General features: G+C 42.2%; 47 protein-coding genes (1 of these 47 cut by a window edge). 24 read left to right on the plus strand and 23 right to left on the minus strand.

Annotated features, from left to right (window positions below; translation table 11 throughout):
• Nucleotides 1-1777, plus strand: the 3' portion of a protein-coding gene (locus tag CQ839_RS04570; RefSeq protein WP_103667095.1) for a DUF3769 domain-containing protein. It extends 251 nt beyond the left edge of the window; the window shows 1777 of its 2028 coding nt (coding positions 252-2028); its start codon lies beyond the left edge, outside the window; the stop codon is at nucleotides 1775-1777.
• A 72-nt stretch (nucleotides 1778-1849) separates the two neighbouring features.
• On the opposite strand, the gene msrB is transcribed toward CQ839_RS04570, so the two are convergent.
• Nucleotides 1850-2374, minus strand: coding sequence for a peptide-methionine (R)-S-oxide reductase MsrB (gene msrB / locus CQ839_RS04575; RefSeq protein WP_103667096.1), 525 nt, complete (start codon nucleotides 2372-2374; stop codon nucleotides 1850-1852).
• 223 nt (nucleotides 2375-2597) lie between these two features.
• Between msrB and CQ839_RS04580 the strand changes: the two genes are divergently transcribed.
• Nucleotides 2598-3200 (plus strand): superoxide dismutase, encoded by a 603-nt coding sequence (locus CQ839_RS04580; RefSeq protein ID WP_103667097.1) that lies wholly within the window; start codon nucleotides 2598-2600, stop codon nucleotides 3198-3200.
• A gap of 341 nt (nucleotides 3201-3541) precedes the next feature.
• Here CQ839_RS04580 and CQ839_RS04585 read toward each other — a convergent pair whose 3' ends face one another.
• Both CQ839_RS04585 and rsmA read right to left on the minus strand, forming a co-directional pair.
• A complete protein-coding gene (locus tag CQ839_RS04585; protein WP_103667098.1) occupies nucleotides 3542-4657 on the minus strand; it encodes a DnaJ domain-containing protein in 1116 nt (371 codons plus the stop codon).
• A 406-nt stretch (nucleotides 4658-5063) separates the two neighbouring features.
• Entirely contained in the window at nucleotides 5064-5903 is an 840-nt protein-coding gene (gene rsmA / locus CQ839_RS04590) for a 16S rRNA (adenine(1518)-N(6)/adenine(1519)-N(6))-dimethyltransferase RsmA (protein ID WP_103667099.1), read from the minus strand.
• Between the two features lie 118 nt (nucleotides 5904-6021).
• Between rsmA and CQ839_RS04595 the strand changes: the two genes are divergently transcribed.
• The 4 genes from CQ839_RS04595 (at nucleotide 6022) to CQ839_RS04610 (ending at nucleotide 8626) form a co-directional block, all read left to right on the plus strand.
• Nucleotides 6022-6612 carry a GNAT family N-acetyltransferase gene (locus CQ839_RS04595; protein ID WP_103667100.1) on the plus strand — a complete coding sequence of 197 codons (591 nt, stop codon included), beginning with the start codon at nucleotides 6022-6024 and terminating at the stop codon, nucleotides 6610-6612.
• Nucleotides 6613-6727: 115 nt separating this feature from the next.
• Complete coding sequence (gene rsfS, locus CQ839_RS04600; RefSeq protein ID WP_103667101.1) at nucleotides 6728-7174, plus strand: ribosome silencing factor; 447 nt, start codon at nucleotides 6728-6730, stop codon at nucleotides 7172-7174.
• Nucleotides 7175-7291: 117 nt separating this feature from the next.
• Nucleotides 7292-7516: a ferredoxin-thioredoxin reductase variable chain gene (locus CQ839_RS04605; RefSeq protein ID WP_103667102.1), complete on the plus strand. Its 225-nt coding sequence runs from the start codon at nucleotides 7292-7294 to the stop codon at nucleotides 7514-7516.
• A gap of 87 nt (nucleotides 7517-7603) precedes the next feature.
• On the plus strand, nucleotides 7604-8626 hold the full coding sequence (locus CQ839_RS04610; protein WP_103667103.1) for an SPFH domain-containing protein: 1023 nt from the start codon (nucleotides 7604-7606) through the stop codon (nucleotides 8624-8626).
• A gap of 230 nt (nucleotides 8627-8856) precedes the next feature.
• On the opposite strand, the gene CQ839_RS04615 is transcribed toward CQ839_RS04610, so the two are convergent.
• The 11 genes from CQ839_RS04615 to CQ839_RS04665 all read right to left on the minus strand — a co-directional run bounded on the left by CQ839_RS04615 (nucleotide 8857) and on the right by CQ839_RS04665 (nucleotide 19883).
• Nucleotides 8857-9516, minus strand: coding sequence for a Na(+)/H(+) antiporter subunit B (locus tag CQ839_RS04615; RefSeq protein ID WP_103667104.1), 660 nt, complete (start codon nucleotides 9514-9516; stop codon nucleotides 8857-8859).
• Between the two features lie 83 nt (nucleotides 9517-9599).
• Nucleotides 9600-10262, minus strand: a complete 663-nt coding sequence (locus CQ839_RS04620) for a DUF4040 domain-containing protein (protein WP_103667105.1) — start codon at nucleotides 10260-10262, stop codon at nucleotides 9600-9602.
• Nucleotides 10263-10601, minus strand: a complete 339-nt coding sequence (locus CQ839_RS04625) for a monovalent cation/H(+) antiporter subunit G (RefSeq protein ID WP_219817717.1) — start codon at nucleotides 10599-10601, stop codon at nucleotides 10263-10265.
• The gene (locus tag CQ839_RS04630) at nucleotides 10598-10882 is read right to left on the minus strand and encodes a hypothetical protein (RefSeq protein WP_103667106.1); all 285 of its coding nucleotides are present in this window, start codon (nucleotides 10880-10882) and stop codon (nucleotides 10598-10600) included. Before CQ839_RS04630 ends, CQ839_RS04625 begins: the two co-directional genes overlap by 4 nt.
• Entirely contained in the window at nucleotides 10879-11274 is a 396-nt protein-coding gene (locus tag CQ839_RS04635; RefSeq protein WP_103667107.1) for a Na+/H+ antiporter subunit E, read from the minus strand. Before CQ839_RS04635 ends, CQ839_RS04630 begins: the two co-directional genes overlap by 4 nt.
• Nucleotides 11271-12713, minus strand: a complete 1443-nt coding sequence (locus tag CQ839_RS04640; protein WP_103667108.1) for a cation:proton antiporter — start codon at nucleotides 12711-12713, stop codon at nucleotides 11271-11273. The genes CQ839_RS04635 and CQ839_RS04640 overlap by 4 nt, the downstream gene beginning before the upstream one ends.
• Complete coding sequence (locus CQ839_RS04645; protein ID WP_103667109.1) at nucleotides 12710-13045, minus strand: cation:proton antiporter subunit C; 336 nt, start codon at nucleotides 13043-13045, stop codon at nucleotides 12710-12712. The genes CQ839_RS04640 and CQ839_RS04645 overlap by 4 nt, the downstream gene beginning before the upstream one ends.
• Before the next feature lie 223 nt (nucleotides 13046-13268).
• The gene (adhE, locus tag CQ839_RS04650; protein WP_103667110.1) at nucleotides 13269-15893 is read right to left on the minus strand and encodes a bifunctional acetaldehyde-CoA/alcohol dehydrogenase; all 2625 of its coding nucleotides are present in this window, start codon (nucleotides 15891-15893) and stop codon (nucleotides 13269-13271) included.
• Between the two features lie 74 nt (nucleotides 15894-15967).
• Nucleotides 15968-16708: a pyruvate formate-lyase-activating protein gene (gene pflA / locus CQ839_RS04655; RefSeq protein ID WP_103667111.1), complete on the minus strand. Its 741-nt coding sequence runs from the start codon at nucleotides 16706-16708 to the stop codon at nucleotides 15968-15970.
• A 51-nt stretch (nucleotides 16709-16759) separates the two neighbouring features.
• The gene (gene pflB, locus CQ839_RS04660) at nucleotides 16760-18988 is read right to left on the minus strand and encodes a formate C-acetyltransferase (RefSeq protein WP_103667181.1); all 2229 of its coding nucleotides are present in this window, start codon (nucleotides 18986-18988) and stop codon (nucleotides 16760-16762) included.
• A gap of 364 nt (nucleotides 18989-19352) precedes the next feature.
• Nucleotides 19353-19883, minus strand: a complete 531-nt coding sequence (locus CQ839_RS04665; protein ID WP_103667112.1) for a hypothetical protein — start codon at nucleotides 19881-19883, stop codon at nucleotides 19353-19355.
• Nucleotides 19884-19954: 71 nt separating this feature from the next.
• Here CQ839_RS04665 and CQ839_RS04670 point away from each other — a divergent pair, with 71 nt between their 5' ends.
• Nucleotides 19955-21130, plus strand: a complete 1176-nt coding sequence (locus CQ839_RS04670) for a S1C family serine protease (RefSeq protein ID WP_258040624.1) — start codon at nucleotides 19955-19957, stop codon at nucleotides 21128-21130.
• Nucleotides 21131-21199: 69 nt separating this feature from the next.
• On the opposite strand, the gene CQ839_RS04675 is transcribed toward CQ839_RS04670, so the two are convergent.
• Nucleotides 21200-21685, minus strand: a complete 486-nt coding sequence (locus CQ839_RS04675; RefSeq protein ID WP_103667114.1) for a hypothetical protein — start codon at nucleotides 21683-21685, stop codon at nucleotides 21200-21202.
• Between the two features lie 659 nt (nucleotides 21686-22344).
• Here CQ839_RS04675 and CQ839_RS04680 point away from each other — a divergent pair.
• The 8 genes from CQ839_RS04680 (at nucleotide 22345) to CQ839_RS04715 (ending at nucleotide 44082) form a co-directional block, all read left to right on the plus strand.
• The gene (locus CQ839_RS04680) at nucleotides 22345-24177 is read left to right on the plus strand and encodes an iron uptake porin (RefSeq protein ID WP_181016099.1); all 1833 of its coding nucleotides are present in this window, start codon (nucleotides 22345-22347) and stop codon (nucleotides 24175-24177) included.
• A gap of 267 nt (nucleotides 24178-24444) precedes the next feature.
• A complete protein-coding gene (locus tag CQ839_RS04685) occupies nucleotides 24445-25830 on the plus strand; it encodes a cytochrome P450 (RefSeq protein WP_103667116.1) in 1386 nt (461 codons plus the stop codon).
• Between the two features lie 204 nt (nucleotides 25831-26034).
• Complete coding sequence (locus tag CQ839_RS04690; RefSeq protein WP_103667117.1) at nucleotides 26035-31467, plus strand: ATP-binding sensor histidine kinase; 5433 nt, start codon at nucleotides 26035-26037, stop codon at nucleotides 31465-31467.
• Entirely contained in the window at nucleotides 31412-36802 is a 5391-nt protein-coding gene (locus CQ839_RS04695; protein WP_103667118.1) for an ATP-binding sensor histidine kinase, read from the plus strand. The genes CQ839_RS04690 and CQ839_RS04695 overlap by 56 nt, the downstream gene beginning before the upstream one ends.
• Before the next feature lie 226 nt (nucleotides 36803-37028).
• Nucleotides 37029-38369 carry a hybrid sensor histidine kinase/response regulator gene (locus CQ839_RS04700; protein WP_103667119.1) on the plus strand — a complete coding sequence of 447 codons (1341 nt, stop codon included), beginning with the start codon at nucleotides 37029-37031 and terminating at the stop codon, nucleotides 38367-38369.
• A 111-nt stretch (nucleotides 38370-38480) separates the two neighbouring features.
• Nucleotides 38481-41255, plus strand: coding sequence for a hybrid sensor histidine kinase/response regulator (locus tag CQ839_RS04705; protein ID WP_103667120.1), 2775 nt, complete (start codon nucleotides 38481-38483; stop codon nucleotides 41253-41255).
• 4 nt (nucleotides 41256-41259) lie between these two features.
• The gene (locus CQ839_RS04710) at nucleotides 41260-42516 is read left to right on the plus strand and encodes a hybrid sensor histidine kinase/response regulator (RefSeq protein ID WP_219817718.1); all 1257 of its coding nucleotides are present in this window, start codon (nucleotides 41260-41262) and stop codon (nucleotides 42514-42516) included.
• Between the two features lie 51 nt (nucleotides 42517-42567).
• Nucleotides 42568-44082, plus strand: a complete 1515-nt coding sequence (locus CQ839_RS04715) for a diguanylate cyclase (RefSeq protein ID WP_146048695.1) — start codon at nucleotides 42568-42570, stop codon at nucleotides 44080-44082.
• Nucleotides 44083-44158: 76 nt separating this feature from the next.
• On the opposite strand, the gene galT is transcribed toward CQ839_RS04715, so the two are convergent.
• The 5 genes from galT to CQ839_RS04740 all read right to left on the minus strand — a co-directional run bounded on the left by galT (nucleotide 44159) and on the right by CQ839_RS04740 (nucleotide 47678).
• Nucleotides 44159-45181: a galactose-1-phosphate uridylyltransferase gene (gene galT / locus CQ839_RS04720; protein ID WP_374937730.1), complete on the minus strand. Its 1023-nt coding sequence runs from the start codon at nucleotides 45179-45181 to the stop codon at nucleotides 44159-44161.
• 22 nt (nucleotides 45182-45203) lie between these two features.
• On the minus strand, nucleotides 45204-46064 hold the full coding sequence (locus CQ839_RS04725) for a Tab2/Atab2 family RNA-binding protein (protein WP_103667123.1): 861 nt from the start codon (nucleotides 46062-46064) through the stop codon (nucleotides 45204-45206).
• Nucleotides 46065-46369: 305 nt separating this feature from the next.
• The gene (gene petE / locus CQ839_RS04730) at nucleotides 46370-46744 is read right to left on the minus strand and encodes a plastocyanin (protein ID WP_103667124.1); all 375 of its coding nucleotides are present in this window, start codon (nucleotides 46742-46744) and stop codon (nucleotides 46370-46372) included.
• Between the two features lie 140 nt (nucleotides 46745-46884).
• Nucleotides 46885-47394 carry a photosystem II cytochrome c-550 gene (gene psbV, locus CQ839_RS04735; protein WP_219817719.1) on the minus strand — a complete coding sequence of 170 codons (510 nt, stop codon included), beginning with the start codon at nucleotides 47392-47394 and terminating at the stop codon, nucleotides 46885-46887.
• 89 nt (nucleotides 47395-47483) lie between these two features.
• Nucleotides 47484-47678, minus strand: coding sequence for a translation initiation factor IF-2 (locus CQ839_RS04740; RefSeq protein WP_103667125.1), 195 nt, complete (start codon nucleotides 47676-47678; stop codon nucleotides 47484-47486).
• A gap of 242 nt (nucleotides 47679-47920) precedes the next feature.
• On the opposite strand from CQ839_RS04740, the gene CQ839_RS04750 reads away from it, so the two are divergent.
• Nucleotides 47921-49774: a C39 family peptidase gene (locus tag CQ839_RS04750; protein ID WP_103667127.1), complete on the plus strand. Its 1854-nt coding sequence runs from the start codon at nucleotides 47921-47923 to the stop codon at nucleotides 49772-49774.
• A 225-nt stretch (nucleotides 49775-49999) separates the two neighbouring features.
• Here the strand turns inward: CQ839_RS04750 and hisA are convergent, their stop codons facing one another.
• Nucleotides 50000-50764, minus strand: a complete 765-nt coding sequence (gene hisA, locus CQ839_RS04755) for a 1-(5-phosphoribosyl)-5-[(5-phosphoribosylamino)methylideneamino]imidazole-4-carboxamide isomerase (RefSeq protein WP_103667128.1) — start codon at nucleotides 50762-50764, stop codon at nucleotides 50000-50002.
• A 121-nt stretch (nucleotides 50765-50885) separates the two neighbouring features.
• Here hisA and CQ839_RS04760 point away from each other — a divergent pair, with 121 nt between their 5' ends.
• The 4 genes from CQ839_RS04760 (at nucleotide 50886) to CQ839_RS04775 (ending at nucleotide 53430) form a co-directional block, all read left to right on the plus strand.
• On the plus strand, nucleotides 50886-51740 hold the full coding sequence (locus CQ839_RS04760) for an ABC transporter permease (protein WP_103667129.1): 855 nt from the start codon (nucleotides 50886-50888) through the stop codon (nucleotides 51738-51740).
• A complete protein-coding gene (locus CQ839_RS04765; protein WP_103667130.1) occupies nucleotides 51733-51960 on the plus strand; it encodes a type II toxin-antitoxin system HicA family toxin in 228 nt (75 codons plus the stop codon). The genes CQ839_RS04760 and CQ839_RS04765 overlap by 8 nt, the downstream gene beginning before the upstream one ends.
• A complete protein-coding gene (locus CQ839_RS04770) occupies nucleotides 51957-52175 on the plus strand; it encodes a type II toxin-antitoxin system HicB family antitoxin (protein ID WP_103667131.1) in 219 nt (72 codons plus the stop codon). The genes CQ839_RS04765 and CQ839_RS04770 overlap by 4 nt, the downstream gene beginning before the upstream one ends.
• A gap of 640 nt (nucleotides 52176-52815) precedes the next feature.
• A complete protein-coding gene (locus CQ839_RS04775) occupies nucleotides 52816-53430 on the plus strand; it encodes a hypothetical protein (protein WP_103667132.1) in 615 nt (204 codons plus the stop codon).
• 138 nt (nucleotides 53431-53568) lie between these two features.
• Here the strand turns inward: CQ839_RS04775 and CQ839_RS04780 are convergent, their stop codons facing one another.
• The gene (locus CQ839_RS04780) at nucleotides 53569-54120 is read right to left on the minus strand and encodes a transposase (RefSeq protein ID WP_103667133.1); all 552 of its coding nucleotides are present in this window, start codon (nucleotides 54118-54120) and stop codon (nucleotides 53569-53571) included.
• A gap of 180 nt (nucleotides 54121-54300) precedes the next feature.
• Between CQ839_RS04780 and CQ839_RS04785 the strand changes: the two genes are divergently transcribed.
• The 4 genes from CQ839_RS04785 to CQ839_RS04800 all read left to right on the plus strand — a co-directional run bounded on the left by CQ839_RS04785 (nucleotide 54301) and on the right by CQ839_RS04800 (nucleotide 56249).
• Nucleotides 54301-54528, plus strand: coding sequence for a hypothetical protein (locus CQ839_RS04785; RefSeq protein WP_103667134.1), 228 nt, complete (start codon nucleotides 54301-54303; stop codon nucleotides 54526-54528).
• Nucleotides 54525-54794, plus strand: a complete 270-nt coding sequence (locus tag CQ839_RS04790; RefSeq protein WP_103667135.1) for a type II toxin-antitoxin system RelE/ParE family toxin — start codon at nucleotides 54525-54527, stop codon at nucleotides 54792-54794. The genes CQ839_RS04785 and CQ839_RS04790 overlap by 4 nt, the downstream gene beginning before the upstream one ends.
• Before the next feature lie 148 nt (nucleotides 54795-54942).
• Nucleotides 54943-55401, plus strand: a complete 459-nt coding sequence (locus CQ839_RS04795) for a hypothetical protein (RefSeq protein ID WP_103667136.1) — start codon at nucleotides 54943-54945, stop codon at nucleotides 55399-55401.
• Nucleotides 55402-55874: 473 nt separating this feature from the next.
• Entirely contained in the window at nucleotides 55875-56249 is a 375-nt protein-coding gene (locus CQ839_RS04800; RefSeq protein ID WP_181016100.1) for a hypothetical protein, read from the plus strand.
• Nucleotides 56250-56454: 205 nt separating this feature from the next.
• On the opposite strand, the gene lptC is transcribed toward CQ839_RS04800, so the two are convergent.
• Nucleotides 56455-57585 carry an LPS export ABC transporter periplasmic protein LptC gene (gene lptC / locus CQ839_RS04805; protein WP_103667138.1) on the minus strand — a complete coding sequence of 377 codons (1131 nt, stop codon included), beginning with the start codon at nucleotides 57583-57585 and terminating at the stop codon, nucleotides 56455-56457.
• Nucleotides 57586-57671 lie beyond the last annotated feature (86 nt).

Consider the following 57671-nt stretch of genomic DNA (forward strand, 5'->3'; position numbering starts at 1 on the left):
TAGTTTACCGAAGCCCAAGCCTAGAGATAAGCCACGCCTACCCTTACCGCCGCGAGTGGGGGAAAAGTTAAATGTGGTTAGCGATCGTCAAGAATATGACGTTAATACTCAGGTGTTTGTCGCTGAAGGCAATGTGGTAATTAATTACAAAAAATCAGAACTTAAAGCTGATCGCGTCCAATTAAATACCAAAACGCAGGAAGTTGTTGCCGAAGGTAATGTGTTTTTTACACGCGGTGACCAAAAGATACGTGGTACAAAGCTTACTTATAATTACAGTAATGTTAAAGGCGATCTCCTTAATGCATCAGGTGCTGTTGACCTTGGCACTTTGCAAAGTTCTGAAGTATCTCGATCGCCGTCAGAACTTGCTACTAACTCGATCACCATATCTCCTATCGGCTCTGGAAACTCTTCTGAAGGACAAGTGCGCCGCATTGGATTTATTGCCGAGCGTTTAATAATTGATGGAGATACTTGGACTGCCGAAAATTTGCGGGTAACCAACGATCCGTTCTCTCCTCCTGAACTGGAACTTACTACCAGTAAAGCTACCTTAACCCCGATTTCACCAACGCAAAATCGTCTCGATCTGGAATCTCCACGCATTGTTTTTGATCAGGGATTTTCTCTGCCATTACCAGTCAATAGTATTACGCTTGATCGTTTTCAGCGCTTTGCCCCTGCTTTAGTTGGTTTTGACCGCCGCGATCGCGATGGTATTTTTTATCAACAAAGCTTTGATGTGATTACCCAATCCAACTTGAATTTCCAACTGTCCCCTCAATTGCTTCTACAGCGTGCTTTTTCCAGTCAGAATGGATTTTCTGGTGTCGATATTATTGGGGTTGTAGCTACCTTAAACGGAGCCTTTGATGATGGGTCAAGCTTATCTGCAAGAGCTAGTTTCGCTGGTTTAGATTTCTCTAAGATTGATTCCTTGTTGCGCTTTAATGCGAGCTATCAGATGCCAGTGTTTGGTAACCATACTTTACTTTCACAGTATGCTTTTCGCGATCGGGTATTCAATGGTTCGCTGGGTTTTCAGGATGTAAATAACATTTTGGGAACAACTTTGTTCTCTCCCAACTATGTTCTTGGAGATTCTCAAATTTCTTTTAGTTATCAAGCTTCTGCTCAACTCGTTGGGGCGGTACGAGATGATATCCAACCCAGCACAATCGGTTCATTAATTCGTGTGCAAGGTGCTGCTGTACTCAGCCGAGCTTTTCCCCTGCTAAGAGGTGAACCATTAGCAGCCGAAAAAGAAACGGGATTGCGCTTCTCTCCAAAACCAATTGTGCCGAGACTAGATGCTTTTTTGACCGCGCAGGGGGTAAATTCTTTCTACTCTAATGGAGCTAATCAAGCTGTTCTTTATGGAACTGTTGGCTTAGCTGCGGAGGTTGGACATTTTGCCAAAGACTTCCTTGACTATACAGGCTTAACCCTTAGCTATACTCAAGCATTTGCTAGCGGTAAATCGCCATTCTTATTTGACCGCGTTGCTGATACGCGATCGCTTACCGCAGGAATAGTTCAGCAAATCTACGGGCCGCTTCGCCTTGGCATTCAGCAGAGCTGGAGCTTGGATAGTGGAAATTTATTTGATTCTGTATATTCATTAGAATATGCAAGGCGTACCTATTCTGTAGTAGTTCGATATAATCCTAATCAAGGATTAGGGGAATTTCTAATACGGATTAGTGACTTTAACTGGACTCGCCCACCTTCTAATGTGACGAATGTTCAAAATGGAATAGAACAGCGTAATTAAAAAAGGCGGTGCAAAGCACCGCCTTTTTTAATTACGCTCAAAAGAGGTAGTGCTTTGCAACACATCTTTGGGCTAAGCAGGAACGAATTTGAGAGAAACTCCATTCATGCAGTAGCGTTGTCCTGTGGGTTTTGGTCCATCGTCAAAGACATGTCCCAAATGTCCACCACATCGGCTGCAATGGACTTCAACACGCTTCATAAACAGAGAAGTATCGGTTGTAGTTGCGATCGCCCCTTCAATTGGTGCAAAAAAGCTTGGCCAACCAGTGCGGCTATTGAATTTAGTGTCAGATGTAAATAGCGGCAAGTCACAACCAGCGCAGTTATAAGCCCCTTTGTTATATTCTTTATCGAGAGGACTAGTAAATGCTCTCTCAGTGCCATGTTTTCGTAAAACACGAAACTGTTCTGGAGTAAGAGTTTGCTTCCATTCTTCTTCGGTTTTCATGATTTTATATCTCTTAGTTGCTTTAGTTGAGTCTACTGCGATCGCTGAGTCTGTGGGGATGGAATCTGAAGATTGTCGCCAAAATTGGGATATCCAAGTGCCGCCGATGATGGCTGCTCCAGTTAGTAACAAATCTCTTTTTTTCATGGTTGATTTTATAGCTTGGTATTGCTAATCACATTGGACTTTTTTCATTACTTTGATTAAAGTTACGAAAGTCGATGGCTGTATGGATGTGGAATTTTGGGATGTGGATCTCCGAAATATAAAGTTAGAGTTGTAACAGTTACTACGATTTACAATCTAGTTTATAATTGTAACAATACTTAAAGCTGAGAAATCACTTCAAACTTTAACAGGTTAAACAACAATGGCATTTGAACTCCCATCTTTACCCTACGCCCAAGATGCTCTCGCAGCTTCGGGTATGTCTGCTGAGACCCTATCATTTCACTATGGTAAGCACCATAAGGCGTATGTTGACAACCTCAACAACCTAATTAAAGATACCGATCTTGCTGACAAATCCTTAGAAGAAATCATCAAGATTAGCTACAAAGAAGGCAAAGCTGGAATCTTCAATAACGCAGCTCAAGTTTGGAATCATACCTTCTACTGGAATGGTATTAAGCCTGCTGGTGGCGGTGCTCCTACTGGTGCTTTGTTGGATGCCATCAATGCGAGCTTTGGTAGCTTGGATAACTTTAAGACCGAATTTAAAAATGCTGGTGCAACCCAATTTGGTAGCGGCTGGGCATGGCTAGTTGCTGAAGGCGGCAAGCTGAAAATCACCAAAACTCCTAACGCTGAAAATCCTTTGATCCATGAAGGACAAGTGCCTTTGTTGACGATGGATGTTTGGGAACATGCTTATTATTTGGACTTCCAAAATAGCCGCCCTAACTTCATGGCTAACTTTGTTGAAAAACTAATCAACTGGGATTTTGTCGCTGCTAACTTCGCGGCTGCCTAGTTCTGAAAAGTGCTTAGCACTTTATCAATTGTAAAAGAGAAGCCTCGCAACGCGAGGCTTCTCTTTTTTTAGGATTTAAATCTAAATATTGCGATCGCATTTTCCAGAATCAACAGTGCGATCGCCATTTCAAGTTTTCTTAGTCCTTTTGGCATTAGTCATTTTTGCAATCGAACACTTAAATTCTTATACCAAAACATAAAATGGCGTAGCCATTTTGTGTTTTCAAAACCCTTACGGGGTTTGGTTTTTAATTCACGAAAGTGTTGCCACACTTTTGTGAATTGGTATTACAGATCTTATCTAGAGTCTGTAAAAGTGATACTGAGTTTCGAGGAAATCTATTTTTTTGAGTCATTGCCATCATCGGGTGAAGACCATCCGAGCAGATTAGATAGCCAGCCGCGTTTTTGTGGTGGTGGAAGGGGTGTTTTTTTTGCGGTTGAATGATTTGGCTCGCTTTTACTGTTGTTTTTAGTAGTATTAGTCTGGCTAGGAATTGGATTGTGAATATCATTGATATGCTTTAGTGCCAATGGCTCTTTGGGATTAATCTGAAGCGATCGCTGAAAGCTAACTTTTGCCATTTGCGGCTGGTTGATATTTTTATAAACCACACCGAGCATGGCATGACATTTACTATTGTTTTTATCAAGTTGGAGGATTTCGCGCAAATCCTTAAGAGCTGATTTCCAATCGCCCTGACTTATATAGATTTCACAGATTTTTAGGCGATCGCCAATTGCACTAGTATCACGCTCTTCAATTCTGGTTTGAATTATAGTTTCATCTGAGTCTGGTTTACGATTACTAGGACGCTGGAAAGTTGAGTATTGAGGGGGAGGGGATGCGTAACTAGTTTTTTGTGGGGGATTAGGATAGGTTGCTGAATAAGGTTGTGGACTTTGGGTGGGTGACATGGGCTTAAGCACTGGCGGCATGTTGTCTGCACCGTATTGGTAACCTTCTTTAAAGAGAATGTAAACCAGATTTAGTTCACTGATCTGGGCTGTATATTCCAAAATAGTTCTGATTGAGTTGTACTGCACATTTGCGATCGCCGCAACTGATCGCTCATATAGACCATCATTAGGTGTCATCATCAACTCACAAGCGATCTTGGAATGAATTGGCACATTGCGCGATTTTTGCATTAAACGCTTAGCCAGTAACTGAAATATCCCTTGATAAGCTCTACGCTCTTCCTCTTTCATCAGGACGTTATAGGCTGGATTAACCAATTTTGCTAGATATTGTGTGGCGATTTCTTTTTCTTCATCTGAAAAGCCATAAACATCAGGGTGCAATATACGAGCAATGCTCAAATAAACATGACGAATATAAAAGGGACTGCTGTTGATGGGCAAGCCCAAGGCAGCGTAGTAGTCATGATTGAACTGACTAATACCTCGATCAATGCGGATAAACTGGAGGTTTGGCTGCTTGGGCTGGTTCATGTTAACTCGCTTTGCCCATATTGAGTGATGGTGGCGATCGGATTTATCTAAGTACTTATATCAATTCTTGAATATCAATTCTCAAAAGTGTGATTAAAATTTTAAGAATTAAAAAAAACAATATAATACCAATTTTTAAAATGGAAACGCCATTTTAAAAATTGGTATTATACCAATAAAATCAAAAAAAATAGAGTTAATACTTTTGTATCCAGCAATTCTTCTTATGAAACCGATTTTTGTGTTTCCAGCGCCTTCGGCGCTGGAAACACAAAAATCGGTTATTTGAAAGCCCGCCAACGGCGGGCTTTCAAATAACCGATTTTGATAATTAGAATTGCAACTTTTGTATTGATGGCTACTACATGCTCCCTTCCTAGTGAATAATTAGTGGGAAGGGAGTAACTCAATCATTGCTATATAGTTTCGACTTGATTATCGCTTCACTCAAAGCAACCCATTGAGCAACATCTAGATCCTCAGCTCTTACTTGTCCATTAATTCCCATTGATTCCAAAATGAGAACCAATTGATCGCGATCGATTTCTGAAATTAAATTGTTTCGCAACATCTTGCGCTTAGTCGCAAAACCTAGCGTGATCAAGCGATCTAAAAACTTAGGATCGCTAGCAGCATTCACTGGTGGGCGGGGAATGATGCGAACAACAGCCGAGTTAACCTTGGGCGGTGGATAGAAAGCTGTAGCGGGAACATCACAGATAAACTGACATTCTGCAAGATATTGAATCTTGACGCTGAGACCATTGTAGGCTTTGTGTCCAGCTTTTGCTGCTAAGCGATCGCCTATTTCTTTTTGCACAAGCAGCACAATTTGCTCAAATTGTTGAATTGGATCCGAAAGAGTTCCCAATAGCCTTTTTAGAATTTCGCCTGTAATGTTGTAGGGAATATTGGCGATTACCTTGTTAGTCTGGGCAGGAAGAGGAATATCGAGAATACTCCCTTCGATCAATTGGAAATTTTTTTGATGCATTGTTTTTCGAAGCTTTTCACAAAGATCGCGATCAATTTCTACAGCAGTGAGCGACTCAACAAAGGGTAGAAGTAAACGAGTGAGATTACCAGTCCCTGGCCCAATTTCTAAAATGCGATCGCTTGGTTGCAATTGTCCCGCGCGTAAAATTTTATTTAGCACATCATCACTTCGTAACCAATGTTGCCCAAATTGTTTTCGGGGGCGAATAGTTTTACTTGGGACATAGAGGGGATTGTCGGAATTGGTCATTGCGATCGCTTGCTAAAAAATGGGGCTAAATTAACGGCTAATTATTCAGTTATGAACTCTCTTTAGCGATAATAACTGAGATCGTTAAATTATTTTCGCTAAGCCGTTAGCGCTGAATGTGCCAAGCTCATCTTCTTCGTTTACCATTCGTCAAGCTAGCTCTAGAGATGTTGGTCATGTATCCGATATCTTGACTGAGAGCTTTTATCGAAATACTGATCACCAAGTAAACTTTTTGCAACGCTGCTTTACGGATTTGGTATATCCAATTTTGCGCTACGGCATCATGCTCGATCTCAGTGGTCGGTTTGGGGACAAAACACCTTGCTATGCATGTCTTGTCGCTACCCATCCTGCCAATAAATTTCAAGCGATCGCCTCTCTTGAAATTTGTATGCGCTACGTGCCTGTCAAGCCCTATGGCGAATTTTGGTTAGGTCGCGAAATGCATCAATATCCCTATGTCTTTAACTTAGCAGTGCATCCCCAATGGCGGCGACGTGGTGTAGCCAAACAACTTTTGTTAGCAGCAGAGCAAACGGTAAAACAATGGGGTTTTTCGCGGCTCTATATGCATGTTCTTGAAGACAATCATCCTGCTCGTCATCTGTACGATCACATTGGCTACCGACTATATAGCCAAGAGGGTATTGTAAAGTATTGGCTAATGGGGCGACCCAAAAAATTGTTGTTACAAAAAAGATTCTAAACATTTAGGGGCAGCGCGGAGCGCTGCCCCTAAATGTTTAGACAGCGCCAAACTTTGAGATCAAGTTACAATGTTAGTGTGTTGAAATAATTTATCAGGAGTACATCTGCCAACTATGACCATCGCAACCGATATCGCAACCCCCACAGATCTCAAACTAAGTGAGAGAGAGCAAGACCAAAGCTATCAAATGGCGCAAGCAGCAGCGATCGCTGCGGATGATCGCAAGGGAGAAAATATCGTTTTGCTAGCGATCGGTGAAGTGTCGAGTCTGGCTGAGTATTTTGTGATTGCTACAGGATTTTCTAAAGCCCAAGTAAGGGCAATTTCGGGCATGGCTGAAGAAGTGATTGCCGAGAAGTTTGGACGTAAGCCTAGAAATATTGCTGGTGAGCAGGATGGCACTTGGATTTTGCTCGATTACGGCGATGTAATTGTCCATGCCATGATGGCTCAAGAGCGTGAATATTATGACCTAGAGGCATTTTGGGGTCACGCACCAAAACTTGAAGTGTTTTTGCCAGATGAGGCAGAAAAAGATGAAGTTGTAACTGCAATATAAAACAAAAAAACAAAAGCAAACCTTTGGTTTGCTTTTGTTTTTTGAGATTTATAGCATTGGCTGCAAAGACAAGCGATAATTGAAAAATCTCGTTTAAATTTGGATATATCAGAGTTTATGAAGATTGGCGATCGTGTTCGAGTCAAAACAGCATTAAGTGTTTTCCATCATCCTGAACACAAAGGCAAATCCTTTGACATTTCAGGGCTTGAAGGCGAAATTGTCCGTGTGCATACGGAGTGGAATGGTCGCCCGATCAGTCCGAACTATCCCTATGAGGTGAGATTTACACCTAAATTTGTAACCCATTTAGGCGATCACGAAATAGAATCAGTTGGTTAAGATCCCAATAACATATAAAAGACTGGCTTAGCCAGTCTTTTATATGTTATTAGCACCTGAATAAATCGCTACCATTGGTTTACATATATGGAAGCAACAATTTTCAGCATTGTTTTTGCTTTGTTAAGTGGCACTTATATCTATCGCTCCTTTCGGATCATCGAAGAAGGGCAAATTGCACTGGTTGAGAGGTTTGGGAAGTATCAAAAGACGATGGAACCAGGCATCAACATTGTTCTGCCGTTTGTAGATCGTGTTTCCTTAATCAAAAGTGCCCGTGAGCAGGTGTTAGAGCTTCCTCCCCAGCCTTGCATGACTTCTGATAATGTTAGCGTCAATGTTAGTGGCACGATGTATTGGCAAATTACTGATCTCCAAAAAGCTCGCTACAACATCGAAAATGTCGATCTGTCTTTGAAAATATCACTTTCAACTCAAATTCAAACACAAATTGGGCGCTGTGAACTAGACAACATCATCGGCGGTCAAGAACGAATTAATGGTGAAATCTTAACGGGTATTTCCAAAGACACCCAAGATTGGGGAATCAATGTCTTACGTGTCAGGCTAGGCGAGATTACGATTCCGAGTTCAGTGCTTCTGTCAATGGAAAAACAAAAGGCAGCCGAGATTGAGAAAAAAGCGATGATTTCCCTATCTGAAGGTGTGAAGACTTCAGAAATTACTAAGGCAGAGGCTGAAGCTCGATCTAATCGGGTATTAGCAGAATCAGAGCGTCAAGTTCAGCTAGAACAGACAGAAGCGATGGCTCTGTCGATCGAGAGGATTGCCAATGCGATCGCTAAGCATCCTAATGGCAAGGAAGCGGTGCAGTATTTATTAGCCCAAAAATATCTTGCCATGGGACAAGCGATCGGAGAAAGCCCTAGCAGTAAAGTTTTGTTTATGGATCCAGATTCTATCCCTGCGGCGATTCAAGCATTATTAGCGATGAACGATAGTAATATGCCTGAGAAAATAGCTGAAGCAATCGCAAAGCAACCCTATGGTGCAAGTGGCAATATTCCTCCAACGTTACGCAATTTACCCGAACTCAAGCAATTTCCACCACCATCGGATAGCGAAAAAGATCCTCCTAGCAGCAATTAGGGAACTCAAAGGAAAAAACAATCCATATAAAACCCAAATAAATGAAAGCGGCACGAAGCGCCGCTTTCATTTACAGCAATTACCGATCAAACGAACCACAAGAAAAAATTTAAAAGCGTTGCGAAGCAACGCTTTTAAATTTTTTCTTGGTTTGGGTTTAAGCGCAAAGCGCAGTAAGCAAAACTTTCATTGCTATAAAAGCATCTCCTCTATAGTTTAGGGTTTGATATCTATAACAATCCTCGATATCTAATAAAAACTAATACGGCTGACCATGAGCCCAGAGCTACTTTGATCGCTACAAGAATATTCAGGATCGGAATCATACCGCCACTAATTAGTTCGCCCATCTGACCATGGGGTAGCTCTATACCTGAAAGCGAAACCACCGATAGGACAATAAAAATAAGAACTGATATTTTTTCCCAAGTTGCGGCGTGCCATCGCTTATAGATATTTTGGAGTTTTTCTGGAGGAGAAGTAATCGCAATCAAGCCGATCGCAGTTCCACCAGCAACACCTGCGGCAAAGCCTCCACCAGGACTCAGGTGTCCACGAATCGCAAGCTCAATCCCTACTAAAGCAGCAATAGTAGCCCCTAGTTGAGCTAGTACAATCGAAGTCTGATCCGCAAATTGATAAATTCTGGTAAAAGGCTTCTCATTAGCCAGCAAAAAGTTTGCACCCATAATCGTGATCGTAAACACAATTACTTCAAAAATAGTGTCATAAAGTCGATTACGAAAAATTATTCCTGAAACTACATTACTTACTCCGCTATCTTGTGCGATCGCTTCTACAATCGAGAATGACAATCGAGGTGCGGGATTAGCGATAAATAACATTTTGATATAAAAAGCGATGCCTGCGACTATGTAAATCCATTTCATAATTGTTTGAGGGGTAGGGCTAAAAGCGGTAGGGTTTTAGCGTCAGGAATGACGGTAATTAAAAGTTTCGGAGATAGCTGTAATCATCTCTTTTTGTAAGTTAATTGAATATTCGACAAAGCTGGATCTGCTTGCATAATCTCGTAAAGACGAGGCAAACGTATTTCGATTTTATAAAATTTAGTATCTGCATCTTCCTGATGCTCCGAACTATGTAAAATTGCATGGACATTTTTATCGATTAGGGCTTTTTCTAGTTCTATTTCGTTCTCGTGAAGAACTAACTCAATGCGCATATAGTACTTACTAAAAGTGACTTTTAAAGCATTCACCAGTTGCCCAAAATTAGAGATAGACAACTTTAGATTTTCAGGAGAATCTAGAGACTGTTGGCTCGGCTCAGGTTGCTCCAGTTGCTTCCCCAACTGTTTGAACGGATTATCAATCTTATTTAATTCTGCTTCTAAGTCATGGGCGATCGCAATTTCCTCAACCACACCCAAACGCAATACCAAGGAAGAGCGCACCGCAATTGCATAAAGCATCGTCGCCAAAAAAGCACCAACTAAAGCCTCGGTTAACGCTACATCTGCCGCACCCAAAATGGTATAGACCAACGCTGATATTGCGCCCAAGATTCCACGAGTAACTAGGGCATGGTAGGGATTAGTTTGGAATACCAACATGGATGCTGATATTGGTAACAGCACCGCGATCGCATAAACGTAACCATCATAACTAGCCATTTATTGCTCACCTCCCTTTTGTTCCCTTTGGTCTATTTTGAGATTCCATTGAGGGTCATTACTACTAGAACAATAAGCAAGAACATAGCCCAACATCGTATTCCATAAGGCTAAGGAAATAATCGCCAGAATCAGCAAAGGAGCATCTCTAGGACGCTGTAAAATCAATCCAAATACAATCGCGATCGAGCCAAGAGTATCAGACACCGATAGACTATGCAATTTAAACAATATCGATCGTTTAGTCAGCAAAGCCGAAGTTCCCCAGAACCAAAATAATAGCCCGATGGCAATGCAGATATAACTAAGAATATTTAATCCAATCATTAAAGTTGTCATAGTTCACCTGTACGTTTAATAATGTGAGCCAAGAGCATAAATCCTGCATTCCCAACACTCAAAATGATCACCCCAACTACGCCGATCATCCAATCATCACGCATAATCGAAATTACTAAAATCACAATTGCAGACTTAGCCGCAACGCTAGAAAAAGCCAGCATCATTTCCCAAATGTCATCACCATGATTTCCTGCTTTATAGAGTGGAATTAGCATGGCAAGAATCATCGCTCCCACAGCAAAATTTAGGACAAAATTTTGGATTGTATCTAGATTCATGGATTCCTCCTACGAGTTTTTTGAGGTAATACATAATGCACTACATACCAGCCATCTTCTAGATATCTCAAAACAATAGTTTTCGGAGTGAAAGTGATTAAGAAAATATCCAAGAAAATGATTCCTGCTGATCGCCGTTTTCCTGCTTCTTCCAATATTACTTTTTCATGTATATGAGGCTTGAAGATCATCTCAAGGGCTTCAACATAGGCTTGAGGAATTGCCAAAACTATTTTTCCTAAACCTTTCAGAGCATCCTTGAGTCGAGTGTGATCGTTAGACCAACTGGGAAGCAATATAGCAATGACAACCCCAATCACAATGTTTGCTAGACTGAAATTGGCAGTCAGCAAAAACCAAATCACGATTCGTAATATGAATTGTCCAATCATGCTAGCGCCATCCAGAACAATAAGATTAACATCAGACTCATAACACCGATTAGATTCTCAAACTGCTCAAACAAAGTCGGCAATTTGACCAATGCAGATCGAAAAATCAGCCAATATGCTATCCAGCCGCCCGCGATTGTTATTAAGGGCTTAGCAATATTTTCAAGATCATAGGCTTCAAAATAAACAACGTTCGCCAAAACTAATCCACCCAATAAAATTGAGAGTGCTACCCAAAACTCAGTTTTTAAGTTTGATTGTCCTGATTGATCTTGATTATTGTGTGGCAGAAAAATAAACTTTGCAAAGGAAATCGCAGTGCCAAATGCGGCAATATTCATCCCAACTACTTGCCAAGGCAGCAGGTTTTTCATGGTTAAGACCTTTGCCCCAAACCCAGACAGTAAAGGAAACCCTGAAATGGAAAAGCTTGCAATCACTAAAGGAATCCAGAGCTGTTTAGGAAGATGCTGATGTTGCAATTCTTTGAAGTTACGGCTAGGTAAATTGCCCACGATTAGAAACAGTGACGATTTCACTAAGCCATGGGTGAGTGCATAGAATCCGCCAACCTCTGGTGCAGCAAGAATAAAACCTAACTGCGAAACGGTGTGAAATGCTAGCATCCGCTTGGTATCTTTCTCAAACACGGCAAAGAAGACACCTAGTAGAGCGGTTCCAACTCCAAATAGTCTTACAATTGGAGCAAGCTCCTCTACCAATAATGCACAACGCACTAATGGTAAAACGCCCGCCTTAACTACGACCCCTGACATCAGCGCCGAAACTGGTGATTCTGATTCAGCATGGGTTAATGGCAGCCATAAACCTGAAACAAAGATGCCACCTTTAACCAATAAGCCCAAAAATATCAAGGCGATCGCCTCTGGTGGAGCGCCCCGTAATTCCACAAAATCAAAGGAATGACTGGCTTTGTAAACCAGTATTGCCCCAATCAGGTAAAACAGCATGGCAACATTACTCACAAATAGGTAACGCAAACCAATCCAGATTGAGCGATCGCTTCGAGGATAGGCAATTAGCAAAAATGTAGCAATACTAATTACTTCGAGCGCCACATATAAACTGATGAAGTCTGTGCAAGCAAAGGCGGCATTGACACTGCCATGCAAAATCAAAACTTGGGCATAAAAAAAAGCTGTTTTGTCGGTATGCCAACAGTAAATAATTACTGCGGCTGTGACCAAAGCATTGGTCAAGATAAAAAATCCTGCCAAAGGATCAAGAATCAAGCTCACGCCAAAGTTATCTAGCAATCGCAAATTGATTGGCGTTTGCTGGATAAATAGAGGAATCACATATAGCGCCGATGCAAATGCACCGACTAAAGCCAGAATGCGATCGCATTTTGGCAGCAGATAGATGATAAAGCCCACCAAAAAGGGTAAGACAATCCAGATCAAAGTCAGAGTAGTCATGGCACGTCACTCTGCTCGATTTCGCTAATTTCTAAGGTGGGATTGTTCCGTGATAGTTTGATTACGCCAACTAGCATCAGTGCCTGAATCGAGAAGCCAATCACGATCGCTGTTAGGATTACCGCCTGTGGTACTGGATCAGCGTAGTTTGTCCTTGGCATATTGCTAAGGATTGGGGTAAATATTCCTTGACGCGCTGCAATCACTACAAAGTAGGCAATTACTCCAGTACTCATCACATCCATAGAAATGATTTTCATAACTAAGTTCTTTTTGAGAATAATCCCAAAAAATCCACAGAGTATGGTTGCCAAAGCAAAGGCTTCCAACAATTTCTTGATAATTCCCTAATTTCATACAGGTTAATAAATTTAACTCTAAAGGTTCCTGATGCACTTTGCGATCGCAGCAATCCCAGATAATTCTCTATATATACAAAAGGAGTCTCACGCGATGAGACTCCTTTTGTATATGTCCTTTAAGCTTGCTCTTAATACCCATTCTCGAAAGTGTGACAACACTTTTGGAAACTAAAAAGCTAATCTAGTAATAGTTTTAAATACTCAAAATAGCAACGCTGTTTTGAGCATTAGTATAAAAGGCTTGTAGCATTAGCTGCTTGAGGTCAGCGATCATAGGATAGCGAGGATTTGCGCCCGTACATTGATCGTCAAAGGCTTGATCCGCCATGTCTTCCACATGTGCCATAAAAAACTCTTCACCAATACCTTGCTCTAGGAGTGCATCCTTAATCGTCGCAGGAATATCAACTTGACGTTTGAGATCTTCAACAGCAGCGATCAATAGCTCAACCTTCTCGTCATCAGTCTCACCACCTAAATGCAGATAGTTAGCAATCTGGGCATAGCGCCACTTGCTATTGGGATATTTATTTTGCGAGAAAATCGCTTGCTTAAAGGGCACATCAGTTGCGTTGTAGCGAATCACATGGGAAATCATCAGCGCGTTAGCTAAACCGTGAGCAATATGGCAAGTGCCACCTAATTGGTGCGCGATCGAGTGACATACTCCTAAAAAAGCATTAGCAAAAGCCATCCCTGCGATCGTGGCGGCGTAGTGCACTTTTTCCCTTGCTTTAGGATCTTTGGCTCCATTTTTGTAAGCGCTAGGCAGATACTTGAACAACAAACGAATTGCTTCGAGAGCTAATCCATTGGTATATTCCGAAGCCAGTACGGAAACGTAAGACTCGATCGCATGGGTGAGGGCATCAATGCCACCATAGGCAGTTAAACGTTTGGGAATGTTCATCGTCAGTTCGGGATCGACGATCGCCATATTCGGGGTTAGGGCATAATCGGCAAGGGGATATTTGATGCCAGATTTCTCATCGGTGACGACCGCAAAAGGAGTAACTTCGGAACCAGTTCCCGATGTGGTGGGGATCGCGACCATCATTGCTTTTGCGCCCAAAGGTGGCAACTCATAAACCCGCTTGCGAATATCCATAAATCGCATCGCCAAGCCTTCAAATTCAATATCGGGATGTTCGTACAACAGCCACATGATTTTGGCGGCATCCATTGGCGAACCGCCACCAAAGGCGATAATTACATCGGGATGGAAGCTATTACAAATCGTCAAACCTTTGCGGACGGTGGCAAGCGAAGGATCGGGTTCGACATCATAAAAGGTATAGTGGGCGATGCCGATTTCTTCTAAGCTATCGGTGACTTCTTTGGTTAAGCCTAATTCAAACAAAGGGCGATCGGTAACAATCAATGCGCGTTTTCGGCCCATGAGATCCCGCAAAGCGACAGGCAAGCAGCCAGCTTTGAAGTAAATCTTTGGTGGGATGCGAAACCAGAGCATATTCTCACGGCGTTCGGCGGCGGTTTTGATATTTAATAAATGATGGGGAGTCACATTGGCGGAAACCGAGTTACCGCCCCAGCTACCACAACCCAATGTCAGCGAAGGATCGAGACGGAAGTTATAGAGATCGCCGATCGCCCCTTGTGAAGATGGCGTATTAATCAACACCCGCGAGGTTTCCAATTTATTCTCAAAATAGCGGATATGTTCTTGATTATTAGGCGCGGTATACAACACCGAAGTATGCCCATGTCCACCAAATATAACCAATGCTTCTGCCTTGTCCACCGCATCATGGAAATCTTCAGCACGATACATCGCAAGGATCGGCGACAATTTCTCAAAGGCAAAGGGTTCATCCTGAGAAATCTTCTCCACTTCACCAATTAATACTCTGGTATTTGCAGGAATCTCAAATCCTGCCACCTCAGCAATCTTTAGCACTGGCTGTCCTACAATCGCGGCATTCAGTCTGCCATCCTTGAGAATTACTTGGCGAATTTGGTCACGCTCTACTTCATTGAGGAAATACGCACCACGTTTGATAAATTCTGCTCTCACCGCTTCATAAATTGCATCAACTACCACCACCGACTGCTCCGAAGCGCAAATCGTGCCATTGTCAAAGGTTTTACTGAGAATGATCGAACTTACCGCCATCAAAATATGGGCAGTTTCATCGATAATCGCGGGCGTATTCCCCGCACCAACGCCGATGGAAGGATGTCCCGAAGAATAGGCCGCTTTGACCATCCCAGGCCCCCCAGTTGCCAAAATCAACTTGATATTCGGGTTTTGCATCAGGGCTTGAGAAAGTGGCACGGTTGGCTCATCAATCCAGCCAATAATGTCGGGAGGCGCACCCGCAGCTACGGCTGCATCAAGAACGATTTTGGCGGCTGCGATTGTGCATTCCTTAGCATGGGGATGGGGCGAGAAGATGATGCCATTACGGGTCTTGAGCGCAATCAAAGACTTAAAGATGGTGGTAGAAGTGGGATTCGTCACAGGTACGATCCCCGCTAATAGCCCCACAGGTTCAGCAATGCGTTCATAGCCAAAATGCTTGTCCGATTCAATCACCCCACAGGTTTTATCATTCTTATACTTGTTGTAAATCATTTCCGAAGCAAAGTGATTCTTGATCGCTTTGTCTTCGATGACACCCATTCCCGATTCTTTTACCGCAGCCTTAGCCAGAGGAATCCTCGCCGCATTTGCCGCCAGCGCTGCCTGTTTAAAAATGCGATCAACCTGCTCTTGTGTAAAAGTCGCATATTCTGCTTGGGCAACTTTCACTCTCTGAATCAACAATTCCAATTCTTCAACATTTGTGACTTTCATAATGGATACTCTTCAATTTGAATTACGAATTACGAATTACGAGTTGTTAATTCGTAATTCGTAATTCGTAATTTTTAAAACCCGATCGCCCCCAGTGCATTAATTCCGCGATCGCGAAATATATCAACCGTTAGCTGTACTAGTTCGGGAGGTGCAGTTGGCGTGTCTTTGAGGTAATAGGGTAATCCCAGTTGCTCCCATTTGTATTCGCCCATCTTATGAAACGGTAGAACTTCCAATCTTTCGACGTTTTTAAGGGTGGCAATAAAATCGGCAAGTTGATTGATATTGGTCAGATTATCGGTGAGATGGGGGACTAGAACGAACCTGATCCATACAGGTTTATGGATATCACTGAGATATTTGGCGATCGCTAAAGTGGGTTCAATCGAAACACTGGTAACTTTGTAATAAAGTTCGGGAATATAAGACTTTATATCTAGAAGAACCAAGTCAGTTTCCTCAAGAACTGGTTTTGCTCCCTCGATCGCACAGTAACCTGATGTGTCAAGAGCTGTATGCAAACCTAGTTGATGGCAACGTTTGAATATCTCTCTGGTAAATTCAGGCTGCATTAAGGGTTCACCACCACTTACGGTTACGCCTCCTTTGCGGATGTAGGATTTGCATTTGGTAATTTCATCAATTAGATAATCAACGGTGACTTCTTTACCATCATGGGAACTACGACAATCGGGATTGTGACAATAGAGACAGCGGAGGGGACAGCCTTGAGTGAAGACGATAAATCTTATTCCAGGCCCGTCAACTGTCCCAAAGGTTTCGATTGAATGAATGCGACCAATACCAGACATGATATTTCCTCTTTATTTTAAAAAGTGCCGCGAAGCGGCACTTTTTAAAAACTATACCCGTTCATGGAACGTGCGCTTAATTACATCCATTTGCTGCTCACGGGTGAGCTTAATAAAGTTCACCGCATAGCCCGAAACTCGAATCGTAAGCTGTGGATAGTTCTCAGGATGTTCCATTGCATCGAGTAGGGTACTGCGATCGATCGCATTGACATTAATGTGATGACCACCATCGTGGAAATAACCATCGAGCAACCCAACCAGATTATTGGTGCGATCGCTTTCCTGTCTACCCAGAGCCATTGGCACTATCGAGAAAGTATTAGAAATACCATCCTGACAGTCGCTGTAGGGTAATTTCGATACCGATGAGAGCGAGGCGATCGCGCCACAGTGATCGCGTCCATGCATGGGATTAGCTCCAGGAGCAAAGGGTTCACCAGCCCTGCGTCCATCGGGAGTGTTACCTGTTTTTTTGCCATAGACGACATTAGAAGTAATCGTCAGTACCGACTGGGTGGGAACCGCATGGCGATAGGTGGGATGCTTGCGAATTTCGTTCATGAACCTTGCCACAAGGTCGATCGCAATATTATCTACAAGATCATCGTTATTGCCATATTTAGGATATTCGCCTTCAGTAACATAATCTACCGCCAAACCCTGTTCGTTGCGAATTACTTTCACCTTGGCATATTTAATTGCCGAGAGCGAATCGGTAACTACCGATAAACCAGCGATCCCACAAGCCATCGTTCGATAAACATCGCGATCGTGTAATGCCATTTCGATGCGCTCGTAGCAATACTTGTCATGCATATAGTGAATGACATTCAGCGTATTGATGTATGCCTTCGCTAGCCAGCCCATCATTTGCTGCAAGCGATCGTTAACTTCTTGATAATCCAGATACTCACTGGTAATTGGTGCAAAGTTGGGAGCAACTTGATCCCCAGACTTCTCATCCTTACCGCCGTTAATCGCATAGAGCAGAGTCTTCGCTAAGTTCACCCGCGCACCGAAGAACTGCATCTGTTTACCGATTCGCATTACCGACACACAACAGGCGATCGCATAGTCATCGCCATAGGTGGGACGCATCAAGTCATCGTTTTCATACTGAATGGAACTGGTGTCGCTAGAAATCTTGGCACAGAACTGTTTGAAGTTTTCAGGCAGATGTTCTGACCATAAAACCGTGAGATTAGGTTCTGGTGCAGTTCCCAGATTGACGAGGGTATGCAAAAATCGATAACTGTTTTTGGTGACTAAAGTCCGACCATCAGCACTCATGCCGCCGATCGCTTCAGTAACCCAAGTGGGATCGCCTGAGAATAGGTCATTGTAGTCGGGAGTACGCAAGAACCGTACCATTCGCAACTTCATCACGAAATGATCAACTAGTTCCTGTAATTCAGTTTCTGTCGTTAGACCATTGCGTAAATCGCGATCAAAATATATGTCTAAAAACGTCGAAACCCGACCGAGGGACATTGCCGCCCCATTTTGTTCTTTGACTGCGCCGAGATAGCCAAAATATAGCCATTGCACCGCTTCTTTAGCGGTCATGGCAGGACGACCAATATCAAAGCCATACTTCGCTGCCATTTCCTTGAGTTCAAACAGCGATCGCATCTGTTCCGATAGCTCCTCCCTGAGACGAATGGTTTCTTCGTCCATCACATCAACATCAAGGGATTCTTTCTGCGTCTTCTTGTCGTCAATTAGGCGATCAACCCCATATAGAGCCACACGGCGATAGTCACCAATGATCCGTCCACGTCCGTAAGCATCAGGTAAACCCGTGATAATGCCCGATTTTCTCGCTTTCCGCATTTCACTGGTATAGACATCAAACACACCATCATTATGGGTTTTGCGATATTTAGTAAAAACTTCTTCAGTCTGGGGATCGAGTTCATAGCCATAGGCTTCTAACCCAGCTTTAACCACGCGAATACCGCCATAGGGCATGATCGCCCGTTTCAAAGGCTTGTCTGTTTGCAAACCAACAATTTGCTCTAATTCGCGATCAATGTATCCCGCATCATGGGACGTAATCGATGTCGGGATCTTTGTGTCTACATCCAATATTCCCTTTTGGTGTTCGAGTTTCATTAATTCTAAAACTTCATGCCAAAGCTGCTGTGTTCTAGCTGTTGGTGTAGCCAAAAACTCAGCATTTCCTTCGTAGGGACTGTAATTCTTTTGAATAAAATCTCTGACGTTGACTTCTCTAGTCCAACTGCCTTCCGTAAAGCCCTGCCATTCGACATACATAGCTTTAACCTCCATTTTTTTGTGAAAGATATAAGCTGTTTTTTATCTTCCAAATCTATTATAGATTTATCAACTAGTTCCAAAGATAATGCTGTTAATGTCATTACAAAAGTTAACTGTGCGATCGCTTTATCACAATTCTTGAAAGTGTGATACCAAAACACAAAATGGCTACGCCATTTTGTGTTTCCAAACCCCTTACGGGGTTTAGTTTTTAATTCACGAAAGTGTGGCAACACTTTTGTGAATTGGTATGACTTTATCAAGCAAAAAGCTAACGAGAGTTGCGGCGCAAAGCGACACAACTCTCGTTAGCTTTTTGGTTTTATTTCTAAGAACAGGTTTCTTATGGAAAGTGCGTCAATTATTGCCAGTCACACAATTTTGATGGAGAGGTCATGAGCGGCTGTTGATATTGATAAAATCCCTCAACATTCAGTTTTGCCTGACTAAATAAGATCCATTCAGTACGTCCACCCCGATCCGTAGCAGTACGAATGAACTTGCCATCCTTGAGAGACAAGTGTCCTTCTTCATCCCATTTAAATTCAGGCTTTGGAATACTTATCCATTGGCGACCACCCCAAGATATTGCTAGCGCTTCGCCAGTTACGAGACTGCTATTCGTGAGCCCGCGTACACAGATAAAATCATCCGAATGTGGATAGCCATAATATCCATCCACACGATCGCCTGTTTTTACAAAATTAAAACAGACCCCTGCGCCATTGCGCCAATCTTGGGGTTTGGGTTGACTACAGAACTGATAATTGCCATTTGCTAAAGTAGCGATCGCATTTTGAGCATTAGCTTCATCACTAGAGAGTAATACACTTACAGATATAGCTACCAAAATCACGCCGCAGAACTTGAAGAGATTGTTCTTACTAAACACAATTGCATCCCCTCCTAAATATTAGGAAGTTGCTTATACCTATAATTTTACTCCTTTTCATAAATGATCATTTGCAAGTCGCAATCAGGAAAAGGGCAACACTTCGTGTTGCCCTTTTCCTGATTGCGACAAATGGCTTAAACATTCATCGGAACCGTCCGATCGCGACTCTCGTCAAAACTGCCAGAACAGGAATTATCCAGACAGCAGAGAAAGCAGAGAAGCACATGAAAACCAGAGCGATCGCCTTGAGCCTAATATCGGCAATCTTAGTTAGCATTCCTAGCTTTAGCAAATCTGCCTCAGCCGCCCCCATCGATTTTGATACTGACGAAAAAATCACGATGGAAGTCTATCGTTCTGCGAATCCTGCGGTGGTAACGATTAAAACCACAACTAGCACAGGCTCAGGTAGCATCATTAGTCCCGACGGCTTAGTAATTACCAATGAACATGTAATTCGTGACGCAAAAAATGGCATTGTCAGAATTATTAATACTGAAGGTAAAACCTATAACGGGCAGGTTCTCACCATTGATCGCAAAAATGATTTAGCACTAGTTCGGATTACCTCTAGCGATCGCTTTCCGACCATAACATTCGCCGATCGCGAAAATATTCTAGTTGGTCAAAAGGTGTTTGCGATCGGTAGTCCCTTTGGCTTGTCTGGAACTCTTACCACGGGTATTCTTAGTCGTGTTGCGACCGATGGCGATCTGCAAACCGATGCCAGACTCAATCCTGGTAATTCTGGGGGGCCATTGCTCAATTCTCGTGGTGAAATGATTGGCGTGAACAAGGCAATTCTTAGCCCTGATGGTCGTTCCAATACTGGGATTGGCTTTGCAACGAGCGCCCCCATCGCTAAAGAATTTATCACCCGCAGCGCGGCGCTCATCCAGCCCAAAGCTGTAGCCAGTCTTCCTAATTCTCAAATTAATTCTCAAATCAAAGATGCTCCAGCAATGGCTCCCAAAACTGCCGCTCCAGCGATCGCATCTGTACGATTTGAACGTCCTCAATTAGGAGTAATTCTCAATCCTTCTAGTCTTACCGTTTATGAAGTGCGTCCCAATTCTCTCGCTAGTCAGATGGGTTTACAACGTGGCGATCGCCTTGTTAGTTTAAATGGCGCACCACTCACCGATGCGAAGCAAATAGTTGATTACCTAGCTCAGCGTCCATCGGTAGCCCTTTTGACCGTAGCCAGAAATACAGGCATTACCAACTATCAAATCAAGTTTTAATATAGTTTTTGATCAAACAAACCACAATAAATTTTTTAAAAGTGTTGCTTTACAACACTTTTAAAAAATTTATTGTGGTTTGGGATTGCGGCAATATTGTTGTAACTCCTGTTCTAAATCAATTCCGTTGTTACCAATAGAAATCAAATTTGCAGATGCAGCTTGGAATGCCGCATAATCTCCCTGATCTTGATCGCGCTTTGCTCTTGTCAATTTATCACCTAGCTCTTCAGCAAATTTTAGATAGCGTTCTTGTAAGGATTTGAGCTGTATATCTTCGACTTTAAGTGTCATTAAATCTTGTTTTAGGTTATTGATATAACGCAAAATCACCGACAATTCCGTCGTGTTCGATGCTCCTGCCGCTTTGTCGGTAATAGTTATAAATGCTTTACATTCAGAGGCTCTGTTCACCTTATCTATTACTTTTTCATTCGATTTAATGACCGAATTTATAGGCGAAGCAAAGGTATTGGTATACATCCCACAGGGAGTCAAGATTGCTCCAATTGCTATTACATTCAAAAGGGTAAGATTTAGTTTCGTTTGGAACATATATTTCTCTAATCTTTAGATAGCTAGGTACTTATACAAAGTAAATTACCCAAATTTGTAAGATTTTGCTACTAATAGCAATTCACAAAAGCGTGACCACACTTTTGTGAATTAAAACCCAAACCCAGCTAGAGTTTTAAAAACACGAAATGGTTACATTTGCGTTTCGGTATAAATGGGCGAATGAGGGGGCGAAGTTTTACAAATTTGGGTTTGTTATTAATTAAGTCCATCTACGTTAAATAGGGAAGAAAAAGAAAACTGTAAATGCCCAGATCTCTAACTTTTTCTTTGCAAGCACAGAGCAATCTTTTTGCCACAATAACTATAGTCAAAAGTCGGGGATTGCAATCTCTATTTTTTTAGTTGTTTAATCAAGAATTTGAATTCTTGAGATGCATTAGCCAAGAATTGAGGTTAGGGCGGCAAAAGCACAACTTTATTAATGTAGATAGGCTTAATAAAACCCAGAACCCGAAGAAGCTGATTCGCCCGCTTTGCGGGCGAATCAGCTTCTTCGGGTTTTATATTTAATTATGTTTACCTACTTAAACAAACTCTAAGAAACAAAAACTTGGTTGTAATCCTAAAAGGGTATTTAATAATTTCTATAGGTGAACAATCTTACAAAAATGTTGTGTGATGTGAGTGAAAAACAAATGAATGTCAAGATTTCTTCCACTCTGATAATACTATCTGCTGTCTTGAATGTCTTTTTAGATAGTGGGACTCAGGCTTTTGCACTAGAACCGCCCCAAGAGGGTAAAGTGCCCAAAGTCATAGAAACTTCTATGCCTGATCCATTAGAACAGCAGCGCGATCGCCTATCCAACTACAATGCTACGCCCGAATCAACGCAACCGATCGCCCAAATCACCTCTGTATCACAACTATCAGATGTAAAAACAACTGATTGGGCTTTTACCGCATTGCAAAGTCTGGTGGAGCGTTATGGCTGTATCGCAGGCTATCCTGACCGTACCTATCGCGGAAAACAAGCGATCGCCCGTTACGAATTTGCGGCGGGACTGAATGCCTGTTTAGATAAAATCAATGAAATAATCAGTGCAGGGCTAGCCGACAAAGTCAGTCAAGCAGATTTGGCAACCCTGAAAAAACTCCAAGAAGAATTTGCAGCTGAGCTATCAGTATTAAGGGGGAGGGTCGATGCTCTGGATGTGAAAACCAGCCGACTTGAAGCGCAGCAGTTTTCGACAACGACAAAGCTAAACGTTCTCAGTTCCTTCAACCTGAGTAGCTCGTTTAGTGGCGGAAATATTTTTGCAGAAGGATTGCCGATTTCTGGAAGCTCTCCTGTGGCTCGGTTTGCCGCGCGTAATCCATTTACTGGAAGTCCCATTGTTGGAACAATTACCGAAAAGCCAAATACCACCTTCAGTTATTCTAACTATCTTCTCCTTACTTCCTCGTTTACGGGAAAAGATTCACTGAATCTGATTTTAGCTATGGGGAATGGCAATCCGCCCGCTAGTGCCTATAGTTCAGCAGGTTTTTCTAGTACATTTGGTGTACCTTATGCCGATTCCAATCCCGTCGTACCTCTAGCCCCAAATAGCGTTGGTTTGTTTGAGCTGTTCTATAGTTTTCCCGTTAGTGATACGGTGAGGGTACAAGTTGGACCAAAGATCCTCCCTTTTCGTCAGTTTGATGTCAATCGCTTTACGTCAGTAATTAATGGCGCAGGAGGCTTAAACTCCTATCAAAGTACACTCGCTAATAGTGGGCTATCAGGAGCAGGGGCGATCGCTAGTTGGAGAATTTCCGATCAATTTTTGTTAAAAGCAGGCTATCTTGCGCGTAACGATGCCTCTTTTCTATACTTTGGTGGAGACAGTGCCAGCAATCCCAATCGCGGCTTATTCGGTGGTTCCAATCAGATTTTGACAGAGCTAACTTATTCGCCTAGCGATTCCACGAATTTTCGATTTCTCTACAGCCGTACCTATAACCAAGCACCTCCCGCTTCGCCCCTTGGTCAACCCAATCTGCCTTTCTTCTTAACCTATTCGGCGCGAGGAGTGGCTGATGATGGATTTGGCGGTAGATTACAAGACAGTACAGGTGACAATTTTGTCTTTAACTTTGATTGGTTACTAAATCAATCCTTTGGTTTATTTGGTCGCTATTCCTATAGTAGTTATCGCATTGCACCTGTAAATCTTGCGATCGCTGGTGGTAATGTCAATCTGCAAGCCTTCCAAGTTGGGCTAGCCTTTCCCGATCTTGGGAAGGAAGGAGCATTAGGCACGCTTTCGTTTACCATGCCATTTCAAGTACTTTCTGGACGAAACTTTCTCGTTGCTGGTAATGGTGATGGCGGCACACAATATGATTTAGAGCTAACGTATTCTTATCCGATTATGAGATTTATCACGCTTACGCCTTCGTTGTTTGCTACGTTTAATGCGAACAACTTTAGTAGTAACCCCACGATTTGGGGAGTGGTCTTTCGGACACAGTTCCTATTTTAGAAACCATTTAAGAATTGCCATAGATCCCCCCCAGCCCCCCTTAAAAAGGGGGGAGAATTAAATTCTTCCCCCTTTTTAAGGGGGATTGAGGGGGATCTCTTAGGGCTGTTAGCGCTAGAAAGTAATTCTTAAATAGTTTCTTAGAGTAGGTTTACAGAGCCTTGTGCTGAAGTAAAAACATGATTTTTGTTAAAAGTGTTGCTTTGCAACACTTTTAACAAAAATCATGGCTCGTTTGATCGCAAAATACTGTAGGAAGTAAAGAAGATGCCAGATCCCGTAGTTTGGTCTCATGAAGTTGCCAATGTACCGCTTCCACCTTTAGTAAAGGGATTGCCAATTTTGGGAAGCAGTTTGGAACTCGCAGATGATAGCCCCAAATTTTTTCTGAAACAATATCATGAGGTTGGAGCGATTTTCCGAGTTCGCGCCCTCGATCGCCAATTTACAGTAATTGCTGGCGTGGAAGCCAATCAGTTCGTCAACCAAGTTGGAACCGAGTTTCTTAGTGGAAAAGACTTTTGGCAAGATTTTGTCAAAGAATTGGGTGTTGAGGAGTTATTGGTCAGTTTAGATGGCGATCGCCACCAACAGCAGCGCCGATTTTTGAAATCAGGATATTCGCGCAACGCCATTATCTATGCTTTCCCAGAGACAATCCAATTAATCCAGTCTTTGACCTCCGATTTGCGATCGGGACAACGAATACAAGTTTTACCATTTTTTAAACGAATTATTTGCGAACAGTTGGGAATGCTGCTTGCCGATTGCTCTCCTGGAGAGTATTGTACAGATTTAGTTGATTTTTTACAGACAGCTCTAAATGTATTGGTGGTGCGGCAATCGCCATCATTTTTGCTGTGGAAGCCATCTTATAAACGTGCCAAGCGAAGGGTACTCGAATTAGCTCGCATCGCGATCGCTAAACGGCGCAACAGTGATGTTAAGCGGGAAAGACCAAATTTAATCGACGATCTAATTGCGGACTCCAAGACAATACATCCCATGTTCTCGGAAGCCGAATTGATTGCGGCAGCGGTTGGCCCATACCTTGCTGGCATAGATACGGTTGCGAATACCTGCTCTTTTATGCTCTATGCGTTGCTGAAATCTCCTGAAGTCATGGCAAAAGTGATGCAGGAAGTCGATCTGCTGTTTCGAGATGGTATACCCAGTGCGGAACAATTACGCGGGATGAGTGCTTTACACGGTACGGCGATGGAGACACTGCGGATGTATCCTGTGGCGGCAGCAATTCAACGCTATGCGATCGCGGATTTTGCATTTCAAGGCTATCGAGTGGAGGCGGGAACCCATGTGATCATTGCCACGACATTGCCCCATTTTTTGCCGCAATTCTTCCCAAATCCCAACAATTTTGACATCGATCGCTTTCATCCACCTCGCAGCGAACATAAGCAAAATGGTGCTTTTGCTCCTTTTGGGGCAGGCGCACATCTCTGCTTAGGTAACGGGTTAGCCGAAGTCCAAATCATGCTAACCATGGCGACGCTGTTACATCAGTTGGAGTTTTCCCTCGAATCTCCAGATTACATAATTCAACCAACTAACAATCCTACGCTTACCCCAGGCAACAAGTTTTATCTGCGTGTCCAACCTAGAAATTCTCATAATAAAAATTGGGTTGAGTGAAAGCAAGCCTAAGCTTGCTTTCACTCAACCCGATTTCTGTGGTGCGGAAAACACCAAAATCGGGCTCATAATGAGAACTGCGTCTGGGTAGGGGCAATTCATGAATTGCCCCTACGGTAAGATGAAGATGTCGGGACATTTTCTGCGTAAGTCCTACTACCTTTAAAAAATCATTCTTTTAAGGAGCGATAAGAAATCACAGTCATGTTTGAGATATCTGGCTACAAAATTAATTCGTTAATTTATGAAAGCGCTCTATCGAGCGTTTATAGAGGATATCGTGAGAGCGATTTCCAACCAGTTATCCTGAAAATCCTCAAATTGGAATACCCAACACCAGAGGCGATCGCGAGGTACAAATTAGAATACGAAATTTGTAAGCGGCTAAGTCATATTGAGGGCGTGATTAAAGCCTATGACTTTACGAAATACCAGCAATTTCGATGCATTACCTTTGAAGATTTTGGCGGTGAATCACTCCGCATCTTGAAGTCATCGCGCACCTTTAGTCTGGCAGAAATTCTCGCGATCGCAGTTCAAGTTGCTGGCATTCTCAGCGAAATTCATGGGGCGAATGTAATTCATAAAGATATCAATCCCTCCAATATCATTTTTAACCCTCGGACATCTCAAGTCAAAATTATTGATTTTAGTATCTCCAATATTTTGTTACGGGAAAATCCGACCATCCGCAATCCGAATACATTGGAAGGAACGCTTGCCTATATGTCACCAGAGCAGACAGGTCGGATGAACCGTACTCTCGACAACCGCAGCGATTTATATTCTTTGGGGGTGACCTTGTATGAACTTATCTGCGATCGCCTCCCTTTTGAATCTAATGATCTGATCGAGATGGTTCATTGCCATATTGCTAAGCTCCCCATCGATCCCTATAAACTAAATCCTGAGATTCCTAAACCTGTTTCAGATATTGTCATGAAGTTATTGGCAAAAACAGCAGAAGATCGCTATCAAAGTGCGCTGGGATTAAAAGCAGATTTAATGATTTGCAGCCAGCTCTTAGAAAGTAAAGGTGAAATCAGTGATTTTTTACTAGGTGAACAAGATGTTTCCGATAAGTTTCAAGTTTCACAGAAGCTTTATGGTAGGGAAAAAGAAATATGGCTATTACTAGCGGTATTTGAATGTCTGCATCTTGGCAAAGCTGAAGTCGTGATGGTTACGGGTTTCTCTGGTATTGGTAAATCAGTACTTGTGCATGAAATTTACAAACCAATTACCCAAAAGCGTGGTTACTTTATTTCGGGTAAGTTCGACCAGTTTCAACGCAATATTCCCTATAGTGCATTTGTGAATGCTTTTCGGGAACTGGTGGCACAGTTGCTGACCGAAACTAAAAGCGAACTGCAAATATGGCGCGATCGCTTACTAGATGCTTTGGGAAGTAATGCTCAAATCATTATTGATGTGATCCCCGATGTGGAAAAGATCGTTGGAAAGCAATCCGAAGTATTAGAACTCTTACCCAATGAAGCCCAGAATCGGTTCAATTTAGTTTTTCAGAATTTCGTGCGGGTGTTTACGAAACCAGAACATCCACTTGTGATTTTTTTAGACGATCTTCATTGGGCTGACTTGGCTTCTCTAAAGCTTTTACAGTTATTAGTCACTTCTAGCGATAGTCAATTTCTCTACTTTATCGGAGCCTATCGCAATAATGAAGTAGATGCAATTCATCCATTAAGTTTAACCTTGAATAAGATTGCGGTAACGGGAATATCAATCAACGAAATTTTCTTATCCCCTCTAGAGAAATCAAATGTTTATGAATTGGTGGCTGACACCCTGAAATGTGATCTCAAAACCGTTCAACCACTTGCCGAACTCGTCTTTCAAAAAACCGCTGGCAATCCATTTTTTATTAACGAATTTCTGAAATCACTATATGCTGAAGGTTTAATCAATTTCGATCTGAAGCATGGTACTTGGCGATGGGATTTAAGCCAAATTCAGTCCGCCGACTTTACCGATAATGTAGTTGAGTTGATGTCGGGGAAAATTCAGAAGTTAGCGCCTGAGTCTCAGGAAATCATCCAAATCGCCGCCTGTATTGGTAACCATTTTGATTCTCAAACTCTAGCGATCGCTGCCAATCGTCCACATATAAAAGTTATCCAAGATCTCTTACCTGTCTTAACCGAAGGGTTGATCTTACCGCTAACATCGAACTACAAGTTTGCGATCGTTGATACCGACAACGATCTTTCAGAAAGTTTTTTGGTTGACTATAAGTTTCTGCACGATCGCGTCCAGCAAGCAGCTTATGTACTGATTCCCGAATCTGAGAAGCAAGTTACGCATCTTAAAATTGGTCGCCAGTTACTCAAGAAAATTCGCAGACAACAATCAAATTCAAATTCAAATTCAAATGGAGAAGGTTTAGCGATCGAGGAGGAAGTATTTCGGATCGCGAACCATCTAAATACGGGAATGGGATTGATTACCGATCCCCAAGAACGGCTCGAATTAGCAGACCTAAATTTGATTGCAGGTAAAAAAGCCAAAGATTCTAATGCCTATGCCGATGCCCAAAAATATCTAGCGATCGGTATTGGTCTATTGCCAGACTCTGCATGGGAAATGCACTATCCGCTGTCGCTGAGACTTTATGAGGCTGCGGCTGAATCAGCCTATTTGAATGCTGAATTTGATGAGTGCCATCGCTTAGTTGATCGCATCGTGCACCATGCTAAGCATATTCTCGATACGATTAAGTCCTACAAAGTCAAGATTAATGCCTATACAGCCCAGAAAAAGTTTCGCGAAGTTCCCACAACGGTTAATTCGATCCTGATTCGTTTGGGCGAACCAATTCCACCTTTCCCGAATGAGTTGCAGGTTGGTTGGGAACTCATTGGTACGGAGCTACGCACGCGCTTATTTAGGATCGATGACTGGAGAGGTTTACCAATCATGAACGATCCTTACAAACTAGCGGCGATCAGTATTATGAACTCACTTGCGGCGGCAAGTATCAATTTAAATCCTTTACTCATAGGTATGGTGATTCTTCGCATTGTGAACATGACTCTGCGATATGGACTCTCACCAGATGCACTAATTCAAGGCTCGGCTTATGGATTAGTGCGATGGATGGCTTTTCAAGATATAGAAGGTAGCTATCGGATGGGACTAGTGAGTTTGCAATTAATCGAAAAGATGAATATGCAATCTGGAATTTCTATGGCAGTCATTGCCTTTGAGACCTGTTTAAGACATTGGAAAGAACATCTCCGAAAATCTCTGCCCAACTTGCTAAAATCACTACAAATGAGCATTGAACTTGGTGAATATGAAGTTACAGGGTTTGGCATTCTTGGTTACTGTATCCATCGTTTTTTTGTCGGCGATCCCTTAGTATCAGTAATTCAAGATTTTCAAAACTATGAGGCTTCCCTTTTACATAAAATCAAGCAGCCCTATATTATCGATCAATTTCGAGCTTGGCATCAGCTAGCCCTCAATTTTGCAGGATTGGGAGAGAATATGCCATTTCTTGTTGGGACGGCTCTAGACGAGTTCGAGCTTCTCCCCACTTTTTTGGCAGAAAAAAATGGAATTCCAATTTACTATACTTGCACGGCTAAGGGCATATCACACTATTTTTTTTATGAATACAAGGCAGCGATCGCGACCTTTGAGCAAGCCACACCTTTTTCGCAATCTATTGTTAGTGCGTTCGGAGGTTCCCAGCATAACTTCTATCAATCCCTTGCTTGTTTGGGTTTCTGTAGGCATTTGCTGCGATCTTCCCGTCACGCTTATCTCAAGATAGTTGCGAAAAACCAGAAAAAAATGCAGCGTTGGGCAAAACATTGTCCGATGAATTTTCAACATAAATATGATTTGGTGGAAGCAGAAAGATTTGCCATACTTGGGCAGCAATCACAGGCGATGGAATATTACGATCGCGCCATCAAAGGCGCAAGAGAAAATGAATATATTCAAGAAGAAGCTCTAGCCAACGAACTGGCTGCGAAGTTTTATCTCCAAAAGCATAGAGATAAGATCGCCCAATCTTATTTCGCTGATGCGGTCTCTTGCTATCAGAGTTGGGGCGCGATCGCTAAAGTAAATCACCTGAAAGAGACCTATTTGCAATTTTCCAGCCGCAAGTTCGATCCACGTCAAGATACGCTTACTCTCTCCTCAGATCTAAGCCGATCATCTACGTTTAGAAGTGGACATACGGGAATTGATTTAGCATCAGTAATTAAGACCTTCCAAATACTATCCGATGAGATCGACTTAACGAAGCTATTGTCAAAACTAATGAAGATATTGATTGAAAATGCAGGAGCAGAAGTTGGATATTTAATATTAGAAAGCGAAAACGGACTCAAGATAGAAGCGATTGGCAATGCAGGAAGAGATGAGATAGAAATATTGGGATCACGAGCGATGGAAAATGCGATTCCAGTATCGATCATCAACTTTGTCGCACGGACGTTAGAGAGCATCGTACTAGGAAATGCCACCCAAGAAGGAAAATTCACAGGAGATGCGTATATCCAAAAGCATCAGCCAAAATCATTATTATGTATGCCATTAATCAATCAAGGAGAACTAGCAGGCATACTCTACCTAGAAAACGCCCTCGTAACCGAAGCATTTACAACCGAACGGCTCAAAATCCTAGCATTACTATCGAGCCAAGCCGCGATCGCAATCAACAACGCACGTTTATACAGCAACCTGAAGCAATTTAACGAAAACTTAGAACAACTAGTCAGCGAACGAACCCAAGAACTATCACAAGCGCTGAGCAACCTCAAATCAGCACAAACAGAATTAGTTAAATCAGAAAAGATGGCAGCATTAGGAGGATTAGTGGCAGGGATCGCGCATGAGATCAACACACCAATAGGAATAAGCGTAACAGCCGCATCATTAATCACCGATAAAATCCAAGAACTAACAGAATCCCTACAAAAGGGAACACTAAAACGATCAGAACTAGATAAATTGATGGAGACCTTAAAACAAAGTAGCAAGATCGTGCTGTCTAATTTAAATCGAGCAGCAGAACTGATCCAGAGCTTTAAGCAAGTAGCAGTCGATCAGTCCAGTGAAGAAAGGAGAAGATTCAACCTCAAAGACTACCTTGAAGAAATTCTACTCAATCTCAAGCCGAAACTCAAACGCACAAAAATCAACGTCCAAATAGAATGCGCGGAAAATATAATCCTAGATAGTTATCCAGGACTGATATCACAGATCGCGACCAACTTAGTCATGAACTCCTTAAGTCATGCATACGATGCCGAAGACAAAGGCACGATCCACTTTGCCATAACGCAGGAACAACAACAGCTAAACTTTGAATATAGCGATGATGGGAAGGGCATAGCCCCCGATAATATCGGCAAGATATTTGACCCATTTTATACAACTAAACGGGGACAGGGAGGGAGTGGATTAGGACTGCATATTGTTTACAATCTGGTTACCCAAAAACTACAGGGTAGCATTACCTGCGAGAGTCAAGTTGGCGTAGGGACTAAATTTATTATGCAAATTCCCCTCACAGGTCAAGCATTCAGCGATTCTCCCAGAGATGAGTTTGATGATCGCGATCGAAGACAAAGAGAGGAGGAAAATATTCATGTTTGAGATATCTGGCTACAAAATTAATTCGTTAATTTATGAAAGTGCTCTATCGATTGTGTATAGAGGATATCGTGAGAGCGATTTCCAACCAGTTATCCTGAAAATCCTCAAATTGGAATACCCAACACCAGAGGCGATCGCGAGGTACAAATTAGAATACGAAATTTGTAAGCGGCTAAGTCATATTGAGGGCGTGATTAAAGCCTATGACTTTACGAAATACCAGCAATTTCGATGCATTACCTTTGAAGATTTTGGCGGTGAATCACTCCGCATCTTGAAGTCATCGCGCACCTTTAGTCTGGCAGAAATTCTCGCGATCGCAGTTCAAGTTGCTGGCATTCTCAGCGAAATTCATGGGGCGAATGTAATTCATAAAGATATCAATCCCTCCAATATCATTTTTAACCCTCGGACATCTCAAGTCAAAATCGTTGATTTTGGCATCTCTAATATTTTGTCGCGGGAAAATCCGACCATCCGCAATCCGAATATGTTGGAAGGAACGCTTGCCTATATGTCGCCAGAGCAGACAGGACGGATGAACCGTACTCTCGACAACCGCAGTGATTTATATTCTTTGGGGGTGACCTTGTATGAACTTATCTGCGATCGCCTCCCTTTTGAATCCAATGATCCGCTCGAATTAGTCCATTGCCATATTGCCAAGCTCCCCGTTGATCCCTATAAACTAAATCCTGAGATTCCTAAATCTGTTTCAGATATTGTCATGAAACTATTGGCAAAAACAGCAGAAGATCGCTATCAAAGTGCATTGGGATTAAGAGCAGATTTAATGATTTGCAGCCAGCTCTTAGAAAGTAAAGGTGAAATCACTGATTTTTTACTAGGTGAACAAGATGTTTCCGATAAGTTTCAAGTTTCACAGAAGCTTTATGGTAGGGAAAAAGAAATATGGCTATTACTAGCGGCATTTGCCTGTCTGAACCTTGGCAAAGCTGAAGTCATGATGGTTACGGGTTTCTCTGGTATTGGTAAATCAGTGCTTGTGCATGAAATTTACAAACCAATTACCCAAAAGCGTGGTTACTTTATTTCGGGTAAGTTCGACCAGTTTCAACGCAATATTCCCTATAGTGCGCTTGTGAATGCTTTTCGGGAACTGATGACGCAACTGCTGACCGAAACAGAAAGCGAACTGCAAGCATGGAGAAAGCGCTTGCTGGAGGCTTTGGGAAGTAATGCTCAAATCATCATTGATGTGATCCCCGAAGTTGAAAAGATTACTGGCAAGCAAGCGGCAGCATTAGAACTTCCACCCACCGAAGCCCAGAATCGTTTCAATTTAGTTTTTCAGAACTTTGTGCGCGTGTTTACGAAACCAGAACATCCACTTGTGATTTTTTTAGATGATCTCCAGTGGGCTGATGTCGCTTCTTTAAAACTGCTGCAACTACTTGTTACTGCCTCAGATAGTCAGTTTCTCTACTTTATCGGAGCCTATCGCAATAATGAAGTAGATGCAATTCATCCCTTAAGTTTGACCCTGAATGAGATTGCGGCAACGGGAACCGCCATCAACAACATCTTTCTATCACCTCTAGAGCGATCGGATGTCTATGATCTAGTGTCTGACACTTTGAAAAGTGATTGCGCAATGATCAAACCTCTCGCCGAACTCGTCTTCCAAAAAACCGCTGGCAATCCATTTTTTATTAACGAATTTCTGAAATCACTATATGCTGACGGCTTGATTGATTTTGATTTAAAAAATCGTACTTGGCGATGGGATTTAAGCCAAATCCAGTCAGCTGACTTTACTGATAATGTGGTTGAGTTGATGTCGGGGAAAATACAAAAGTTGACACCCGATGCTCAGAAAATTATCCAAATCGCAGCCTGTATTGGCAATCATTTTGATTCTCAAACCCTAGCAATTGCTGCGGATCGTCCACATCGACTGGTGCTGCAAGATCTATTACCTGTTTTAACCGAAGGTTTGATTTTGCCGCTCACCACCAACTACAAATTCGCGATTGTTGATATCGATAATGATTTTTCGGAAGATTTTTTAATTGACTACAAATTTCTCCATGATCGGGTTCAGCAAGCAGCTTATGTGCTGATTCCTGAATCTGACAAACAAATTACGCATCTTAAAATCGGTCGCCAGTTGCTCAAGAAAATTCGCAAGCAACAAGCAAATGGAGAAAGTATAGCGATCGAAGAGGAAGCATTTCGGATCGCAAACCATCTAAATATGGGAATGGGATTGATTACCGATTCCCAAGAACGACTCGAATTAGCTGAGCTAAATCTGAGCGCAGGTAAAAAAGCCAAGGCTTCAAACGCTTATGCCGATGCCCAGAAGTACCTAGCGATCGGTATTGGGCTGTTGCCAGATTCTGCATGGGAAATTCACTATCCACTTACGTTGAGACTCTATGAGGCTGCGGCCGAATCAGCTTATTTGAACATAGACTTTGATGAGTGCCATCGCTTAGTCGATCGCATCGTACACCATGCCAAGCATATTCTCGATACGATTAAGTCCTACAAAGTCAAGATTAATGCTTATACAGCCCAGAGGAGATTTTATGAAGTTCCCACAACTGTAAATTCCATTCTAATTCGTTTAGGTGAACCGATTCCACCTTTTCCAAACGAATTGCAGGTCGGGGTGGAACTCCTACGAACAGAGCTACGAACGCGCTTATTGGGGATCAAGGACTGGACAAGTTTACCAACGATGACCGATCCATACAAAATTGCGGCGGTTTATATTATGACCACAATCGCGACCTCTGCAATTAATTTGAATCCTTTACTCGTAGGTGTCGTGATTCTCCGCATCGTGAATTTGTCACTAAAATATGGAGTTTCGCCAGATTCGCTGATTCAAGGAGCCGCCTATGGACTAATCCGCTGGATCGCTTTTCAAGATATCGAAGGTAGCTACAAAACTGGGATAGTTAGTTTGCAATTAATTGAACAAAATAACATTCGAGCTGGTGCATCTTTATCAATCGTAGCCTTTGAAGCCTGTCTGAGGCATTGGAAAGAACACCTAAGGGAGTCAATACCCAATTTGCGAAATGCAATACAACTTGGCATCGAACTTGGCGAATATGAATCCATAAGCTTTGGGGTGTCGGCGTACTGTCTCCATCGTTTTTTTGTCGGCGATCCTTTAGCCTTGGTTATTCAAGATTTTCAAAATTATGATGACTTACTATTAAATAAAATCAAACAACCGCAAATTGTCGATCAACACCGAGCTATGCATCAACTTGCCCTCAATTTTGCAGGACTAGGAGAGAATATACCATTTCTTGTTGGTACGGCTCTAAACGAGCTTGATCTTCTTCCCACCTTTGTCGCAGAAAAGAATGGAATTCCGATTTACTATACTTGTACTGCTAAGGGCATATCGCACTATTTCTTTTATGACTACAAAGCGGCGATCGCGGCTTTTGAGCAGGCTATTCCTTACTCACGATCCTTGGCTTGTGCGATCGGATTAGCGCAGAATAATTTCTATCTATCTCTTGCTTGTTTGGGCTTGTGCAAAAAATTACCGAGATCTTCCCGTCACACTTATCTCAAGATAGTTGCGAAAAATCAGAAAAACATGCAGCGTTGGGCAAAACACTGTCCGATGAACTTTCAACATAAATACGATTTGGTGGAAGCAGAAAAATTCGCTTTATTAGGGCAGCAAATTGACGCAATGGCTTCCTACGATCGCGCCATCAAAGGGGCAAGAGAAAATGAATATATTCAAGAAGAAGCTCTAGCCAATGAACTGGCTGCGAAGTTTTATCTCCAAAAGCATAGAGATAAGATCGCCCAAACTTATTTTGCCGATGCGGTCTCTTGCTATCAGAGTTGGGGAGCGATCGCAAAAGTAAAGCACTTGCAAGAGAACTATGTACAATTTACCAACCGCAAGTTTACTTCTAGCAAAGACACTCAGATCTTAGATAACAGCTACTCTAATCTAAGCACAACCACGATGCTAGCTACGAATAGATCGATGGGAATTGATTTAGCATCAGTAATTAAGACCTTCCAAATACTATCCGATGAGATCGACTTAACGAAGCTATTGTCAAAACTAATGAAGATATTGATTGAAAATGCAGGAGCAGAAGTTGGATATTTAATATTAGAAAGCGAAAACGGACTCAAGATAGAAGCGATCGGGAATGCAGGAAGAGATGAGATAGAAATATTGGGATCGCGAGCGATGGAAAATACGATTCCAGAGTCGATCATCAACTTTGTCGCGCGGAGCTTAGAGAGCGTCGTACTAGGAAATGCCACCCAAGAAGGAAAATTCACAGGAGATGTATATATCCAAAAGCATCGACCAAAATCATTATTATGTATGCCATTAATCAATCAAGGAGAACTAGCAGGGATACTCTACCTAGAAAACGCCCTCGTAACCGAAGCATTTACAACCGAACGCCTCAAAATCCTAGCGTTACTATCAAGCCAAGCCGCGATCGCCATCAACAACGCACGTTTATACAGCAACCTGAAACAGTTTAACGAAAACTTAGAACAACTAGTCAGCGAACGAACCCAAGAACTATCACAAGCGCTGACCAACCTCAAATCAGCACAAACAGAATTAGTTAAATCAGAAAAGATGGCAGCATTAGGAGGATTAGTGGCAGGCATCGCCCATGAGATCAATACACCAATAGGAATAAGCGTAACAGCCGCATCATTAATCACCGATAAAATCCAAGAACTAACAGAATCCCTACAAAAGGGAACACTAAAACGATCAGAACTAGATAAATTGATGGACACCTTAGAACAAAGCAGCAAAATCGTGCTGTCTAATTTAAATCGAGCAGCAGAACTGATCCAGAGCTTTAAGCAAGTAGCAGTCGATCAGTCCAGTGAAGAAAGGAGAAGATTCAATTTCAAAGACTACCTTGAAGAAATTCTACTCAATCTAAAGCCAAAACTCAAACGCACAAAAATCAACGTCCAAATAGAATGCGCGGAAAATATAATCCTAGATAGTTATCCAGGACTGATATCACAGATCGCGACCAACTTAGTGATGAACTCCTTAAGTCATGCATACGATGCCGAAGACAAAGGCACGATCCACTTTGCCATAACGCAGCAAAAACACCAGCTAAACTTTGAATATAGCGATGATGGGAAGGGAATCGGTCCCGATAATATCGGCAAGATATTTGACCCATTTTATACAACAAAACGGGGACAGGGAGGGAGTGGTTTAGGACTGCATATTGTTTACAATCTGGTTACCCAAAAGTTACAAGGTACTATTACCTGCGAGAGCCAAGTTGGCGTAGGGACTAAATTTATTATGCAAATTCCATTGTGATCATTATGATTATTATGCAGATTCATTTATGATTGTAGTTATAGATTTTTAAGTTTAAGAAATCATTTAAGAATTGAGCTAGATCCCCGAGTCCCCCTTAAAAAGGGGGGAGAATTAAATTCCTCCCCCTTTTTAAGGGGAAGTGAGGGGGATCTCTTGGAGCTTTTGACCGCAGAAAGTAATTCTTAAATGGTTTCTAATACATTCACGCCAATTCAAATTTTCCATGGTTGATGATGAGCTAATGATTGATGACATGATGGAATTTGCTGATGAAGATGAAATTAGTCAAGTTTCATCATATAGTCTAGAGTCATGGAAAGTTCTGATCGTTGATGATGAAGTAGAAATTCACAACATCACGCGACTTGCCTTAGAAGATTTTAACTTTGATAAGAAAAGGCTACAATTTTTAAGTGCTTATTCAGGTGCCGAAGCTCGACGGATGATGACCGAAAATCCTGATATTGCAGTTGTTTTGCTAGATGTGATTATGGAATCTGATGATGCAGGTTTAATCACAGCAAAGTACATCCGCGAAACACTCCAAAATAGAGCGGTGCGGATTATTTTGCGCACAGGACAGCCAGGACAAGTACCCGAACGACAAGCAATCGTCGATTATGATATCGATGACTACAAGACTAAAACGGAATTTACTTCACAAAAGTTGTTCACCACGATTATTACGGCTCTGCGATCGTACAAGGCATATACATCCTTAGCAGCCTTAAATGCCAATCTAGATCACGCTAATGCAGAACTCATTCGAGCTAACAAGCTAAAAGATGAATTTCTAGCCACTATGAACCATGAATTACGCACTCCACTCAATGGAATCTTAGGTATGGCTGAATGCTTGTATGAAGAAATTTTTGGCGCAATTAATCCGAGCCAAAAGGATGCGATCGAAACGATTCAAAGCAGTGGTAATCATTTACTAGAATTGATTCAAGATATTCTCGATGTCTCCCAAATTATGGCAGGTATGATAAAGCTAGACATCAAAACTATTGCGATCGCTGATTTGTGCAACTCTAGTTTGGAACTGGTGCAACAACAAGCTCTCAAAAAACAAATTCAACTAACTACAAGTGTATTCTCAAATACTGAAGTTATTGCAGTTGATCAGCTTCGCATCAGACAAGTATTATTCAATTTACTTGATAATGCAGTTAAATTTACTCCTGCGGGAGGCAAGGTAAGTCTTGATGTCAGAATAGTAAATGATCCTTCTAGGGAGATTGCTATCACTCACCCTATGGCAAATAGCTCTTGGATTAAGTTTTCAGTTGCAGATACAGGAATTGGCATTGATTCAAGCGATCGCGATAAGCTGTTTAAACCATTTATTCAGCTTGATAGTGGACTCAACCGCAAGTACGAAGGCTCAGGATTAGGATTGGTAATTGTAAAGGAAATCGTAAAACTCCACGGTGGTTCTGTTGATTTTAATAGCCAGATTGGTCAAGGCAGTTGTTTTATAATACTTCTACCTTACAGGGATAGCAGCACTCTCAACACTCCAAAAGATCACAGTGCTTTGAGCGCAAACCCGAGCCAATAAATTTTTAAAGGAGTTAATTTGCAACACTTTTAAAAATTTGTTGCGGGTCTTTTGACTGTAAATTGCTGTAAAAAGTCTTTATTTCTTTCTCTTTTAGGTTAGTCATCTGCTATGTCTTCTTCGGCTAAACATTCCATTCCCAAATTCATTCATCGTATTCCTCTGCGGGCTATTCTGATTGTGCCGTTTGTCCTACAAATCTTTGCCGCCGTTGGACTGACAGGCTATCTCTCACTCCGCAATGGGCAGAAGGCGGTGAATGAGCTTGTTGATCTATTACAGAAAGAAACGACTTTTAGAGTTAGCGAAAGAGTTCAGGACTACTTAGAGGCACCACATTTAGTCAATCAGATTAACGAGGATGCGGCCCAAACAGGAGTGTTGGATTTCAATGACCTTGAGAGTAATAGAAACTACTTTTGGAGACAGGTTCTCCGTTTTAAGTCGATTGGTCATGTGGGACTGGCTAACGAAAAAGGTCAATATCTGCGTGTGGGTTGGGTAAACCGTTGGGTCGGTTCTGAGGAACCTCAACTTGCCGTGAAACCGACGCTAGGAATTGGCGATTTTTTGTATTACAAACTTGACAAGAATGGTAATCCCACTACAGTTGCGAAGACTGTGCCTAATTATGATGTTCGCAAGCGTCCTTTTTATAAGGCTGCTCTCAAAAACAATAGCGCCGCTTGGAGTGATGTGTATATTAATGCTGGCTATGGTTCGCTACAAATTAATGCCAGTTCCCCATACTACGACAAACAGGGGAATTTTATTGGTGTGCTTACTTGTCAGATGGGGCTAGATCAGATTCGTGGATTTTTGCAAACTTTACAGATAGGCAAATCTGGCAAAGTGTTCATAATTGAGCCATCTGGTGAACTAATTGCAACTTCCATCCCCAACGAACTCCTAACCGTCGGTAAAGGTGAAACTCAACAGCGTCTGAAAGCGCAGAATAGTAGTAATCCGATCGCCCGTAAAAGTATAGAATCTCTCACCGAACGCATCAAGAATTTGGATGACCTTCGCGAAGGAACCCAGTTGGATTTTCAGTTAGATGGTCAAAGATACTTTCTGAAAGTATCTCCAATGAGGGATGCCTATGGGCTTAACTGGCTGACGGTGGTTGTAGTTCCCGAAGCTGACTTCATGGCTCAAATCGAAGCAAATACGCACACTACGATTTTTTTATGTTTAGGAGCCTTGGGCTTGGCGACTATTCTGGGGATTTATACTTCGCGTTGGATTGTGCGCCCGATCCTGAAATTGCAGCAGGCTAGTGAAGCGATCGCCTCTGGAGAACTTGATCGCATCGTTGAAGTCGAAGGCATTAACGAACTCGAAGGATTGGCGCGATCGTTTAATCAAATGGCGACCCAACTTAATAACTCTTTTACAGCCCTCGAAGATCGCGTCGCTGATCGCACTATCGAACTACAACAAGCCAAACTTGTTGCCGACAACGCCAACCAAGCCAAGAGCGAATTTCTCGCCAACATGAGTCACGAATTGCGAACACCCCTAAATGGCGTTCTCGGTTATGCTCAAATTTTGGCTCGTTCCAAGACCTTAGCAGACAAAGACCGTCATGGAGCCAACATCATTTATCAATGCGGTTCCCATTTGCTTAATTTGATCAACGATGTTCTGGATATTGCTAAAATCGAAGCCCGCAGATTAGAGCTATCTCCCCAAGCTCTACATTTACCTGCACTGCTCCAAGGAGTCGTCGAAATTTGCCAGATCCGCGCTGACCAGAAAGGAATTGACTTCCACTACGAATCAGAGCCGAACTTACCACTAGGGATCGAAGCCGATGAGAAGCGGTTACGCCAAGTTTTGATTAACCTCTTGGGTAATGCGATCAAATTTACAGATAGAGGTAGTGTGACTTTGCGAGTTGAGCAATTGTCCTCAGATACTCAAACTGATACTCAATCGACGAGACTACGTTTCTGGGTCGCTGATACTGGCGTGGGTATTGCTCCAGAATATGTCAACAATCTATTCCAAGCATTTCAGCAAGTGGGCGATAAAACTCGCCAAGCCGAAGGCACAGGGTTGGGATTAGCGATTAGTCAGCAGATCGTGCAGTTAATGGGTGGACAGATCCAAGTTAAGAGCCAAATCGGTGTTGGTAGTGAGTTCTTCTTTGAAGTCGAGGTGCCTTTAGCTTTGGATTGGAGTCGTCAGCAAACAATGCTGATGAACAACATCGTCGGCTATGAAGGAGCGCGTCGCCAGATTTTGTTGGTGGACGATCGCTGGGAAAATCGAGCTGTGTTGATGAATTTGTTGGAACCCATCGGTTTTGCGATCGCCGAAGCGGAAAATGGACAGGATGCACTGAATCAAATGCAGCAGAAATTACCAGATTTAGTGATTACTGACTTAGTAATGCCTGTCATGGATGGCTTTGAATTCGTGAAACAATTGAGAAGCGATCCAGAAAAACAATCGCTCAAAGTGATTGTTTCCTCAGCATCGGTATCTCAACTTGATCGACAAATGAGCCTAGATGCAGGTGGGGATGATTTCTTGGCAAAACCTGTGCAAGTGGATGAGCTGTTGACTTTGCTAGCTCAGCATCTGCAACTTACTTGGCAATATGACGAAACCAAGTTAGACTCTGCATTGATCAGTAATAAAGTTTCCACTACTGAGATGATTGCGCCTCCAATCAACGACTTGCAAATTTTAATGGAACTGGCACAGGATGGTCTTTTGCGGAAACTTGCCGAGACTGCCGAGAAGATTGCACAAAAAAGCGAGAGTTACCAACCTTTTGTTCAACGTCTTCTCCAATTGACAAAGCAACTCCAGCCCGAAAAGATCGAGTCATTTATTCAACCATACCTCACCAATGAAAGGACTGTGGATGATTAATTTTATGACAACCGTTTTAACTGGACTAATTTTAATCGTTGACGACATCCCCAGCAATCTGGATGTCATCTCAGAAGCTCTAAGTACTGTCGGCTATGAAGTAGCGATCGCCACCAGCGGTGAGCGAGCCTTGCAACACTTGAAGCGACAATCACCTGATTTAATTTTACTGGATGTGATGATGCCAGTTATGGACGGTTTTGAAACTTGCCAAAGAATTAAGGCTAATCCTCAAACTTGCAATATACCCATCATTTTTATGACTGCCGTTGCGGATGCTGTTAGCAAAGTGAAAGGATTTGAGCTTGGGGCAGTAGACTATATCACCAAGCCTTTTCAAGAACAGGAAGTTTTAGCGCGACTAAAAACTCACCTCAAGCTGAAGCAAGTGAGTCAAGCCCTCGAAACTAGAAATGCAGAATTGCTACAACTGACGGAGAACCTTGAACAAATGGTAGGCGATCGCACTCAAGAATTATCGAAAGCCCTTATCAACCTCAAAGCTGCTCAAAATGGACTAGTCGAATCCGAAAAAATGGCAGCTTTAGGTGGATTAGTCGCAGGTATAGCTCACGAAATCAACACCCCGCTTGGAATTGGTGTGACTGCTGCCTCACTAATCGCGGATAAAACGCAAGAAATGGCAAATATACTAAAAAATGGAACTATAAAACGCTCCGATCTCGACAAGTTTATGGATAATCTGCAACAAAGCAGCACAATCATTCTGGCAAATTTAAATCGAGCTGTCGAGCTGATTCAGAGTTTTAAGCAGGTAGCTGTCGATCAGTCTAGCGAAGAGAGGCGATCATTCCAGATAAAAACTTACCTTGAAGAAGTTTTGCTCAACCTTCAACCCAAACTAAAACGGACAAAACTTAACGTGCACATAGATTGCGCCGAAAATATTACCCTTGATAGTTTTCCGGGATTGATTTCGCAGATCGTCACTAACCTAGTGATGAATTCCTTGATTCATGCTTACGATCAGGGTGATGACGGTACAATTGTTTTTGCTATTTCTCAACAACACAAATGTCTTACTTTTGAATATAGTGATGACGGTAAAGGAATAGCGATCGATAACATTGGCAAAATTTTTGACCCTTTTTATACTACCAAACGCGGACAAGGAGGGAGTGGTTTGGGGCTGCATATTGTCTATAATCTTGTCACTCAAAAATTACAAGGCAGTATTACCTGTGAGAGTCAAGTCGGCGTTGGCACTAAATTTATCATGCAAATTCCGCTCTACTTATAGAAACCTTTAATGCTTAGATGTATTCTAGATTGAGATAAAGATATCATAAAAATGATTGCAATGATTGATGATGAGCTAGTATTCATAGATGAACTAGAATTTGCTGACGAAGTAGATTCAGTTTCGCCAAAAGATTCTCTACAGAATCTTGAGTCTTGGAAGATTCTGATCGTCGATGATGAAGTAGAGATTCATAACATCACCCGCCTTGCCTTAGGCGATTTTACTTTTGACAATAAAAAACTACAGTTCCTAAGCGCCTATTCAGGTATAGATGCACGTCAGATGATGATCGACAATCCTGATGTGGCAGTTACTTTGCTCGATGTAATAATGGAATCTGATGATGCTGGTTTGATTACAGCAAAGTACATTCGCGAAATACTCCAAAACCGAGCAATTCGGATCATTTTACGGACAGGACAGCCAGGACAGGTACCCGAAAGACAAGTTATTATTGATTATGATATCGATGATTATAAGACCAAAACAGAATTTACTTCGCAAAAGTTGTTTACCACGATTATTACTGCTCTGCGCTCATATAAAGCTTATGTCGAATTAGCCTCAATTAATAATGAATTAGAACAACGAGTAGAAGATAGAACCATCAAATTACAGGATGAAATTGACAGGCGAAAAGAAGCAGAAGATATCCTTTATGGCGTTTTGAATAGTTCTCTTGATGGTATTGTCGCTCTAAAAGCGGTTCGAGAATCGACAGGATATATTCAAGACTTCCGTTGCCTGATGATCAATCCCATAATTATCAAAGCTTTTGGAAAAAACCATGAAGATTTGATCGGCAAACTAGTTCCCCAAAATTTATTCACGCTTCTCGAACCAGATCTCTTTGATCGCTTGGTTACGATTGTCGAGACAGGGGAACCTCTAGAACGTGATTTTTATTATCAATGGGGAAAATCTTGCTGGTATCAGTTTGCAGTCGTTAAGATGGAAGATGGGCTAGCGATTACAGTCCGAGATATTACTGCACGTAAACAGGCCGAACTGGCTTTGCAAGATGCCAATCAGAAACTTGAAGTCTTGGTGAATTTGGATGGTTTGACCAAGGTAGCTAACCGTCGTTGTTTTGACGCGAGACTAAATGAAGAATGGAAACGTTTAGCCAGAGCAGAGCGATCGCTTTCATTAATTCTGTTCGATTTGGATTCATTCAAACTCTACAACGATTTTTATGGGCATCTTGCTGGCGATGATTGCCTGATCAAGGTGGCACAGGCTGTGCATAAGTCGGTTGATCGAGCTGGTGATTTAGTATCGCGCTATGGAGGTGAAGAATTTGTGGTACTGCTTCCTGATACTGATTTGGAAGGAGCCATTTCAGTCGCAGTGCGAATTCAGGAAGCGCTTCAGATACTGGAAATTCCTCACGAACGTTCTGAGGTAAAGCCAATTGTCACGGTCAGCTTAGGGATTGCTTCACTTGTACCGACAATAGAAGTTCAGCCAGAGATATTAATTAATCAAGCTGATCAAGCGTTATACAGTGCCAAACAGCAAGGACGCGATCGCTACGCTATTTTCCATAACAACCAAACATGAAAATCCCCGTAAAATGAACCCTCTGCTGTTTAGATAGTACTAGGCGGCGCGAAGTTTTGCCCATTACTATGCATGGTTATGGAATCTCAATTTCCCGCAAAAATTTAGCACTATCTTCTGGCATTGCCGTATTGATATACATACCACTACCTAGCTCAAACCCTGCCGATTGGGACACACGAGGCACGATCGCTAGATACCAGTGGAAGTAATCAGATTGCTTCTCATCAGTCGGCATTGAGCGAATTGTGTAATTGTAAGCAGGATTATTTAAGCCATAATATAACTTGGCAAGAACTGTTTTGAGAGTATAGGCAAGATCAGCTATTTCAGGTTCACTAATATCGCCAAAGGAAGAATTGTGACTTCGAGGGAATACCCACATATGGAAAGGGGAAAGTGCGGCATAAGGAATGAAAGTCACAAAATATTCTGTTTCTAAGACAATTCGTTCTTTTGCCTTTAACTCATCTCTGAGGGTATAGCAAAATAAACATTCGCCCATATCATCGAAATAGCTGATTGCTTCGATCATCCGATAGCGGATTTGCGATGGGACAACGGGTGTAGCCGTAATCTGTGAATGTGGATGTTCTAGAGATGTACCTGCGCTCTCACCATGATTTTTAAAGATGATGATGCTTTCAATGCGTTGATCTAGGCGAATCAAGTTATAGCGCTGACGATAGGCTTTGAGAATATTAATCACATCCCTAATTTCCATCAAGGCAATCGTGGCATTATGGTCAGGATGTTCAATTAAGACTTCGTGATAGCCCACGCCTGTAATCGAGCGATGAATACCGTCGCTATGCCGAACGCGATCGCCTATAGGAGAGAGCGCAGGATATTTATTCGGGATAATCCGCACCCGCCAACCGCATTCATCTTCTATCCGTAGATATTCTGTTTCGGCGGGATTTTCATTACCCTTGCAAAAAGGACAACTATGTTTATAAATTGGCAACTCTGGCGGGATATCATCATGCGATCGCGCAAATTCATGGGGACGCTTAGATCTCTCTGTAGCAAAAATCACCCAGTCTTTAGTAATTACGTTTTGGCGGAGATGTGACATCGGAGTGAGCTCATAGAAAATTCTGCTAATCAAGACAAATAGTCTATATTGACATAACTTCTTTCAGCATCCAAAACCCTGCAAAATGCTCTTCTTCAGGACTAGTTTGTACCGCTAAGAAGTGAAATCCCTGAGAACTTTGTTTGGATTTCTCAAATGCGGCTCCCTGCGCGATCGCCTCTTTATCTTTTGGTGCTTGCAAGTTAGCTAAAACCCATCTAGCATCAGCACTTGCTTCAAGCTGCATCTGTGTGCGATCGCCTAATAGATTGCGTTCAAACTTGACAAACACAGGATCGACTCCCGACATCCAAGCCGCCAAAGCCGTCGCTCTTGCAGAAAGAATAATTATCCCTGAAATAATAGTTTCAGGATCAAGGCTACTAATATCGAGAAGTTCACTAAAATCCATTGACCATTCTTTCGCATCTGCAAAATCACCTGCTTTCAGCGATACCGATATCCAGCGCTCACCCATCAGAGCATCTGGGACGGGTTTAGGATCTTGGGCTGCCAATACTTTCAAAGGCAAAGGATTAGGATCAACAGCTTGAAAGCCATCCCGATTAGGATAAATACTCGCCATTCTCTCCGCCAACCATCCTGACATCGTAAATACACGCCGAGATGCTTGTCCTGTGATTCCCGCCAGCTTACAGCCACGCATAATTATATTGGTCATACTGGGACGAAAGAAGCGGATTTTAATGGGGTTTTGCCCCGTCATGTTTACGCAGTCGGTGAGTTGCTTCGCTAGCCATTCGGAGTTCACTTCCGTAGGTGGACATTCGCGCACCCATTCAAACTGGCGTTCGCGATCGCAGATCAGCAATTCCCAAATTTTTTTATTATTAGCATCCAGCAAGGGACGGGAATAAAAATCTAACTCCCAAATATTCGACATAAATTAATTTCTAACTTGGTTTTCTGAACTTGGCTTTTTTCATGTTAACGCGATCTCAGCCCATAGATTTGATACCAATTCACAAAAGTGTGGCAACACTTCTGTGAATTAAAAACCAAACCCTGTAAGGGTTTTAAAAGCACAAAATGGCGTAGCCATTTTGTGCTTTGGTATGACGCGATTATTGATGATGTATTCGAGAGGATTGTTGCTTTGTTTAGCTCTTAGCAATCTCTCTATGCGTTAAACAAAAAAGAGGTGCAAACATTGTTTGCACCTCTTTTTTGCGAGAATAAGCTTAGCTGTTATTGAACAACTACTTTGCCTTGCATACCAGCGCCACGGTGGGGAGAGCAGTAGTAAGCGAACTCACCAGCTTCATTAAAGGTGGACTCTAGCTCAGCCTTAGGCTTTTGCGCTAACTTCTTGTGAGAAAGTTCTTCATGACCGTCAAACACAATATTGTGTGGGAAAGCTTTGTTGTTAACCCATTTGACAGTATCGCCTACTTTGATTGTGACCACTTTAGGCTCGAATACTAGCTGACCACCATCAGAACCCATCTTAACGGTGACAGTATCAGCAGCAGCAGGGCTCGCTGACATGAAAAAACTACCGACAATAAAAACGAAGCTAGCGATCAAAAGGCTAAGCTTTTTCGCAAATGACGCAATATTCATGATTAATTACCGACTAAAATTCAACTTGACTTGCACTAATTCGACTCGACTCGAACTAAAGCAACTAAAACACGTAGAGAAAAGCTAATAAGACTAGCTAATTTAAATGTGGCGTATGACTAGTACGCTACATTATTGGTTTAATAGTATATCTTTCCGCCGCCCCAAGCGATACCTCTAACATTGGGTTCGTAGAGGATATAACCAGCTATTAGCTTGAGGTCGTTGTCAGTAAGACCACGCATGGTTGGGAAAATATCGGTGCTCTTGAGGCTAGGGTGAACGTCATAGATTTCGGTCACACCATCATAGGTGGTGGGATTCTTCATGAAATCAACCAAACCAAGGACGTTGTTACGAACGGGGTTTGCACCAGCCAAGGAGTCGGGAGAAAGGTTGACGTTGGGATTGGTAAATGTTGCGCCGCCAAGGTGGCAGGTAGCACAGGTATTGGAGAATAATTTCTTACCCTTAGAAATGTCTTTTTGGGTTAAGACAATATTGGTGTTTTCGTTAAGGGGAACGGTACGCAGTGCGATCGGAATGTCGGCTGCGCTGACGCTGGTGGTAAAAAGCTGGAAGGCTAGCATTACGAATGCGATCGCCACCGCCAAGTATTTAAAAGAATTTTTGTTCATAATTACGGACATAACTTAATTTATCTAAGTTTATCTAAAAGAATTTAACCTAATCTCAAAGATTTATTGCGATTTTGCGATCGCGGTTACTCTTTAAATTTTTAGGTGTTTTTGAAAGAGGTTTTAGAATTTTGGGCTTCGGATGCCATGATTACGGCTTTTGCGTCTTCCAAAGCAAGTTTGGTTTCGGCATCTTGGTAAGCGATCCCAAGGCGATCGCATAGTTTAAATACAGACTCAAGGGTGAGTTTGTAGTCTTCCGCGATCTCAGCGATCGAATAATCAGCAAAGCCCATAGCAATACCCGTATCTAGTTAATTCTAGAGATGTTTGTGCTATTTTCTCATGCAAAGGGGAGACAAAACCCAAAAAGTAAAGGCGGCGCTTCGCGCCGCCTTTACTTTTTGGGTTTTAGAGAGTGAACGAGCCAAAAGAACTTTTTTGAAAGTGTTGCTTTGCAACACTTTCAAAAAAGTTCTTGGTTTGGGTTTGAGCGCAAAGTGTTGTAATAGATGCAGTAGTCAACAGTGAAACAGTAATGACAGCCGCTTCAAATAATTCACCTGTTAATGCTCCTGCTCCTGCCCCAGTACAAACAGCGATCGCCATTACTCAAGCGCCTACTGAGATTGTGGTCAATCGTGAAATTGCGATCGCAGGAACAGCAGACTTTACTCAAGTTTTACAAATTCTAGTGACATTGCCCAATGACGCAAATGTCCCAGTACAAACTAACCCAACCGCAGGTACTTGGCTTGCCAAAATTTCGGCTGGGTTACCAACTGCGATGGCGACATTTTTGCGAGTGCGGGCGATCGGCGCAAATAATCAGCTTTTGGCTGAGTTGATTGTCAATGTTTTAGTTAAGAATCCTGATATCACATTGGTAACCAAGCAAGCTACTCGTTTTAAAGCTTCCCCTGCGGATTCGGGGACTTTACCGCCCAATGGCAAAGTCGATGTGCAAGCTGGACAAACTCTTGAAGTGTTGCGTTATGGATCTGTTGATGGGCATATCAAGGTCTTGCTCAAGCAACCGATCGCACCGATGGGAGCCTTTGGTTACTTCTATGCGCCCCATGTGGATTTGATTGCACCGATTACGCTGACTGTGAAGCAAGACACGATTTTCAAGATTTCTACAGCGGCTTCGCAAGCTTTACCTTTTACCCAAAAAGCCGAGGTGAAAGCGGGGACAAAATTGTTGTTGGATGGGAATTTTACGATCGCGGCTAACCATGTCCAAGTCAAACTTGCTCAACCCTTGGCTCCCGTCGGACAGGTTGGCTTCTTTTTCTTGCCCCATGTGGAATTATCAAAACTTGGCGAATCCCTTGATTTCTCGAATCCTGCCGATGTTAGTGATATCCCGATCAATGGTGCGATCGCTACGGTGATTACTGACACCTTTTTGAAAGCATCGTCACAAAATGCTAGTAGCCTCTCCGATTCGCAAAAAATCATGGTTAAAGCGGGTACGACTTATCCGATTAGCGGCTATGCCTCGGTTAATGGTCATTTCCGCGTGAAGTTTGTCTCTGCGATCGCCCCGATTGGCAATGTGGGATTTTTCTATGAGCGACATGTCAGCATTACCAAAAATGGTAAGGCGATCCTGTTCGACCCTGATATGAAAACCTTGACCGTTAGGCAAAATACAGTTCTCAAGAAGCGCCCCATTGATTCGCGACAGTTAGCTGCAAATGAATTAGCACCCCTCAACGCAGGTGATGTGTTTGGTCTGGATAGCTATAGCCTGACCGATATTCATTTCCAAGTCACTTTAAATGAGGATGTACCACCTCTGGGCAAGTCGGGCTTTGTATTTGCGGGGCACGTCAACCTTCAGCAAGGCAATAAGGCGATCGAGATTACGCCCAAGCGCAAAGTTTTAGGAGTGCCCTATTTTTCACAATTAGACAATCCGCGAGATCCTTTTGTGACCTGTAATGTTACCTCGATCGCTATGGTGTTAGCTTTTCACGGTAGGCGATCGCGCAATCCGCAACAACAGCTAGAGGATGAGCTATATCAATGGGTTATCAATAAATACGGAGCACAATCCCGAACCGATAATGCCGTTTTACAAGGGCTATATCGTGCCTACGGTTTTGGTGGCAACTTCAGCACTACCCGCACATGGTCACAAATCAAACAAGAAATCACCGAAAATCGTCCTGTTGTGATTGGTGGCTACTTCACCCACGGCGGACATATCATTACGATCATTGGCTTCGATGAGCAGGGATATATCGTTCATGATCCCTATGGTAATGCTCTTACAGGCTATAGCCAAACCGAAGGAAAGAGTTTGCGCTATCCATACATTTACATGCGAGATATGTGCGGTGTCGATGGCGATGTATGGGCGCATTTCATTCTGCCCAAATAAACCCAGCACTCAAGTGCTGGCTAAAAACTAAAGTCCACTAAAGTGGACTAAAGAATATTTTTAAGCAACCAGTTGAAACGTGTCGAATTTCTTCAGTCGGTTGAAACCGACTTTAGCTCTTAGCCCGCACTTGAGTGCAGTGCGACTTGTGTGTACTTAACATAAAAACCGAAAAGAGATTTGCGGCGCGAAGCGCCGCAAATCTCTTTTCGGTTTTGTAGAGTTTTAGGCGATCGCCGAGTTATCAATTACATCTTGCCAACGCCCATTACCCACCGCCCGAAGAGCTTCACGTAGTTGGATATCACCTGTATAAATCGCTTTGCCAACGATCGCACCCTTCACGCCGACAGATTCCAGCGATAGCAGATTTAACAAATCCGTAATCGAACTAATTCCACCTGACGCAATCACAGGTACATCAACATTTTCGGCAAGTTGGCGCAAAGCCTCGATATTTGGCCCCTGCATCGTGCCATCGCGATGAATATCCGTATAAATAATTCCTGCGATGCCTACAGAAGTCATGCGTTTGGCAAGATCCACAGCAGTTACATCCGAATTGGTCAACCAGCCTCTAGTGGCAACCTTGCCATTACGGGCATCAATGCCAATCATAATTTGCTCAGGAAATTCCGCACAAATATCGGCAACTAGTTGCGAGCTTTCCACCGCAGCCGTGCCTAAAATCACCCGACTCACGCCAGAATTTAGCACTGACACGATACTTTCGCGATCGCGCAAGCCGCCACCCATCTGTACTCGCATCGGAATTGATCGGGCGATCGCCTCAATTACCTTTAAGTTTTTCGGCTTGCCTTCCTTTGCACCATCCAAATCAACCACATGCAAATACTTAGCGCCTTGATCGTACCAACGCTGAGCAACCTCAACGGGGTCTTCACCAAATACTTCTGATTTTTGATAATCCCCCTGATAGAGCCTGACACAGCGTCCATCTAAAATATCAATTGCGGGAATTACATCCATAATTTTTACCTACGATCCCAGAAGCTTATTCTATCTAGATTTAGCGATCGCGGTATAGTACAAATCAAGGAAATCCGCTTTTATTGTCTAACTCGCCCCTTAATTTGCCCCTTTGTCCCCTATGAAATCGCCTAAGCAGTCAGTCTCCCAAAAGTTAATGTTCGTTGGCATCGTCATTAGCGTTGCTTTTTTGCTGATGGCGATCGCCACACCATTGCTGCAAGCGCTGGGGATTTTGACAGATCCCATTGAATTTCTTAGCAATCCGATCCATCAGCCACCATCGCCACAACATTGGTTTGGCACGGATTTACAGGGACATGATGTATTTACGAGAACGATCGCAGGTGCTGGTGTCGCATGGCAAGTAACGATCGCCTCAACCGTAATTAGTCTTGTAATCGGCGTACCCTTGGGGATGCTAAGCGGCTACAAAGGCGGCTGGCTCGATCGCATCTTAGTCTTTTTGATGGATGCCATCTACACGTTGCCGAGTTTATTGCTATCGCTAACGATCGCCTTTGTTGTCGGTGCTGGGGTCTGGAATGCTGCGATCGCGCTCAGTGTTGCCTATATCCCCCAATATTTTCGGGTGATCCGCAACCAAACTGTGAGTACGAAAACCGAAGTTTATATCGAAGCTGCTCAAGCGATCGGTGCTGACACGAAAACAATCTTAATCAAATATCTCGCGCCCAACGTCGTCCAAAGTTTACCCGTAATTTTCACCCTCAACGCCGCCGATGCGATTTTGACCCTTGCAGGTTTAGGCTTTTTAGGTTTAGGCATTCCCGAAGATGTCCCTGAATGGGGGCATGATCTTAAGCAAGCTCTTGACGCACTTTCGACTGGCGAAAATATCTGGTGGACAACAATTTTCCCTGGTTTGGCGATTACTTTAATGACGATCGGTTTATCGCTTGTAGGTGAAGGCTTGACTCAGAGATTTAGCAGCAAGAAAGAAACAAATGCCTAGAAAAATTCGGGAATTCAAAGCCCAAGTTGCGCGTGAGGGATTCGTTTATTTGCCCAAACGGGGTAAGGGTAGTCATGAGCGCTGGCGACACCCTATGCTCAGTCAAACGTTAACTATTTCGGGTAAGGATGGTGATGATGTACCAATATACTTAGAGAAGCAACTCGCAAAATTATTGGATGCAATCAAGAAGCTAGGGAATCAGGAGGAGGATTTATGAACAGATACAGTATGAATGTTCAATGGTCTGAGGCAGATCACTTATTTCTAGTCACGATTCCAGAATTTGCCGATCTCGTTGTCATGCCTTGTACGCATGGCGAAACTCGTGAGCAGGCAATTCATAATGGTGAAGAGGTTATTGAAATGTACCTAGAAGCTTGGCAAATGGAAGGTGAATCTATTCCTGAGCCGAAGATACTTCAAGCTGTTTAGCGATGTTCAAGTGCGATCAGCGATCCACGTAGGGTACGTTAATGAAATGTAACTCACCTTTTTAATGTTTTAATGTCAATTAAATGAACCTTTTCCAACCTTTTGCATGACAATTGTTTGTGCGTTACGCTACGCTAATACACCCTACTGGAACGTTTCATCTAAAATAGTGTATTAGAAAAGTACTATAGATTTTACAATCTAAGAATTTAAGCCGAAATCTATTGCACTATTTTAGATGAAACAGTCCACTACTGGATAGACATGGCTAATTTGGTGCTTTAGGAAAATCTTAGAGTGTTGATACAGTAGGTATTTAACCTAAAATCTATTGCATCATTTTAGATGTGTCTATCCACTACTTGCTAATACACAGTTAGATATCTGTGTATCTCTTGAACATCTGGTTTTTCAATTTAAGATGCTATGATACAATGCAATGGAAATGAGGTTATCCGCAAGTCCATATAAAATTTTTTCTGCTTAATGAGCGTGCCAAAGAAAGAGTAGATAAAAATACGGATGTTAAGCATTGGTGTCTGGCAAATGTCTGATAACACAGTAAGTCCTCTTAAATTTGGGATATCACTGTTATTAGCTGTTCCAAAAATAAAGTTTTATCTGCGGAGGTTAACAAAGAGTGTTTTTAGGAGATAGAGGAGAGGTAAAGGCATTAAAGTCAGAGATCAAAGCCTTACAGGTTAAGATTACAGCTTTAGAAGAAAAGATAGAGCATCAAAATAAAAGAATTTTAGACCATATCAGAATAAACTTAGATTATTTAAAAGAGATGACTGATCGTCTTTTCAAAAGTGACAGTAAAAATCGAGAACTTATTGAGAGAGCTATTACAGTGGCAGAAGAAAACCAGATGCAGATTGGTCAGATTAAGAATAACCAAATTAGCATTATGTCTCCAGGAGGTATCAATACTGTTACCGACATGAGTGTCAATCATATTAATCAAAACATAGATATTGATTCCAAGACAAAACAGACTTTAGCTGAAGCTGCAAAAGAAATTCAAGATCTATTAGAGCAGTTAAGCAAAATCTACCCAACTACAACAACAGCAGAGAAGGGTAGTATTGCAGTAAAAGCAATGGAAGAGATTGAGAAAAAGCCAAATACCAAGAGTAAAATCCTTAAGGCATTGAAAGTTGGTGGTGCAGCAGCTCTGATGGAACTTACCAATAATCCTATTGTCAAAATTCTGACTCCAATGCTGGAGAGCCTTTTAGACAACGGTCAATAGAGTGAAATTGCCGATCGCGTAGGGTGCGTTAATGAAATGTAACGCACCTTTTTAACATCAATTAAATAAACCTTTTCCAACCTTTTATATAACAAATGTTTGTGCGTTACGCTACGCTAACACACTCTACGGGGCTGGTTATTCGTCCCAAATGTCTTGGGGCTTTTCTGTAACTTCTGTGGCTCCCCAATCGGGTGGATATTGTCCCTGTGCGATAAAACGATGAATGCTGGAAAATTGCCAATCTTCTGCTTTTGCACATAATCCATGTCGTACAGGATTGTAATGAATATAATCGCAATGTAGAGCATAATCTCGCTCATCTCGGATTAGATGCTCCCAAAAACGACGCTGCCATAGATTCTTTTCTTGTCGTTTTTGTCGCGATCGCGAAACTTCTGCATTAATTCCTAATTGATCGCCATAATGTTTGGTTACATAGGTTTTGATTAATCGTAATCTTACCGAAAAATCCTTGTCTTCTTCTGGCAACGTCCACAGACAATGGAAATGATCGGGCAATAGAACAAAAGCATTTATTTCAAATGGATATTTCTCTCGAACTTTAGCGATCGCCTCGCGCAATCCTTTACGTCCCAAATCACTACAAAGCCAAGGAATTCTCTGATAGGTGACTTGGGTAATAAAATAAGTTCCTTCTGTAATTACTGGTCTTCGATAATTTGACATTTCGCGTAGGGTGCGTTAATGAAATGTAACGCACCTTTCTGATGATTTTAGTAGGGTGCGTTACGCTACGCTAACACACCCTACTTGGTTTGAGATGTATTGCGATCGCTGATTTTTTTTAGAAAGCTTGATAACGATATAATCTAAATAAAGACTGCGTAAAAAAGGAAACAAATAGCCATGAGCCAAGTAGAAATCACAGAATCTTTGCTAACTAGCACGGGTTTTTATAGACTATTTCAAACCTTACCCCTAGAAATCCGACAAGGCTTTCTACAACTTTTATTTCAAAATAATTCATCTGAATTAGAAGACTCTATCCTTTATTTAGCTTGTGAAAATTCTCGTAAAGAAGGTTTTTTATCTGAATTAGAGTCTCAATCTCTCTTGGAGAGTTTGCCTCAATGAAATATCAAATTGCCAAACGCTTCAAAAAAGATTTAGACAAAATCAACGACCAAAAGATTCTCGCAAAAGTCAGAAAATGTATTGAAGCAATTGGAACTTCTCAAACACTGTCCGAAATTCCAGATCTTGAGCCATTAAAAGGGTTTTCGGGATACTATCGCATTAAATTTGATTACAGCTATCGTATTGGGATTTTTTGGGATGGAGAAGTTATTGAAATTCTTAAAATAGAAAGTCGTGAGGGATTTTACAAAAATTTCCCTTGATTGCCTTATACATACATAGTTATCAATTGCCCAATCTTGATGAACCTACAAAACAACTGCAAGTGCTTGTTAATGAGTTAATTATAATGTGGAAGATCTAAATCTATAAATTCAGGTAAATTTTTTAGCTAATGACTTGGAGTTTTTGATGCATGAAGTCCTCGCACAAGGTAGAAATGGCATAGAAATCATGCTGAGAGACGAAGATGGTAATTTATTGCCAGCCAGCATTGATACAGGTTGTCGTGATTGGACAGATACGGATGGTCGTCATACTGATTGTCTTATCAAGTTATCTTGGGCTGGTGGTGTGATTGAAGAAACGGATTGGAACTATTTTACATCATTTAAGAAGGTGAGAAAGCGGCTTGCGATTCATGGTCTTTTACCTGTGTGTTATGGAGCAAGTCGGCGAGTCATACTAACTGGGATGGCTATAGATATGAGCTTAGGGGCGAAGATATGGCAGGTAAATCAAGATGATGAGATGTATCACCCCCTCGTATACATTTTTAAGACAGGAGAAGATGTAGAGCCTGTCAGCGTTGAAGAGCAGGAGAATTTCCAAGCAGAATGGTGGAAGCGAAAGCAAGAACAATTAGCGTAACAGAACAACTCAGATACATTGGACTAACTGGATTGAGCTATAAATTAGTGAAGTGCGATCGCTGATCATGTAGGGTGCGTTAAATGAAATGTAACGTACCTTTTGAATGTCAATTAAATGAACCTTTTACAACCTTTTCGATAACAAATGTTTGTGCGTTATGCTAGGCTAGCGCACCCTACTGAATACTTATTATATAAGGCGGCAGGGCTTGGAAATCTCGAAGGAAGATAGGCAGATTTTGCAGTTTATCCTCGAATTCCAACCATCACTAAAGATAAAGAAGCCATGGGAGCTTGGGTAAGCTTTTACAGGAATTGGATCAGTCGAGAATTTTTTTCTAATTGTAAGTCATGCTAAATAAAAAATTTATAATAGCTACGGTTGCTTTCATCGTCGCATCTTATCTTAGTGGATGCACTTCTACCGAAGATGGCGTTCCCCCGCAAGTCTGGAGTAAATACAAGTTGGTAATGGCAGAAGAATACAAGCCAGCAAAATATCCTAAAGATGTGTTGAGATGCCATTACACTGTTCGCAAAGAAACTGTAGAAGAAATCGAACAATTTTTTCAGGCGCAATTACGAAAAAATCGGTGGTCTAGATTTAAAGCCAGAGAAAATGAAGCCTATGCAGACTTAAGGAAAAAATTACCTTATACGATTTCTTTTGGCGGTAATGGGGAAGAAAATCCAATAGTACGTTTCGGCGATGGAGTAATCTTAGTAAGTACAAATGAGTATTTGGGAGGGCAAAGATTTATTAAAATCTCGCCTGAAGAAGAACGCCAACTATTATTGATTACAGGCATGGATGGAAGTAGATCTTATACAAATTGTAGCAATTAGCAAGGGTTGATCGCAAAGATAAATCCTTTAACAAAATCGCAGGATTTGAATATTCGTGACAGCCGATCGCGTAGGGCTCGTTAATGAAATGTAACGCACCTTTCTAATGCTAAATGTTTGAGTGCGTTACGCTACGCTAACTCACCCTACTTGATTTGAGGCACATTAAATGTTGAGACACCAACTCGCATTCCTTCTTAGTTGTTTAAGGATTCAGTGTTGAAAGGACATTTGCGCCTGTGACCGTGACGGTTTGCAATTCGAGATTTGCTACAGCGCGATCGCCTCTCACATTGAGATTCTTATCGGGCTGTTGATAGACGATATTGCCATTAGCCGTAATCATTTTTGTGGGAATCAACCATTCCACCTTATCGGCATTAACCACACCTTGAGTAGAGCTAAAACTTGCCGATACTTCCCCTATGAGATTAATCTGCTCTTTTTCTACTTGGGCTTCTCCCTTCTGGGCTTTGATGACAATACCTCGACTCTTACTCGTTCCTGTAAAAGGCACTGGCAGAGTTACTAACTTTTTCTCAAGATTCCAAATCGCTTGAGATGCCTCAAGGTCAACATCTAGTTTCGGATCTTTGGCTTTGATATCACCCGTGAAAGTAACTTCCTTTTTCTGAATATTCCAATCACCTTTCTTTGCAGTTAGTTGTAATTTGTCTTTGACTTGGACTACAGAAATAGGAACATCAGTAAACACGCGATCGCGCTTTGCATCCCAAGTAACTTTCTCGCTCTTCATTTCTAGCGGTGGCTCTACCGCGATCACAACTACTTGTTTCTCCATGCTATACACATTGACACTAGGTTTAGCCGTTAATTCTTTGCCAGTCATGGTCAGCTTATCCTCAGGCTTATCAATTTGAATATTGCCTGTCGCCTTGAGCAGATCTTGCTCTGATTGCCAGACCATGCGATCGGCTTTCATATTGATCTTTTCTTGAACTGCGATCGCCTTAATATTTCCCTCTAGCGAAATTGCTTTACTGGCTTGATCAATAGTTCCTTTATTACCAGTTGCCTCCATGAGCGGTTCACCATCACGGTAAAATTTGCCTTTCACATCTTCGACATCAGCAATTTTACGATCTTCGCGATAGGTAGCACTTTTAGCTTGAATTTCCCAAAGGAGCTTCCCATTGGCATCAAATTCGGTAAGGGTAATATTCTGAAGGCTAGAACCAGCCGTTTGAGCAGTCTTATTGAGACTTGTAACTGCGGGACGCAAAAATATAAACCATCCCAGCGCAAACATCAGCACTGTTGCCACAAAGATGGTGATAAACAGGCGCAAATTACGACGGCTAAATATTTGTTGCATGATGCTTCTTGATAAAGTTAGGTGATTTGCGCCGTGCTTTGCACAGTGAGAATCAAGAATTATTTTTTGTGAGGTGGCTTTGCCAC

This window comes from Pseudanabaena sp. BC1403, assembly GCF_002914585.1.
Lineage (GTDB): Bacteria > Cyanobacteriota > Cyanobacteriia > Pseudanabaenales > Pseudanabaenaceae > Pseudanabaena.

Coding starts and splice junctions, on each gene's coding strand:
- msrB (WP_103667096.1), bottom strand. CDS start 2,374: ATGAAAAAAAGAGATTTGTTACTAACTGGAGCAGCCATCATCGGCGGC.
- CQ839_RS04580 (WP_103667097.1), top strand. CDS start 2,598: ATGGCATTTGAACTCCCATCTTTACCCTACGCCCAAGATGCTCTCGCA.
- CQ839_RS04585 (WP_103667098.1), bottom strand. CDS start 4,657: ATGAACCAGCCCAAGCAGCCAAACCTCCAGTTTATCCGCATTGATCGA.
- rsmA (WP_103667099.1), bottom strand. CDS start 5,903: ATGACCAATTCCGACAATCCCCTCTATGTCCCAAGTAAAACTATTCGC.
- rsfS (WP_103667101.1), top strand. CDS start 6,728: ATGACCATCGCAACCGATATCGCAACCCCCACAGATCTCAAACTAAGT.
- CQ839_RS04605 (WP_103667102.1), top strand. CDS start 7,292: ATGAAGATTGGCGATCGTGTTCGAGTCAAAACAGCATTAAGTGTTTTC.
- CQ839_RS04610 (WP_103667103.1), top strand. CDS start 7,604: ATGGAAGCAACAATTTTCAGCATTGTTTTTGCTTTGTTAAGTGGCACT.
- CQ839_RS04615 (WP_103667104.1), bottom strand. CDS start 9,516: ATGAAATGGATTTACATAGTCGCAGGCATCGCTTTTTATATCAAAATG.
- CQ839_RS04620 (WP_103667105.1), bottom strand. CDS start 10,262: ATGGCTAGTTATGATGGTTACGTTTATGCGATCGCGGTGCTGTTACCA.
- CQ839_RS04625 (WP_219817717.1), bottom strand. CDS start 10,601: ATGACAACTTTAATGATTGGATTAAATATTCTTAGTTATATCTGCATT.
- CQ839_RS04630 (WP_103667106.1), bottom strand. CDS start 10,882: ATGAATCTAGATACAATCCAAAATTTTGTCCTAAATTTTGCTGTGGGA.
- CQ839_RS04635 (WP_103667107.1), bottom strand. CDS start 11,274: ATGATTGGACAATTCATATTACGAATCGTGATTTGGTTTTTGCTGACT.
- CQ839_RS04640 (WP_103667108.1), bottom strand. CDS start 12,713: ATGACTACTCTGACTTTGATCTGGATTGTCTTACCCTTTTTGGTGGGC.
- adhE (WP_103667110.1), bottom strand. CDS start 15,893: ATGAAAGTCACAAATGTTGAAGAATTGGAATTGTTGATTCAGAGAGTG.
- pflA (WP_103667111.1), bottom strand. CDS start 16,708: ATGTCTGGTATTGGTCGCATTCATTCAATCGAAACCTTTGGGACAGTT.
- pflB (WP_103667181.1), bottom strand. CDS start 18,988: ATGTATGTCGAATGGCAGGGCTTTACGGAAGGCAGTTGGACTAGAGAA.
- CQ839_RS04675 (WP_103667114.1), bottom strand. CDS start 21,685: ATGTTCCAAACGAAACTAAATCTTACCCTTTTGAATGTAATAGCAATT.
- CQ839_RS04680 (WP_181016099.1), top strand. CDS start 22,345: ATGAATGTCAAGATTTCTTCCACTCTGATAATACTATCTGCTGTCTTG.
- CQ839_RS04685 (WP_103667116.1), top strand. CDS start 24,445: ATGCCAGATCCCGTAGTTTGGTCTCATGAAGTTGCCAATGTACCGCTT.
- CQ839_RS04690 (WP_103667117.1), top strand. CDS start 26,035: ATGTTTGAGATATCTGGCTACAAAATTAATTCGTTAATTTATGAAAGC.
- CQ839_RS04695 (WP_103667118.1), top strand. CDS start 31,412: ATGAGTTTGATGATCGCGATCGAAGACAAAGAGAGGAGGAAAATATTC.
- CQ839_RS04700 (WP_103667119.1), top strand. CDS start 37,029: ATGGTTGATGATGAGCTAATGATTGATGACATGATGGAATTTGCTGAT.
- CQ839_RS04705 (WP_103667120.1), top strand. CDS start 38,481: ATGTCTTCTTCGGCTAAACATTCCATTCCCAAATTCATTCATCGTATT.
- CQ839_RS04710 (WP_219817718.1), top strand. CDS start 41,260: ATGACAACCGTTTTAACTGGACTAATTTTAATCGTTGACGACATCCCC.
- CQ839_RS04715 (WP_146048695.1), top strand. CDS start 42,568: ATGATTGCAATGATTGATGATGAGCTAGTATTCATAGATGAACTAGAA.
- CQ839_RS04725 (WP_103667123.1), bottom strand. CDS start 46,064: ATGTCGAATATTTGGGAGTTAGATTTTTATTCCCGTCCCTTGCTGGAT.
- petE (WP_103667124.1), bottom strand. CDS start 46,744: ATGAATATTGCGTCATTTGCGAAAAAGCTTAGCCTTTTGATCGCTAGC.
- psbV (WP_219817719.1), bottom strand. CDS start 47,394: ATGTCCGTAATTATGAACAAAAATTCTTTTAAATACTTGGCGGTGGCG.
- CQ839_RS04740 (WP_103667125.1), bottom strand. CDS start 47,678: ATGGGCTTTGCTGATTATTCGATCGCTGAGATCGCGGAAGACTACAAA.
- CQ839_RS04750 (WP_103667127.1), top strand. CDS start 47,921: ATGACAGCCGCTTCAAATAATTCACCTGTTAATGCTCCTGCTCCTGCC.
- hisA (WP_103667128.1), bottom strand. CDS start 50,764: ATGGATGTAATTCCCGCAATTGATATTTTAGATGGACGCTGTGTCAGG.
- CQ839_RS04760 (WP_103667129.1), top strand. CDS start 50,886: ATGAAATCGCCTAAGCAGTCAGTCTCCCAAAAGTTAATGTTCGTTGGC.
- CQ839_RS04765 (WP_103667130.1), top strand. CDS start 51,733: ATGCCTAGAAAAATTCGGGAATTCAAAGCCCAAGTTGCGCGTGAGGGA.
- CQ839_RS04770 (WP_103667131.1), top strand. CDS start 51,957: ATGAACAGATACAGTATGAATGTTCAATGGTCTGAGGCAGATCACTTA.
- CQ839_RS04780 (WP_103667133.1), bottom strand. CDS start 54,120: ATGTCAAATTATCGAAGACCAGTAATTACAGAAGGAACTTATTTTATT.
- CQ839_RS04785 (WP_103667134.1), top strand. CDS start 54,301: ATGAGCCAAGTAGAAATCACAGAATCTTTGCTAACTAGCACGGGTTTT.
- CQ839_RS04790 (WP_103667135.1), top strand. CDS start 54,525: ATGAAATATCAAATTGCCAAACGCTTCAAAAAAGATTTAGACAAAATC.
- CQ839_RS04795 (WP_103667136.1), top strand. CDS start 54,943: ATGCATGAAGTCCTCGCACAAGGTAGAAATGGCATAGAAATCATGCTG.
- CQ839_RS04800 (WP_181016100.1), top strand. CDS start 55,875: ATGGCAGAAGAATACAAGCCAGCAAAATATCCTAAAGATGTGTTGAGA.
- lptC (WP_103667138.1), bottom strand. CDS start 57,585: ATGCAACAAATATTTAGCCGTCGTAATTTGCGCCTGTTTATCACCATC.